Genomic DNA, 57,671 nt, shown 5'->3' with positions numbered 1-57,671 from the left:
CATAAACTCAAAGTTCATCCCGTAGCTGGATGCCACCAACGTCGGCGGCAGGAACACCACGGAAACGACCGAGAAGATCTTGATAATTCGGCTTTGTTCGATATTGATGAAGCCCATCGCCGCCTGCATCAGGAAGTTAACCTTCTGGAACAGGGATTCGTTGTGCGGCAGCAGAGATTCGATATCGCGTAAAATTTCGCGCGCCTGCTCCAACTGGCCGGATGGCAAGCGGGCTTTACGCACCAGGAAGTTCAGCGCACGTTGGGTATCCATCAGACACAGGCGCACTTTCCAGCCCACGTCTTCCAGCTCCGCCAACGTAGACAGCGCGTCGTCGTACTCTTCACCCTGACGCCCTTCCATAATGATGCGGCTCAGCGACTCCAGATCGCTGTAGATGTTCTCAATCTCGTCCGCCAGTTGCTCAATTTTGGTCTCAAAGAGGTCGAGCAGCAGTTCATAAGCATTGCCGTCCACCAGCGTTTGGTTACGGGCACGCATGCGATACAGGCGGAATGCAGGCAGCTCACGCTCGCGCAAGGTGTACAGACGACCATCGCGAATAGTAAACGCCACGGTCGAGTTACCGGCGTGATCGTCAGCATCTTCAAAAAAGAAAAAGGAGTGAATGTGCAGGCCGTCTTCATCTTCAAAAAAACGTGCCGACGCTTCAATGTCTTCCAGTTCCGGGCGGGTTGCCAGGCTTTGTCCCAGTTCGTTTTGTACTTTTTCACGCTCATCGTCTTCCGGCTCGATCAAATCGACCCAAACTGACGTGGTGAGATCATCGGAGTCATCCAGTTCCAGACGAGATAAACGGCAGTTATCCAGTTTAAATGCGCTCAGCATGGGCCATAGCTCCCCTTTCAGTAGCAGAGATGGACAACGCGATTGAAGCACAGAAACAAAGGTGAGGTGTCACCAGCAGGTTTCAGTCCGTTCGACGGATCTGACTCGTAGCGACAAAAACAGCGTCGCTGACAACCACGAAGGCTATCAGCAGAGGAAGATAGCCTTAGAAGTTGTACCTAATGAACAGGTTAGTGAGCCAGTATCGACTGGGTGTGTCCAAGGCGTTAGTCCTCCGAGAATAATGATGCGCGCATGTTACGCCGAGATGAAAAAGACTTCAACTTTAAAACCGCGGCTGAAACACGCTGTAAAAGATTGGTCAAATGGATAAGGTTTATCCAATAAATTCGGCACGGAAAAGGGTAAAAAATGCAGTCCTCAGCGTAAAAAAGAACTGCGTTTATCGGTTAAGCGTGGTCTGGTAAATAGGCGATAGCACGGACGGGGAAGCCGGGCGCACCAGCGAAATTAGGGTAGCTGACGTGAATATAAGCGCCAATAGACGGCAGCTGATGCAGGTTATTCAGTACCTCAACCTGCCAGGCATTTTGGTTCAGCACGAAGAACTCGCCAATAAGCCCATTGTTGCGACGGAAATCCGCGGCGGAATCCGTATCCAGCGTTTCATGCCCAACCGCGCTAATGCCGCGCTCTTCAAACAGGAACATCAGCGCCTCAAGCGACCAGCCCGGCGTATGGCTGTTGCCCTCTTCATCTTTATTGGCGAAGGCATCAAGATCAGGCCAGCGCGTGCTCCAGCCGCTGGCAAACGCGACAAAACTGCCCGACGGGATTTCTCCGTGTTCACGCTCAAACGCCAGAATGTCGTCAACCGACAGGCGGTAATCGGGATCGTTCGCGACGGCGTCTTGCTTGTGGAGCACCACCAGCGGCAGCAATAGCTCTTTATTATCAATACGATCCAGATAGCGCTTACCCGCGACAAAATGCCCCGGCGCATCAATATGCGTCCCTGTCTGCGTCGCAAACGTCACCGCCTGCGCATAAAACCCGTGATCTTCGACGTTGAATAAGGTCTTGCGCTGCAACACGCCTTCAAACGCGCTAAAAATAGGAATCGACTCCGTCACCGTATGCGTGAGATCGACCCATTTTTTCTTCTGTAACTCGGCAATAATCTGGTCTAGCGTCATGGGCATGCTCCTTTTTTATTGTGATACCACACATCCATGGATACGCGGCAGGCCACCTAGCATTGTCGAAAATGACGATAAAGACTAAGACAGGGTTTTTATAAGTTATATAACCCCGTCATACTTCAAACTGCATCGTGACGATCACACCGTTTCCAGTCTGGCATAAGCGGCGACCAGCCATTTAATACCTTGCCCTTGAAACGCGACCTGAAGGCGGGCGTGATCGCCGCTGCCTTCCAAATTCACGATCGTACCTTCGCCGAATTTCGCATGGCGAACCCGCTGCCCTAATTTGTAGCCGCTGTCGTTTTGCGTTATCGGCGTGCCGAGGCGCTGATGATTAACCGGACGGGAGACGCTGGCGCGTAACCGCACTTCTTCAACACACTCTTCCGGCAGCTCGCCGACGAACCGGGAAGGCCGGTGATAGGCTTCTTTGCCGTATAAACGGCGGGATTCCGCGTAGGTTATCGTCAGCTTTTCCATCGCGCGCGTGACGCCGACATAAGCCAGACGACGCTCTTCTTCCAGACGTCCGCCTTCATCCAGCGACATCTGGCTAGGGAACATCCCTTCTTCCATACCGACGATAAACACCTGCGGGAACTCCAGCCCTTTCGCCGAGTGCAGCGTCATAAGCTGAACCGCATCCTGATTAGCGTCAGCCTGACCTTCTCCCGCTTCCAGCGCGGCATGCGACAGGAAAGCCTGAAGCGGCATCAAATCCTGATCTTCTTCCTGATAGCTGAACTGGCGCGTTGCCGTCACCAGTTCTTCCAGGTTTTCTACCCGCGCCTGCCCTTTCTCGCCTTTTTCCTGTTCGTACATGCTCCACAGGCCGGAATCCTTAATCGCCCGGTCGGTTTGAATATGCAGCGGCAGCTCAGAGGTTTCATAGGCCAATGCATCGATCAATTCGATAAAGCGTTGCAGCGATGCTGCCGCCCGCCCAGCCAGCACTTTTTCCTGCAACAGCGCCCGCGTGGATTGCCACAGCGTCAGCTGACGATCGCGCGCCGTCTGGCGCACCACGTCCAGCGTGCGATCGCCAATGCCGCGCGTCGGCGTATTCACCACTCGCTCGAACGCCGCATCATCGTTACGATTAGCGATCAGGCGCAGATAAGACAGCGCATCTTTGATTTCCTGACGTTCGAAGAAGCGCATGCCGCCGTAGATACGGTACGGCATACTCTGCTGTAACAGCGCCTCTTCCAGTACGCGCGACTGGGCATTGCTCCGATACAGAATGGCGTTATCTTTCAGCGCACCGCCATTTTCATGCCAGGTTTTAATCCGATTAACGACGTAGCGCGCTTCATCCAATTCGTTGAATGCGCAATACAGCGAGATAGGCTCGCCTTCTACGCCATCGGTCCACAGATTTTTTCCGAGCCGCCCGCCGTTATGCGCGATCAGCGCATTCGCCGCTTTCAGGATGTTGCTGGTCGAGCGGTAGTTCTGCTCCAGACGGATCGTTTCTGCACCGGCGAAATCTTTCAGGAACAGCTGAATATTTTCGACCTGCGCACCACGCCAGCCGTAAATCGACTGATCGTCATCCCCGACGATCATCACCTTGGCGCTGTCGCCCGCCAGCATACGAATCCAGGCGTACTGAATGCGGTTGGTGTCCTGGAATTCGTCCACCAGAATGTTGGTAAACCGTTCGCGATAGTGGTTCAGCACATGCGGCTTGTTCAGCCACAGTTCATGCGCACGCAGCAGCAGCTCGGCGAAATCCACCAGCCCGGCACGATCGCACGCTTCCTGATAGGCCTGATACACGCGCTGCCACGTTTGTTCGATAGGATTACCGTAGCTTTCAATGTGCTGCGGACGTAAGCCTTCATCTTTTTTACCATTGATGAACCACATCGCCTGACGCGGCGGCCACTGCTTCTCATCCAGATTAAGCGCCCGAATCAGACGTTTCAGCAGACGCAGCTGATCGTCGCTGTCCAGAATCTGGAAATCCTGCGGCAGATTGGCATCCATATGGTGCGCACGCAGCAGACGGTGCGCCAGCCCGTGGAATGTGCCAATCCACATGCCGCCCTGGCTGGTGCCGATCAGGTGATCGATACGATGGCGCATCTCCGCCGCTGCTTTGTTGGTAAACGTCACCGCCATAATGGAATACGGCGAACAGTTTTCGACGGACAAGAGCCAGGCAATGCGATGAACCAGTACCCGAGTTTTGCCGCTGCCTGCCCCCGCCAGCACCAATAAATTGCTGCGCGGCGCGGCTACCGCGTCACGCTGTTTGTCGTTGAGGCCATCGAGCAGATCAGAAACGTCCATAGGTACGGGTTATCCGGTGAGGGAAACACCGCATCGACAAGGGCGTTTCCACTGGTGATTTATACAGATTAATGCAGTGATTATAGCAATGCCGACAGCGATGCCAACCGCGAAATTTCAATATGCGGCAGCAGCCGGGCGTCGCCAATCTGCGTCAGGCTGCCTTCACGCAGGTTAATCCAGCAAGCCTGCATACCGCAGCGGATCGACCCCGCCACATCGGTCGTGAGATCGTCACCGACATGCAGAATCTCATGCACAGGCAAATTGAGCTTTTGCGCCGCCAGATGGTACATGTCGTCAAACGGCTTGGCGCGACCATGCGGGCCGGCGCGCAGGATAAACGAGAAATAGCGATCGAGGCCAAAGCGGTGCGGCTCAGCGTTACCGTTGGTGATGGCGGCCAGCGGCACTTTCTCGGCTAACGCCGCTAGCGTCTGGTGCGTTTCTTCGGTAATCGTAATCTGGCTGCGCCAGTGGGCAAAGTTTTCCATTGCCGCTTTTGCGCCATCCTTAGCCTCTGCCGCGCTCAGGCCGCGCTCTAACATCGCCAGTTCAGCCGCACGGCGACGCCATTCAGTCACGTCGTGATAGATGTCCGGTTCGCGCTCAAGCAAGGCCTCGCGTAAGTTCTGAAAGTCATCGGCCTGAAAATCACGAAGAGCAGGATGGTACTGTTGCAGAAAGCGGATTGACTCTTGCCCCGTGCGCCGAATGACGTCCGCGTTATCGTACAGCGTGTCATCCAGATCGAACGTGATCGCACGGATCGGGCCAAGAGATCGGTAAAAATGCATCAGGGTTTCCCTCGTTTGGCGCGTGGATGCGCGGCATCGTACACGGAGGCTAAATGTTGAAAATCAAGATGGGTGTAAATCTGCGTCGTGGTCAGGTTAGCGTGACCAAGCAGCTCTTGTACCGCGCGTAAATCACCGCTGGATTCCAGCATGTGCGTCGCAAAGGAGTGGCGCAGCTTGTGCGGGTGAACGTGACTATTGATGCCCTGCTTAACGCCCCATTCGGCAAAACGCTTCTGCACGTTGCGCATCGAAATCCGTCGTCCCTGATTGGAGATAAACACAGCATCATCCTGCGGGCCAAAGAGTTCACGCAGCGCCAACCAGCGTTCCAGCCAGGTTACCGCCGTTTTTCCTATCGGCAATTTGCGCTCTTTACTGCCTTTCCCCATGACCCAGATTTCACCGCTGGCCAAATCAATATGCTGATAATCCATGCCGACCAGCTCAGCCAAACGCAGCCCCGCGCCGTACATCACTTCCAGCATCGTGCGGTCGCGCACCGCAAGGGGATCGTCCAAATCGATCTCCAGCAGGCGATTCGTCTCATCCACATCCATATTCTTGGGTAATGGACGCCCGGCTCGCGGCGCGGAGACCCCTTTAGCGGGGTTCGCCGCCAGCACGCCGCGTGACACCATCCAGTCGAGAAAACTGCGCAGTGCCGATAAACGGAGCGCCAGGCTACTGGAATGTAGCCCATCGCGCTTACTGCGGGACACCACGGAACGCACGCCAGAGGCGTCCAGCTTGCGCCAGTCAGCCACACCCGCCGCGGAGAGTATCGTGATAACCGCGGACAGTTGACGTAAATAGCTGGTCTGCGTCAGCGGACTGAGCTGACGCTCTACTTTCAGATAGCGCAGGAACGCCTCAACATCAGCTTGTAACGGCGAAGGGGAAGGAGCCTCCGATGGCGCAGACTGCCGGCTCATGCCCGCTCAACCCAGCGCGTCAGCATCGCTGGCAGCATCATGGCCATTTGCTGAAGCAGCACGGTTCCCATGCCATCCTGATAATGGTGGCTGTCGCGGCTGCTGAAAATCAGCACGCCCAAATCGTGATGACTTCCCATCAGCGATAGCGCGACCGACCCAACCTGTCTGGCCTGTGGCAGCAGAAGCAACAGCTCCGGCCCGTTTAGACTGCCAAGATAGTGGTTATGTTGTCCGAAGCGCTGAATGCGCAGCGGCTCAAAGGTGGAGCGGTTTAGCCCAAGGTGGGTAAAACCAGACGGCGCGCCAAGGCGCCATTTATCATTAAACAGACGAACCGTTGCGCCCGCCAGACCGAGCTGACGCGCCCAGCGCTGCAAGCGATCCAACATGTCCGTCAGGCTATCCGCCGACGCCAATTCAGTTTGTAACCCAAGCAGGCGATTGAACAGCACTTCGTTCGCCCCCGCCTGTTCCATCAACAGCGTGATTTCTTCCTCAAGCTGAGTAATGTGGTTACGCTGACGTGCCAGTTGCCATTCCACCAGCGACACGGTTCCCCTGACGGGGTGAGGAATGCGCATCTGCTCGACGGGACGCGCATTGCGGATAAAAAAATCGGGATTCTGTTGCAGGAACTGCAAAACCATCTCGTCACTGAGTGCGATCTCGCGCTCTGCCTGTTCCTCGACATTCTTCATAAATGAATAAATCCATCGTAGACATGCGTTGCAGGCCCGGTCATGAATAACGGATGTCCCGGCCCATCCCACTGGATATCCAACTCCCCGCCCGGCAGCGATACGCGAACGTTCGCGGACAATAATCCCTGCTGGATCCCTACCGCCACAGCAGCACACGCGCCGCTACCGCACGCCTGCGTTTCTCCCGCACCGCGTTCGTACACCCGCAGACGGACAGTGTGGCTATCAACCACTTGCATAAAACCGATGTTGGCACGCTCGGGAAAACGCTCGTGGCTTTCCAGCAGCGGCCCCAGCGTTTCCACCTTCGCCGTGTCCACATCCTCAACCTGAATCACACAGTGCGGGTTGCCCATCGACACCACGCCACACAGCACCGTATGTTCGTCGGCACGCATGATGTAGGTTTTCTCCGCTTTGACCGCGCGGAAAGGCACCTGTTGCGGCTCGAAATTGGGTTCGCCCATATTGACGCGTACCAGTTCGTCATCGGTCACCGACAACACCATCCGACCAGTCTGCGTACTGACGGCAATATCACGCTTGTTGGTCAGCCCTTTCAGGCGAACAAAACGAGCAAAGCAGCGCGCGCCATTGCCGCACTGCGCGACTTCGCTGCCATCCGCGTTAAAAATGCGGTAATGAAAATCCAGTTCAGGATCGTAGGGCGGCTCAACGACCAGCAATTGGTCGAACCCTACACCACAGTGTCGATCCGCCAAACGGCGAATCAATTCGGGTGAAAAATAAACGTTTTGCGTAACGGCATCAACAACCATGAAATCGTTGCCTAACCCGTGCATCTTAGCGAACTGCATTATCCGGACTCCCCCGCTTGCTTAACCGGGCGCGATAAACATCTACGTGACCTGTTATTTATTATTACCGTCACGCATTAAGGACGTACTGACGCTTTCTTTTGCGGCGGCTGGTTCTCATTTTGCTGAGTCGTTGACGCACCGGATTTGCCATCGGCAGGCATATAAAGCGGCCCTTTCAGACCACAACCAAATAAACTCACTACGGCTAACACCAGAAAAAGCTGGCGAAATACGTTCTTCATCACGTTAAGACCTGTCATTAATACTCGTATGCTCTCTATAATCGCAGGTGGATCATGAAAATCAATAGGAATCGAAAATGAACGATAGCGAGTTCCACCAATTAGCCGACGAACTCATGCTTCAGTTGGAAGAAACGCTGGATCGGTTTGAGGGTGATGCCGACATCGATTATGAAACTAACGGCGGCGTGATGACGCTGAGTTTTGAGAACGGCAGCAAAATCGTGATTAATCGGCAGGAACCGCTGCACCAAATCTGGCTGGCGACCAAAACGGGCGGTTACCACTTCAACCGTCAGGCGGAACGCTGGATATGCGATCGTAGCGGTGAGGATTTTATCGCGTTGCTGTCAGCAGCCTGCTCGGATCAGGCAGGGGAAACCGTTCACTTCGGGTAACCGCCTTTTCAACGGTCTCGCGGCGCTCCACACATCAGCGCCGTCCCAGAATGATCAACCCCAGAACCAGCAACAACAGCATGCCGATACCCACCATATTGACCAGCGGCCAACCGCTGGTTAGCGCCATCAGGCTACCGGCAGACAACGAAGCCAGCGCGTTAGGCACGTAAATCACCAGCGAGTTAATCCCCTGCAAACGGGATTTATGCACTGAATGGGTAAACGCGTTCAGCATGAATGTCCCGCCGTTGAACATAAACGCCCACCCGACGCCGAACAGCATCAGCGCAAAGAGGAAGTGCCAGAACGTCAAACCGCTCAGCGCGACTGCCACCCCGATGACGTTACACACCATGCCAATCACCACGACCTGAATCGGCGTCAGTCGCTTCGCCAGCAGCACTAACAGCAGTGCGGGCGCATACATCGCCACAAAATGCCATTGCAACACCGTCGCGCTGTGGCTGACAGAAAAGTGGTGCTGGTGCATCGCCAGCGGCACAGAATTCATTAAGAGCGTCATCACCACAAACCCGACAGAACAGCTTGCCGTTCCCAACACAAATGCCCGGCTTTTCAGGATTGACGCCAGCGGTTCACTACGCTGAGTACTGGGCGTGGCAACGGACATCGGGGGAAGTTTAAGACCAAACAACAGCAGTGACGTGATAACGCAGATAAATGCCGCCGCGATAAAGCTGCCAAGAAACGGGTACGGTGCCCAGAGTTGAGAAGACTGGCTAGCCGCAAACGGACCGAGAAAACCACCGAGGATACCACCGCTGATCACCCACGAAATCGCCCGATTTTTCTGCTGATCGCCGGTAAATATCTCAGCTGCAGCGAAGCGATAATACTGGTTGAAGGCGCAGGACATCCCCAGAACAAATGTCGAAAACACAAAGAGGGAGAAGCTGTGTAGCACAATCGCCAGCGCCGCCAAAAGCGCGCCCGCCAGCCCCAGCAGCGTGCCGATGATGAACGCGTTGCGCCTGCCATATTTCGTCATCAATGAGGAAACGGTGTAGATCATGAGCGCCGCGCCGCACACCGTCGCGGTAATTGGCAGCGTGGTCAACAGCGGCACCGGCGTCATTAATACGCCAACCAGCGTGGAACACAGCGTCATCAGGGAAATAATACTGCCGGTCAGCCCTTGTCCGAGCGCCAGCAGTATCAGGTTTCGGCGTTGCAACGAATCCATCAATACATCCCTTTCTGAATACGCTAAAAGCCGAGTGCCAGAACGTTATAGAGTCTGTAGCCGCTGCTTCATCGTCATCACCTCATCATCCACTGCGGGTGTAATGCACAGATGAGAAAGTGCGCTGCTGCGGAACGGGATCACCTGCGTGCGACCGTCCAGCTGTACGATTTGGTAGAACTGCGGCAGGTTGAAATTGATAAAGCTGGAGCCGTAGGTAAAGCGATCGTGCGAAGACGAATAGAAGCGGCTGACATCACGCACCAGCTCTTCTTTACTGCCTTCACAATGGTGATACACCTCGACGCGATTCGACTCATCCAGAATATAGATATTAAAGCCCTGATTTTCTGTCAGATCTTCAAAGAAGAACTGGATGATCCCTTCGCTGGCGACACCATCGACCACTGGCGGTAAATGGACATGGTTGGTTTCAACCTGAACCGGCTGACCTTGCAGTTTGTTGTTGGAAATCGCGCCATAAAACTCGACCGCATTTTCCAGCTTCTGCACCGATACACTCAGCCGCTCGAAGAACAAGCCCCAGGTTTGCCCCGCCACTTTCACCGCTTTGAAACGCCCAGGCTCTTGCTGACGCGTACTGGTCAGGCGCAGTTCAATGCATTCGGACACCAGTTGCTGCACGCGGGTACGAATCAGCCCGCGCAAGTGCTGGCTGTAGCAGAAGACTTCCAGTGATTCCGGCAGCGCCGCATCCTGATGCATTTTGCCCAGAATGGTTTTCAGCGCTTCCAACACCGCCTGCTCGCCGCTGAAATGCAGCGTACGCACTTCATTCCACGAGTTGCGATACAGCAGGTCGATACTGCCAACCAGACACTGCTGCTGCTGACCAAAGCTAAAGACATCCAGATGACGGAAATCGAAATGCACCACCTGATTGCGGAAGGCCGCCGTCGGATCGTGTTCCAGATTGACGATAATCGCCAGATGACGAATTTCACACGGGCTGTACAGCGCCTTCGGCGTGGGGGCAGGCAGACGCAGCGGGAAGTGGCTGGCTACGTCGTCCACCAGCGCTTGCAGGCGCGTGATGTCACACAGCTCGTTGCCTTTAATATACAGGCGCGTGCTTGGCGTCAGCAGGCCATTAAAATACGCCCACGCCACCAGCTTGTTCAGATAGCGGTTATACTCCAGCGGCTGATGGCTGACGATCGCATCCATCGACGGTGCCTGATTGTACAGGTACCAGCCAGAACGGTTCGCGCGGCCCGCCGGAACATAGATAAAGGTTAAATTCGGCTCCGACAAATCGGGCGAAATTTGTGGGTTCAGCAGGGTAACTTTACCCGGCAGCGCTTCAAACGCAGCGTACAGTTTACGGGTCAACACACCGATATCCTGCGGGCTGGCGCTGACGCTCAGATTATTACGGCGGGCGAAGCGAATCAGGTTGCGATAGGTCTGCATCATCGCATCCAACAGCTCATTATGTGCTTCGCGTACCTGTTCGATTTTCCAGTTAGCGCGGTTATCCAGCATCGCCAGATGCTCGTCGCTCCAGCCCCATTCTTGCACCAGTTGGCTCAGAATCTGACGACGCCAACCGACACAGGCTTTTTCTCTGGAGAGCTTTTCACAGACTTTTAAGTAGAAACATCGACGCGCCAGATCGAGGCGCGTAGGATCGTTGATCGCCGTCAGATAGTGCGTCACGCGATCCAACATCATGCAGTAAGGATCAAGACCGAAAGAGACGATCTCGCCGTCATGCAGGCGTTTTTTAATTTCGGTCGACAGCAGGCTGGTGTCCGGGTATTCCCAGGAATAGGCTTCCAGCAGCAGCGTCTTCAGTACGGCTTTATAGGGGGAATCGATACTTTTATAGAGCTGCCAGAGACTCGCGCCGAAATACTCCTCCGCCGACAGCGTGCTCAGGCCGCCTAAATCCATCCACTCGTTAGGAGCCAGTGCCCCTTGCGAGTAGAGCGACAGCACATACTCGTCGTAGTGAGATTCTTCCTCGACCGGCACCATATTCCACAGAATACGTTTACCCGCCATACGCACGGCGGTACGGTAGAATTCGTCGAGTAATAGAATGTGCTGCATGGTGCCGCAGTCTTCACCGCTCAGGCTACCGCTTTCATTGTGGCGGAAACGGCTTTCATCCATCAGGAAGAAGCTGACCTCAGCACCCTGCGCCGCGGCCCACTGCTCAAGCAGCGTACATTTCTTCTGTAGGAGTTGGCGTTCTTCGCTATCCAGCCAGGATTGGTGACACACCCAGATATCGAGATCGGAGCTACAGCTCTGCCCGATAGACGAGGTGCTTCCCATTGAATAGATGCCCGTGATCGGCAGTTCACCCTGCGGATGAGAACAGTCAAACTGACCCCAGCGCAACGCGATGCTATCAAGGTACTGTTGCTGCTTTTCATCAGGCGTGTGAGTGCAGATACCGTGAGGCACCTTGCCTTCAAGGTAGCCGGGCATCAACGGGTGATGATGATGTAATAAAATGGGCAGAAGACTGTAAACCTGCTGAAAAGCGGGTTTCATTGCTCCCAGAGCACGGTCAACACGCAGTTGGTTGATCGCATCCAGTCTTTGCTTCAAAGTCTCGATGTAGAAGTACAAGACGTTTCGCCTGATTTATCCCAGTGCCTAGAAAAACCCCGTGTTCCAAATCCGCATGATGAAATTAGAAGAATGTTTAGCGAATTATTGCTGGAAACGTGATCAATTTAACACCTTGCTGATTGGGCGTAAAGAAAGTAAAGAAAGTTAGACTTATCTATCTTGCTTTATTACGAATTTCTCTACCCGACTGCATCAGCACGGCTTCCTATCTATGTATGCGGCACCCGAATTTCAGACCGTTTTAAAAGGCGCACCGCTAATGCCCACAACCTGACACCAACGCACCATCAATGATACGATGGCGGAAAATGATAAAAACGGTATCAAGCATGTTAGCCAATATTATTAGAATTGCCACCCGACAAAGCCCGCTCGCCCTGTGGCAAGCACGATATGTTCAGCAGTGTCTGAACCACCTCTACCCGGATTTACACGTGGAGCTAGTGCCGATGGTCACCCGCGGCGACATCATCCTCGATACGCCACTGGCAAAGGTCGGCGGTAAAGGATTGTTTGTTAAAGAACTGGAGTTGGCGCTGCTTGAAGGGCGCGCCGATATTGCCGTCCACTCCATGAAAGATGTCCCTGTCGAATTCCCAGAAGGCCTCGGTCTGACCACCATTTGCGAGCGCGACGACCCGCGCGACGCTTTTGTTTCCAATCATTACGACAGCCTCGAACAATTACCGGAAGGCAGCTGTGTCGGCACCTCCAGCCTGCGCCGTCAGTGCCAGCTGCGCGCCCGACGCCCTGATCTGGTGATTCGAGATTTGCGCGGTAATGTCGGCACACGCCTGTCAAAACTGGATAACGGCGAGTATGACGCCATTATTCTTGCGGTCGCGGGTCTGAAACGTCTTGGCCTTGAAGCGCGCATCCGCTGTGCGTTAAGCCCGGAAGAGTCTCTGCCAGCCGTCGGACAAGGCGCTATCGGCATCGAATGCCGTTTGGATGACGAACATGTCCGTCAGCTTCTTGCCCCACTCAATCACCCCGCTACCGCGGCCCGTGTACTGGCTGAACGCGCCATGAATGTACGCCTTGAAGGCGGCTGTCAGGTGCCGATTGGCAGCTACGCTGAACTGGAAGGCGATACGCTGTGGCTACGTGCGCTGGTTGGCGCGCCGGACGGCAGCCAAATGATCGTCGGTGAACGCAAAGGAAACGTCTCCGATGCCGAACAACTCGGGATCGCACTGGCTGAAGAGCTGTTAGCCAAAGGGGCCAGCGCCATCCTTCAAGCCGTTTATCAAGGGTCAAGCTCATCATGACGATTCTGGTTACCCGTCCGTCACCAACTGGCGAACAACTGGTGACCCGTTTAAGAAAGCTCGGCTATAACGCCTGGCACAGCCCGCTGATCGAGTTTTCACCCGGACGAGAACTCGCCAGCCTGCCCGCCCTATTGCAGGCACTGAGCGCCGACGATTTGGTATTTGCGCTCTCACAACACGCCATTCATTACGCCGATCCGATGCTGGCACGTACGGGCATCAGCTGGCCTGCCCATCTCACTTATTACGCCATCGGCCGTACCACCGCGCTGGCGCTGCATAAAATCAGCGCACACCCGGTAACCTATCCGCCTGAGCGAGAAACTAGCGAAACGCTCCTGCAACTTCCTGACCTGCAAGATGTTTCCGGTAAACGCGCATTATTACTGCGCGGCAACGGCGGCAGGGAACTGCTGGGGGAAACGTTAACCGAGCGGGGCGCACAGATGACCTACTGTGAATGTTATCAGCGCAGAGACGTTCACTATGACGGGCTAGAGCAAAGCCGCCACTGGCAACAAATAGGCATCGACAAACTGGTGATCACCAGCGGAGAAATGCTACAACGGATCTATACTTTAGTACCTGATTACTATCGGGCTTCCTGGTTACTCGGCTGCCAGTTGATCGTCGTCAGCGAACGGCTGGCAGAACAAGCTCGTCAGCTTGGCTGGCGTGATATCCGAGTGGCTGATAACGCCGATAACGATGCGCTCGTGCGCGCACTACAATAAACCTGATCATGGGATGTACCATTATGACGGAACACAATACCCCCACAGCTCCATCCGACGAGGTTGCTGAACGGGTTGAACCCGCGCATCAGCAGCAGGATCCGGCACCGCAGCCCAAACGTAGCGGTGCCGTGCTAGGGGCGATCGCGATTGTGATTGCACTAGCCATAGGCGCAGGCTTGTATTACCACGGCCACCAGCAGGCGCAGAAAGAAACGGCCGCGCTGCAACGTCTGGAAGCGCAGTTCAACACATTGCAGCAACAGCATAAGCAAGAGCAGCAGCAGTGGCTGGACGCTCAACAGCAGCAAAGCAAAGCACAGGAGACGGCAGCACAGCGTCTTGAGGCGCTAACGCGTCAGTCAGACGAGCTGCGCGATAAGCTGGCGGCACTTTCCAGCCATGATACGAATACCTGGCTGATCGCTCAGGCAGATTTTCTGGTGAAACTGGCAGGACGCAAGCTGTGGAGCGACAAAGACGTCACCACCGCAGGCGCGTTGCTGAAAAGCGCGGACGCCAGTCTGGCGGAAATGAACGATCCCAGCCTGATAGAAATCCGCCGCGCGCTGACCCACGATATCGGGGCGCTGGCAGGCGTAAGTCAGGTCGATTTTGACGGCATCATCCTGAAAGTCAATCAGCTCACCGATCAGTTGGATAACTTGCAGCTCGCCGATAACAACACCGATGAAGCGCCGATGGACGCCAACAGCACAGAGCTGTCCGCTTCCTTGAGCGAGTGGCGACAAAATCTGAGCAAGAGCTGGCACAATTTTCTGGCTGATTTTATCACCATTCGCCGCCGCGACAGCGCCGCCGAACCGCTGCTGGCACCGAATCAGGATGTGTATCTGCGCGAGAATATCCGCTCACGTCTGCTGGTTGCCGCACAGGCCATTCCTCGCCACCAGAATGAAGTGTACAAACAGTCGCTGGAAACGGCAGCAACCTGGGTTCGCGCCTACTTCGATACTACCGACCCCACAACGCAGGCCTTTTTAGATCAGCTCGATGCCTTAGGCCAGCAGTCGGTTTCACTGGATGTCCCAACGGAGCTACAAAGTCAGGCGCTGTTGGAAAAACTGATGCAAACGCGCGTTCGTAACCTACTGGCTCAGGCGCCAGCCACACAGCAAGGGGAATGAGCATGCTAAAAGTCTTATTGCTGTTCCTGATCCTGATCGCTGGCGTGGTGATCGGCCCGATCGTCGCGGGTCACCAAGGCTACGTCCTGATCCAAACGGATAACTATGACATTCAAACCAGCGTGACCGGTCTGGTCATCATGCTGGTACTGTTCTTCCTCGCCTTTTTGGCAGTGGAATGGGTGCTACGCCGGATCTTTCGTACCGGATCCCGCACGCGCGGCTGGTTCCTTGGCCGCAAACGCACTCGTGCCAGAAAACAGACCAAAGCCGCGCTTCTCAAGCTGGCCGAGGGGGATTATTTACAGGTAGAGAAGCTGCTGACGCGCAATGCCGACCATGCCGAGCAGCCCGTGGTTAACTACCTGCTGGCAGCCGAAGCCGCTCAGCAGCGCGGCGACGAATTCCGCACCAAGCAATATCTGGAGCGTGCCGCCGAGGTTGCAGATACCGATCAGCTTCCGGTGGATATTACGCGCGTGCGTATTCAGCTAGCGCGTAATGAAGATCATGCCGCACGTCACGGCGTCGACAAACTGCTGGAGGTCGCGCCCCGCCACCCTGAGGTGCTGCGTTTAGCGGAGCAGGCTTTCCTGCGTACTCACGCCTATAGCGCGCTGCTGGATATTCTGCCTGCGATGCGCAAGATCAACCTGTACCCTGAAGAACGTTTGCTGGATCTGCAACAGCAGGCCTATATCGGTCTGATGAATCAGGCAATGGCGGATGGCGGCAGCGAAGGGCTGAAATCATGGTGGAATAATCAGAGTCGCAAAGTACGCCATGAAATCCCGCTTCAGGTCGCGATGGCTGAGCATCTGATCGAGTGTGACGATCATGATACCGCTCAGAAGATCATTCTCGACGGTCTCAAGCGCCAGTATGACGAACGCTTGATCCTACTAATGCCACGCCTCAAAGCCGGAAACCCAGAACAGCTGGAAAAAGTGCTGCACCAGTACATCAAGCAACAGGGGGTAACGCCGCTGTTGAGCAGCACGTTAGGCCAATTGCTGATGAAACACGGCGAATGGCAGCAGGCCAGCGATGCTTTCCGCACCGCGCTGGAGCTCCGCCCAGACGCGTATGATTATGCCTGGCGCGCCGACGCACTCGATCGGTTGCGTCTGCCGGATGAAGCGGCGCAAATGCGGCGCGAAGGGCTACTGCTCACGCTACAGCAGCCTGCCGACTAACCGTTTCATAAGGCTCCTTTTGGAGCCTTATTCTTTTGTGTGACCCGTCCTACATAGCGCGACACAAGGTCGTTACCGAACATTTTCCTCAGACGAAAAAAAACGCTTACCGATAAACGGTAAGCGTTGAAAATATCAGGTCTGTCAGACAACAGAATGGTGCCTCACTCAACGTTATGTCCGGAAGGCCCGATGGAGATTTGCATCTTCATCTGGAGTTGGACGATAGGCACCTCAAATTGGCTCTGCGTCATTCCCAGGATTATGAAGCCGAAGCAAACATAGAAGGTGGAATGAGCATCTACCTGCTTATTTAAGCATAAATTATGCCAACATGCATTATTTTATTATCAAAGCTTCATAAAATTGAGGTAAACATCTAATAATAAATACTATTTTTATTTACCCGCTGTGAGAGAAGCTAAGACACGATGGGCGACAAAAACGAGATCGCGCTCACAAAACCTGTCGCCATTCAGAGACGATTTTGTCAGGTAAAATATTAACCATTAACAATCAATGAGTTAAATGTCTCTTTTTTGCGACAGCAGAACCCCCAGAGTGTCGTGTTTTTCCGACAGTCCTATAAAAGCTGCTGATTCAATTTAAAAAAAGGGAAATATCCGCGCCGGGAAACCGACGCGGATAGGGTTGACTTAATGAGAGGAGATTAGCGGGAGGACAACTGCTCTAAGCTCTGCTTCGCCACCTGATAAAGATAGTGCGCAGTCGGGAACAGCGCGCTGTCATCAACGCGGAATTTTGGGTGGTGCAGCGCATACGGTCCGCCGGAACCAACCATCATGAACGTACCCGGTAATTTTTGTTGATAGAATGCGAAATCTTCACCAATCGGGCTGGCTTCCACGCGGCGCGCTTCAAACCCTTCGTCACTCGCCACATTCAGCGCAAACTCAACCCACTCTGGCGTGTTGATCACCGATGGCGGCCCTGCATGCCACAGGAACTCAATTTCCGCACCAAAGGTGCTGGCGATACCTGCAACGATCTGACGGAAACGCTGTTCAATCAAATCACGCGCGTCCTGATTGAACGTTCTGACCGTGCCTTCAACGTAGGCCGTGTCTGGGATAACGTTCCAGGTGCTGCCGCTATGCACCTGAGTAATCGACACCACTGCATTGTTGTCGGACGATACCGTGCGGCTGATGATGGTCTGTACGGCAGAAATCAGCTGACCCAGAATGATAATCGGATCGTTGCCTTCATGCGGCTTCGCAGCGTGACAGCCTTTCGCTGCGATCTTGATCTCAAAGCGGTCAACGCCCGCCGTCAATGCACCGTCTTTCCCACCGATGACGCCAACAGGCAGCGTCGGATCGTTGTGAATGCCGAAAATGGCTACCGCATTGTCCAACGCGCCAACGGCGATGACTTCCGGTGCGCCCAGCCCAGTCTCTTCAGCGGCCTGAAACAAAATTCGCACGGTGCCTTTCAGTTCCGGCTCGATTTTCTTCAGCAGAATCGCCGCGCCAAGTGCAGCGGAAGAGTGAAAATCATGACCGCAGGCGTGCATCACCCCTTTGTTGAGCGACGTGAATTCTACACCAGACTCTTCTTCAATCGGCAGAGCATCGATATCAGAACGTACCACGACCAGTGGACCATCCTGTAAGCCGCCGACTTCAGCAACCAGACCGGTTTTCAGCGGTAGGTCGAGGATGCGAATCCCCTCTTTTTCCAATACTGCACGAATCTTCTTCGTGGTCTCAAACTCCTGATTCGACAACTCAGGATTGCGATGTAAATCGTGGCGAAATGCCTGAATAAACTGAGCCAGAGGCTCGTGCTGGGGTGCGGTTTGCATCAATTCTTACTCCACATTATCGTGCCCTATCTGGCAGGGCAGGCTTGTTCAGGCGTGCAGGTGTGTCTACGTATGCGTTAAATATCGTACTCAAGCGGCTCAGGCAGCTTGGTCAACTGACGCAGGAAACGCTGGGTTTGCGGGTTATCCGAGAAGCTAATAACCTGCTCCGCCGGACCTTCCTCAACGATATGACCATCCGCCATGAAGATCACTCGGTCAGCCACTTCTTTCGCAAACTGCATTTCGTGGGTGACGATCACCATCGTGGTGTCGTTTTTCGCCAGCTTCTGAATCACCTGAAGCACTTCGTGTACCCTTTCCGGGTCAAGTGCCGAGGTCGGTTCATCAAACAAAATCGCCTTCGGATCAACCGCCAGCGCACGTGCAATACTCACGCGCTGCTGCTGCCCGCCGGATAGCGTCACCGGATACTGTGCCGCCTGCGGCAGCAGACCAACCTGCTCCAGCAGTGCCAGACCGATTTCGTCCGCCTGCTTCTTCGGCATTTTTTTCACGACAATCAGCGCTTCCGTCACATTTTCCAGCGCCGTCTTGTTCTTAAACAGGTTGTAACTCTGGAATACCATCGCCGTCTGACGACGCAGCGCATAGGCCTCTTTAGAGGAATAACGACGCGTATCCAGCGTTTGGTCGCCAATTTCAATCGTGCCCGACTCTGGCGTTTCCAACAGGTTCAGACAGCGCAACAGCGTGGATTTACCCGAACCGGATGGGCCGATAATCGCCACGACTTCTCCCTTCGCGATATCCAGACTAATGTTGTCCAACACCACCTGATCGCCAAAGCGTTTAGAAAGATTCTTTACACTGATCATGTCAGCCCCTTATCGCTGTAGCGAGTGATTCAGTTTCTTCTCAAGCTGTTTTTGCAGCCAGGCGTAAACCACAATCACCATCCAGTAAATCAGACCCACAACCAGGAAGGTCTCAAAGAAACGCAGAGATTCAGCGGCAATCATCTTGCCTTCCGCGAACAGTTCGGAGACGCCCAGCGCAAAGGCCACAGAGGTATCTTTAATCAGGGAAATGAAGGTGTTCCCCGTCGCGGGCAGCGCATTCAACATGGCCTGAGGCAACACGATGCGGCGATAGACCTGTGCTTTGCTCATACCAATGGATAAGCCTGCTTCCGTCTGGCCAAAATCCACCGAGGCCAAGCCCGCACGGAAAATCTCAGCCATATAGGCGGACGTTTTCAGGCTAAAGCCAATAATCGCGGCCGTCATCGCATCCAGATTGGATAAGCCGGGAAATAGCTGCGGCAGGCCGAAGTAGATGATAAACAGCTGAACCAGCGACGGAATGCCGCGAAACAGCGAGATATACAGTTCGACGATTTTTACTACCACGACAATCTTGCTTTCACGGACTAACGCCAGGATAAGGCCGAGAACCATAGCAAAAAACATCGAAACCACGGCGAGGAACAGCGTGGTTGGCAAATACATTAATACCTGGGGAAAGACCTTTAACAGGTAGGCAAGATCGATATTCATGAGTAATACCATTAATGCATCCACCGGCCATATTGCGCCGGTGGAACAGGGTTATGACTATTTGCTATATAACGAACATCTGGCTACATAACAAGCCATCTGGCGACATAACGAATCATCAGGTTACGTAATGACTCGGCCAAGATGACAGTGTGAGGTTATTTAGCCGGTGATACCGTGATGTCTTCACCAAAATATTTTTCGGAGATCGCTTTCAGGCGTCCATCTTCACGCATTTTCGTTAACTCTGCATCGAACTGCTTACGCAGCGCATCGCCTTTCTCGTCCTTATGGAACGGGAAGCTCACTTCTTCAATCACCAGCGGCTCGCCAACCAGTTTGAACGGCAGGTTACGCTTATTGATTTCTGCCAACAGAATCGGACGTGAATTCACGTAGCCTTCAACGCGCTTAGACAACGCATCGTTCATCGCGCCATCGCGTGTTTCATAGGTGCGAATATTCACGCTGCCGTCGGCAAACGCTTTTTTCAGGTTGTTGACGTGGTTCGAACCCAGAACCCCGGCAACCGTCTTCCCTTTCAGGTCAGCCAGTGTATTAATGTCCGTGTTGTCTTTGTGCGTCACAATCTGGCTGCCGTAGAAGCTATACGGTTGAGCGAAATTGTATTTTTCCTGACGCGCTGGAGTAATCGCTACCACGTTCGCCACGGTATCCAACTTGTTCGCTTCCAACTGCCCCATCAGGCCACTGAAATCTGCGGTGACCCACTCAACTTTGTAGTTAAGATCTTTCGCGATGGCTTCCGTGACTTCAACGTCAAACCCGACCAGCTTGTTATCCTGCTTGAAGCCACTTGGATAACTTTGGCCTGTTGAACCCACTTTCAATACTTTTTCCTGCTCAGAGCCGCTCTTCCCAGAATCACAGCCAGCAACAAGAAAGGCGGTCGTCAGCGCCAGAACAGACAACGTTACTTTTTTCATCATTTTACTGCCTCTCTTTTTGATTTTTTATCTTTCCACTGGTCATACAATTGGTTATCAAGGATTTTTTCCATCCAGATTGTCAGGTGTCCTTTTCCCAGATTCGTCTGCCCGACTTCCTTGAAACCATAATTTCTGTACATCTCAATCAGCCACGGGTGGTTTTGCGCGGTGCCAAGCGACACGGCAGGCGCTTTGAGCTGGTTAATCAGAATTTCTTCCTCCAACCAGCTCATCATTTGCTTACCCAGTCCCTGTTTTTTATAGCCAGGGTGCGTTGCAAACCAGCCCAGATGAGGTAGACCGAACGGGCCCGGCTCAGGCCCCCACGGATAGCGGATGGTAAATGACGACACCATCTCACCGTCTTTTTCCATCACATAAACGCCGTGTGAGGCAATATGCGTACGCACCATGTCGATATCTGCATGGGCGGCGGAAAAATTGATGCCTAACTGGCGAATCGGCTCAAATGCGGCCAGCGCCAGCGCCAGAAAAGTTTCATCATCCGCAAGCGTGGCCTGACGAAATACGATACTCATGGTGTCACCTTATGCTGGCAGCAGGCCGGAGTTATCTGCATAGCGAATCACGTCATCAACCTTCTGCGGCGCACTGCCAACGTAGTTAGCCGGATTCAGCCATTCGTCCAGATCGGCGGCGGTCACCTGTTCAGATAGCACTGGATGAGCCAGCAGTACCGATTTAAAGGACTGATTCTGCTCGAATGCCTGCATTGAGCATTCGTAAACCAGATGGTGAGCAGTCTGCTTGCCGAGACGTTTACCAATCTCGAACATCACTTTCTCAGACAGCAGCAGGCCATTTTGCAGATCGAGGTTCGCCAGCATCTGCTTCTCGTTGACGGACATACCACGCAGGATGCCAAGCGCATTCTGAAGCTGAGCGGACAGATAGATATTGATTTCTGGCAGCGCAATCCACTCCGCACGCCAGCTCATCGCATCACGCTCATGCTCAACTTTCATCGACTCATGAATCAGTGCAGCGCTCTTAAACAGCGGAGCCGTCAGGCTCGCAAGCCCTTCCAGTGCAGCTGGATTACGTTTATGCGGCATCGTGGTAGAACCGATTTTCCCTTCAGAGAACGGTTCTTCGATTTCGTTAATCTCGGTGCGCATCAGGTTGTACAGCTCATTACCGATTTTGCCCAGCGTACCGCTGATCAGAACCGTAACAGAAGCATATTCGGAGAAACGATCGCGGGCAGACTGCCAGCCGATATTCGGCGTATTCAGCCCCAGCTTATCCAGCGTCAGACGCTCGATTTCCGGCCCTTGTTCGCCAAAAGAAGCATAGGTACAGATGGCACCGTTGATGTTGCCGACTAAAACACGTTCTTTGATTTCAGCCAGACGTTCGAGGTGGCGGATGAATTCATCCAGCCAGACGGCCAGTTTGAAGCCAAACGTGGTGGGCAACGCCTGCATACCGTGGGTACGACCGGCCATCAGCGTATGCTGGTGTTTCTTTGCCAGACGTTTCAGTTCAACGGCCAGCAGTTGTGTATCTCTGACGACAATATCAAAAGATTGTTTCAGTTGTAACACCGTCGCGGTATCAACGATGTCCTGCGTAGTCACGCCGTAGTGAATAAACTCACCCGCCGCACCGCACTGTTTCTGAATCGCGGCAATCGTCGGCATCAGAGAGTGCTTCATGCGCGCGGCATCTTTTGCAATCTCTTCAACGTTAAGCGCGCTTGCGTCAGCGTTTTCTGCAATGGTTTTTGCCGCATCCAGCGGAATGACACCCAGTTCACCCTCGGCAAGTGCCAGGGCAACTTCAACTTCGACCTGTTTAGTCAGGCGGTTATGCTCGGACCAGACGCCGCGCATTTCAGGCGTGCCAAAATTATTCCCTATAAGAAGAAAATCAATAAGATGTGATGCCATAGTTAACTCGTTAGTGTTGGATTTATTAGGCGGGATTTATGTCGTCTTTTTAATTTTTAAAAATATAACATGCGGAAATTATGCGCTTTATACCTTTGGGATCTATCTTAGATCAAAAAGTTTGATTGCAAACTATGCATGTAGAAATGTTCGCTAACACTCTCTCCCAAGCAGAAAAGCCCATTCGTCACTTTCCTCTACCTACAATGAAACTCCTTATCCGTATGACCGCTGACGAAGGATTATCATGCTTTCCCACACGACATTACGTACTCCCCGTAGCTTATTGATTACCATGATCATTATTTCTTCATTCTCTACTCTGGCCCAGGCGCAGGATCGCTACCAGCTGGAAAAGGTCGTTGAAGTCAGCCGTCATGGCGTACGTCCTCCAACAGAATCCAACACCACGGCGCTGGAGTCCGGCACGGCACGAGAGTGGCCGCAGTGGGTCACACGCGAGGGTGAATTAACCGGACACGGCTATGCTGCCACCGTGCTAAAAGGCCGCTATGAGGCCGAGTATTACCGTCAACAGCATCTGTTCGCGTCAGGTTGTCCAACGGAACAACAAATTTATGTGCTCGCCAGCCCGTTACAACGCACCCGCGCAACTGCACAAGCCTATATGGATGGCATGTTTCCCGGCTGCGGCGTTATGACGCATGCCGTTGAGGATGAAAAACAGGATCCACTGTTCCACGGGGACAAAATGGGCATTGGCACGCTTGACTCAGAACGGGCAAAGGCTGCGGTGCTGAAAGCCATGGGTGGTGATTTGAATATCGCCTATGAGCGTCTTAAGCCCAGTATCGAGCTATTGAAGCAGGTCGTATGCGAAACGGATAAGCCGTGCCCGGTGTTTGATAAACCGTGGGCGATAAAACAGGATAAAGACGGTTCGACTTCCATCAGCGGCCTGAATACGCTGGCGAATATGAGCGAGGTTTTCCTGCTGGAATACAGCGAGAATCTGCCGCAGGCGCAGGTCGCTTTTGGTCACGTCAGCAACGCACAGGATCTCATCCCATTGATGGCGCCGATGACGGCTAAATACGACTTCACCAATGATGTTCCCTATATCGCACAGCGCGGCGGTTCGCTATTCATGCAGCAAATCGCCCAGGCTCTGGCACAGGGGACGCAGGAAGCGCAGGACACCGCACAAGGGGAGCCGCCGTCAGCCCCTTACTTGCTGTATGTCGCTCACGACACCAACATCGCCTATCTGCGCACGCTGTTGCAGTTTCATTGGCAGCTACCCGGTGACACTGCCGATAACATTCCGCCCGCGGGAAGTCTGGTATTCGAACGCTGGCGCGATACCACCACTCAGCAGCGTTTTTTGCGTATCTATTTCCAGACACAATCGCTGGATCAGACCCGTTCACTGACGTCGCTTGACGATCGGCAGCCGTTACTGAAAGAAGAATTGACCTCTCAGGGCTGCCAGCAGACGGAAAAAGGCACGCTGTGTCCTTTTGGTACCACACTGAAATCAATGCGAGAAAGTATCGATAGCAGCGCGCTGGCACCTGTGCATTACGCGCTGTAACGCACGATATCGCAGGGAACAACAACGTCTTGTCGGGTTAATGAATTCGGCAAGGCTTTCGCCAGAGTAGGCAAATTGCAGGCGAAAAAAAAGCACATCTTTTGATGTGCTTTTCTTTTTAATTGGTCGGCGAGAGAGGATTCGAACCTCCGACCCACTGGTCCCAAACCAGTTGCGCTACCAAGCTGCGCTACTCGCCGAATGTACTGCATTTTTTGAACATCACTGATGTTCTTGTTTGTGTGGTGCGAAGAGAGGGACTTGAACCCTCACGTCCGTAAGAACACTAACACCTGAAGCTAGCGCGTCTACCAATTCCGCCACCTTCGCATAACTCACAAACTGTCAATCAACTAACTATATATGCAAAATCTGGGGTGGCTAATGGGACTCGAACCCACGACAACTGGAATCACAATCCAGGGCTCTACCAACTGAGCTATAGCCACCATCACCACACTTTACATCAACTACTTATTACGCGGTACTTCCTTTTTACGGGATACTTTCTTTAGGAAGAAAAGTGTACCACCGCAGCTCTTGCACACAACATACTTCATATAAAATATAATGGTGCGCCCGACAGGATTCGAACCTGAGACCTCTGCCTCCGGAGGGCAGCGCTCTATCCAGCTGAGCTACGGGCGCTTAGCGCCGTTGCGGGGCGGGATATTACGGGCTTAGCGACTGGCTGTCTAGTGCTTTTTTATCGAAATGATGCGTTTGATTAGGATTTGCTCATTCAAAGCTAAATAACACACAGTTCCGCCCTTCCCGCCCCCAAATACTACGACTTACTCCCTGTCAGCGACGTTTTTTTACCCAGTCCCAGCGCGAAATAACACAGGCTGACCACGGCTAAAAAGCCGATACCGACCAGTAAAGGCATCCGCGTATCGATATTAAAGAAGTTACAGGCGACCGCTGTAGTGGTAGGCGACATATTTCAACAGCTTAAACTGCCGAAAAATACGGCTCGGCTGGGACAGCAAACGATACAGCCATTCCAGTCCTAAGTTTTGCCACACGAGCGGGGCACGCTTCACATGCCCGGTAAAGACGTCATACGTTCCGCCCACGCCCATATACAGCGCATCGGGGTAGTGGTGACGACAGTCGCGCATCAGGATTTCCTGTCGTGGCGACCCCATCGCGACGGTAACAATTTGCGCACCGCTGGCGCGGATACGTTCGAACAGGGCATCGCGCTGCTCTGGCGCAAAATAGCCATCCTGACTGCCGACAATATTCACGTTCCACTGCGCCCGCAGTTTCGCTTCCGTTTGTGCTAACACATCAGGTTTGCCGCCCACCAGAAAAACCGGCGTTCCCTCCTTGCCCGCTCGTGCCATTAGCGCTTCCCACAGATCGGCGCCTGCAATCCGCGTGACGTCAGCCTGCGGGTATTTGCGCCGAATGGAGCGCACGATGCTGATGCCGTCCGCATACTTGTACTCTGCGCGATCGAGCAGCGCACGCAGCGCCACGTCTTTTTCCGCCGTCAGCACTTTCTCAGCATTAATCGCGACGAGCGTGCCTGTTTCAACCCGCTCGCCCGTAAACAGGTAATCAACAAACTGCGCCATATTGCGAAAGCCGTGAATGGGCAAACCACGAATGGTATACAGAGGAATGGTCTCTGTGGTTTTTAACGCTGTCATACCTGCTCCTTTATCACAGGATCCACGGTGTTGGGTGTCGGCGCGATCGGCGTGGCTCGCATACGCATCAGACGCTGCCGGATGAGTCCGGCGCTTTCCAGCAGCCAATAGAGCAGTTTGGCAACCAACAGACACAGACCAAATACCAGACAGAAAAACACCACACGTGAAACAAAAGAATCGACGCCTTCACGCGTCAGCACAATAATATTGAACACCGCCCCGAAGCAGAACGCCTGTAAAATAGCGGCCTTATAGCGATTGCTGTCGTTCTTCCCTAACTCGTACACCCAGTCGAACCACTTGATAACCAGCCCTACCGCAATCGCGCCAAGTGGGATAAACAGCACCCCGCCCATCACCACCAGCGAACCCAACAGCGTGGGGGAAATTGCCAGCCCAGAGCGGTTATTCAACACTTCCCAGGTAAAATAGTTCGCACTGTTTAACACCAAATTAGGGCGGTCCGGCCATAGCCAGGAGGGAATAAAGACGTAGAAATCACGGGCAATCGGTGCCAGCCCCTGGAATTCAATCTTGTCGTAGTTCTGCCACAGCAGCGCCAGATTTTCCCAAGGCGAGAAGGTGTCACGGGTTAAATAGAGGAACGTATAAAAGGCGTAATCACCGCTGACGTCCAATCCATAGCGCTTCAGCGCCAGCCAGAACATCCCGACAATCCCGAACGCACCAGCCGCAACCAGCATCCAGAGCGTAATCCAGCCGCGCACAATGCCAATAAACAGAAATAGAGCGAAGGCGATAATCACATTCGCACGCGTTCCGCCAACAATCACATACGTCAGCATCCCAAACGCGACCGTTCCGATGAGGAACATTATCCACGCACGTTGCGTCTGACGCAGGAAATACACCACCAGCATTGCCGGAATGAAGAAGTAGAAAAAGCGTTTCAACGCCACGCCGGATACATCGCTAGAGAATATCTGGCTGTAAGAACGCAGCTTAAACAACAAAAAGCCATTGTTGAGGAAGAAAATACCGACGGTGGCAACGGCAATCAGCGCCAACAGCAGCCAGGTCAGATTGGCTTCAACCCGGTTCACCGTCAGAAGTGGCGCACGTGGCGCGGAGGTTTTCTGACGTAGCCGCGTCTTATAGCTGACGTAATAGATCGCATAGAACGCCGTCGCAGACAGCATCGCCTGAAGCAGGAACTGCACGGGAACCACTTCAACGCCAAACCGGAACACCAGCACGCAGGTAAACGGAAAACCAAAATAGAACGTCAACAAATAGAGCAGGGAAAACAGCACGTTAAAATTAAAACGCACCCGCCGGAACTCCATCCAGGTCAGGCTCAGGATAAAGATGACTGAAATCAGGTAGACGACAAACAGCCCACCAAATTGCCCCAGCGTCATGTTGGTTCTCCCGTCGCCAACGCCAGCGCATCGCGCCAGCCTTGCAGATAATTAGGATTAAAGAACGCAATCTGTTGCTTATCGACTGACGCCAGTTGGCGCTGCGCTTCACGCACCAGCGCTTCATCCAATTCGTCACCGTAAAACAGTACGGGCAGCCCTTGTTCCGTCAGATCCTGCCAGAACGGATTTTGTCGGCTGATCACGAACGGCACACCAAACTGAATCAGCAGGCATAACGTCCCGATTCCCTGCTGGCGATCGAAAATAAAATAGCCCAAATCGCAGGTGCGCAACATGTTGAGATAATCATCAAACGCCAGTTGGTCTTTCAGCAGTTGGAAATTTTTCACGCCGAACAGCGCCAAACCGTCCTTTTCCACCTGCGCGATGTAGGATTCGTTATTCGCGGGATAGCCCATCGGTACAACGACCCGCACGTTTTTACCGAACTGCTTGTGAATCGCCCGCAGCGCTTCCTGATGGCGATTCGTGCGATCGCCAGAATTGCCGACCAGAATCGTCATCGGCCCTGCCAGCGGTTTATCCACCTGCATACCCGTGAGCGCCGGATCCATTCGCGTTGGGAAGTACAGCAATGACGTCGGCACGCGAGGTGAGCGCTGCTGATACCACGCCAGATCGCCACGCGTGGCAAACACGTGTCCGACACGCTTTTGCGCCATACGCCGCAGCAGATAAAACAGGCGATATTTCAGGCTGCTCGCCTCTTCATACAAATCCGCGCCCCAGACGTGCCAGTAAACCTGCTCGGATTTGATTTTTCCGCTCAGCAACGCCAGCCACAGCATGGGATTAAATTGCCCATGCAGGAAAAAGCGCATCTTGCGGTTCGCTTTGGCTCTGGCAATGACTGCCTCAGCCAGCGTTTTCTTATCCACGCAGGTTTCGATACGCAGCGCGGGGAAATCAGCCGATGAAATGCCGTCGCGGGACGCCACGATAAAATGCCGAATCTGCTGCTCGGGGAGTTCCGTCGCCAGTACGTCGTTAAAAAAACGTAAAACGGTCTGGTTATGATGCGGGATGTCAGATCCCAATACATGAATCAGTGTCGTCATGCTCGCCTACGGTAAATAATGAATACGCAACAACAAAGCAAAAAATAGACCAGGTAGGTTGCCATATAGGCCTGTGCCGCACCTTGTGCGCCATAAAGCGGAATCAGCCAGTGGGAAAAACCGGTCAGCAGGAGAAACTGGCTCACTTCCGTGAGCAGATAAAAGCGCAATGCCGCTTTCGCAATGACCAGATAGCCAAAGACGTAAGCGCCCACTTTCATTACATCGCCTACCAATTGCCAAACGAAGAGATCTCGCATTGCCGTGAACTCGCTGGAGAACAGCAGCCAGATGGCAAAATCTCGCAGCAGCCACACACAAAAGCTGACGCCTGCCACAACGGGCAGCACAAATTTCAGTGAGCGAACAATCTCCTGCGACAACGCAGCTTTATCCGTCAGACGCGAGAGTGTCGGCAACAAATACACGGTAAAGGAGGCGGTAATAAATTGCAGGTAAGCATCGGAAATACTGCTGACGCCCTGCCAAATACCCACTTCGTCCCAGCTGTAGTGTGCCGCCAGCAGGTTACGCATCATGATGTACGCAACGGGTAGCGTCACCGCCGTCATTAACGCCATCAGCGTAAATTTGCCCAACTGCCCGGCAATTGCGCGATCCCACGCTGGTTTTAGCGATATCAGCGACAGCGGAGTGCGCCGATATAGCATGATACCTGCTGGAATCACCAGCAGCGCGGGCACCAGCGCCAGCCCTGCCAGTGCGCCAACATAGCCGCCCAGTTGCAGGCAGAGCCAAAAGGCCGCCAGCCCGATCAGGCTGCCGCCGATCACAGCTAGCGCATTGCCTATCGCATCCCGATAGCCCTTGAGAATCGCCAGAAACAGGTTGGCATAGGCGATACCCATTTGGATAAATGCCAGCGCACGCACCACATCACGATAGTCATCATGCCCAAACAGCAGATTGGCGAGAGGCGTTGCTGCGGAAAGAAAAAGAATCGCCAACAGCGTGGAGAACCCCAGCACCAGCGTAACTGACGTACCGAGCAGCGGCCTGAGCCGTTCCGGCTGTTGCTGGTACTCCGCCACGTATTTGGTGACGCCGTTGAAGATCCCTGCGCCAGCTAATACGCCCAACACCGTAATCAACTGGCGGAAATTCCCTGCCATCCCCACGCCGCTGGGGCCAAAGGCAACCGCCAACAGTTTGACGACAACCAGCCCCGCGCCGATTTTTATCAGCGTGGATCCTGCCGTCCATATCGATGCTTTCGCCAACGACATATCAGGAGAAGAAGCTCAGAATGGTATTGATCACCGTCCGCTGATTGACGTCTGACAGGTTGTAGAACAGCGGTAAACGCACCAGCCGCTCGCTTTCCTGCGTGGTGTAGCGGTCTTCACCGGAGAAACAACCGAAGTTCAGACCGGCCGGGCAACTGTGCAGCGGGATATAATGAAAGACCGTCATGATTTCGGCTTCTTTCATGTAATTGATAAACGCACTGCGGTCGTCTTGATCGCGCAGTTTGATATAAAACATGTGCGCGTTGTGAATTCCATTGGCAGGCACGGTCGGCAGGGTAATACGCCCGGCATCGGCCAGCGATTTGAATGCCGCGTAGTAGTTCTGCCACAGTTTCAGACGGCGTTCGTTGATCGGCCGCGCCGCTTCCAGCTGTGCCCAGAGGTAGGCAGCCTGAATATCTGCCATCAGGTAGCTTGAACCAATATCCCGCCAGGTGTATTTATCCACCTGCCCACGGAAGAACTGGCTGCGGTTGGTGCCTTTTTCACGGATGATTTCCGCACGCTCCACCAGCCTTGCGTCATTAATCAACGTGGCTCCGCCCTCGCCGCCCGAGGTGTAGTTCTTGGTTTCGTGAAAGCTGAAGCAGCCGATGTGGCCGATAGAGCCCAGAACGCGGCCTTTGTAGCTCGACATCACGCCCTGCGCGGCATCTTCCACGACATATAAATCGTATTTCTTCGCCAGTGCCATAATCGCGTCCATCTCGCAAGCTACACCTGCGTAGTGAACTGGCACGATAATGCGCGTCTTTTCCGTAATGGCCGCTTCGATCTTCGTCTCATCAATGTTCATGGTATCCGGGCGGATATCGACAAACACGATCTTCGCACCGCGCAGCACAAAGGCGTTAGCGGTAGACACGAAGGTATAGCTCGGCATGATCACTTCATCGCCGGGCTTCACGTCCAGCAGGATAGCGGCCATCTCCAACGAAGCGGTGCAGGAAGGCGTGAGCAGGACTTTTTTGCTACCGGAATAATGTTCCAGCCACTGCTGACAGCGACGGGTAAACCCACCATCGCCGCACAATTTACCGCTGCTCATGGCAGCCTGCATATAATCTAGTTCTGTACCCACAACTGGTGGCGCATTAAATGGAATCATGTGATCACCTGTATAACCAATACGCCGTGCTCTCAATCGTGGCACCACGGCGAAGATAAAGACGAAGCGCCGCCACGTTGCTAACCTGTGTCGCGACCCGAAGACATATCAACTCTTGTTGTCGGCACCACGCTTCCGCCAGCGCCATCAGCTGTGAACCGATGCCACGTACCGTAACGCCCGGCCAAACGCCCAGTAGACCGATACGGGCATCCGAGTCATTCACTCTGCGCAGCGTGACCCACCCTTGTGGATTGCCCGCGGCATCTTCCACCAGCAAACAACAGTGGTCGAACGTACCGCGTACGGCATTCTCAATCCACTGCGCATAGAAACGCCCGCTATCCTCCGGTTGATACCAAGGAGAACGAAAACGGCTCAGCGCAAAAACACGTGACGCCGCGTCCCTTAGTGCAGGGATATCGTCGGGTGTAGCTTCCCGCCAGCGCGGTGGCGGCGTAACAACCGTCGTCCGTTGGAGCGGCAGACTGAGATCGACCTCGCCTTCAACCAATCGAAACCCAAGATCGGCAAGCGCATCTGCCAGCACCAGGTTGTCCGCTGCGATTTTAGCCTGCGTCGGCGTAAATGCGTTCAGCGCATCGAGCGTCAACGCAGGCGCAGAAGGCGAAAAATTCAGCTTACCGCTGTCAATCTGGAAGAATTCGTTCTCCCAGCCCAGCGGTTCAACCGTAGCGCGAACCTCTCCCTTTCCCATTGATATCGGATGGGTCATCGTTTCGCTCCTCTCTTTTCCGCCCTCAGACGCAGGTTTAATCGTTCAGCCCTAAACGTTCGCCGGCATAAGAACCATCCTGCACGCTGCGCCACCATTTTTCGTTATTCAGATACCAACTGACGGTTTTTCTCATGCCCGTCTCAAACGTTTCTTCTGGACGCCAGCCCAACTCACGTTCAATTTTCCCGGCATCGATCGCGTAACGCATGTCGTGGCCTGGTCGGTCTTTCACGTAGGTGATGAGATCGCGGTAATGTTCCACACCAGCGGGCTTATTCGGTGCCAGCTCTTCCAGCAGCGCGCAAATGGTCTGCACGACTTCAATGTTTTTGCGCTCGTTGTGACCACCGATGTTATATGTCTCGCCGATTTCGCCTTCCGTCACCACTTTGTACAGTGCGCGAGCGTGGTCTTCGACAAACAGCCAGTCACGGATTTGCGCGCCGTCACCGTAAACCGGTAAAGGTTTGCCCGCGACCGCATTCAGGATCACCAGCGGAATCAGCTTCTCTGGGAAATGGTAAGGACCGTAGTTATTCGAGCAGTTGGTGATAACCGTCGGGAACCCGTAGGTGCGCAGCCAGGCGCGAACAAGGTGGTCGCTGGAGGCTTTCGATGCGGAATAGGGGCTGCTTGGCGCATAAGGCGTGGTTTCTGTAAACAGATCGTCCGTCCCGTGCAGGTCACCAAACACTTCATCGGTAGAGATATGGTGAAAACGGAATGCGCGCTTGTCCGCATCAGCCAGGTTTTGCCAATAGTGACGTGCCGCTTCCAGCATCGTATAGGTGCCGACAATATTGGTTTCGATAAACGCCGCCGGGCCATCGATAGAGCGGTCGACGTGGCTTTCTGCCGCCAAATGCATCACCAGCGCGGGCTGGTAAGCGGTAAAGACACGGTCCAATTCAGCACGATCGCAAATATCAACCTGCTCGAAGGCGAAGCGTGAGCTATCAGCAACGGGGGCCAGAGAAGACAGGTTCCCTGCATAGGTCAGCTTATCGACAACGACGACGCTGTCCTGCGTTTCCGTCAGAATGTATCTGACCAACGCTGAACCAATAAACCCTGCTCCGCCGGTAATTAAAATACGTTTCAACGCCATACTCCTTTGGTATCAATAACCCACTGCTGTTTCACATCTTCTGGGTTAATCGCTTTAAACTGACGGTGGTCGACCAGCATGACCAGCACATCGGCTTCTTTTAATGCACTGCTGGTATCGACCAGTTTCACCTGTCCGGCCAACACGGACGGCAGGTGTTTGACATTTGGTTCGACGGCTAACGTCACGCCGGTATTCCACTGTGCAATCATGGACGTAATCCCTACTGCGGGGCTTTCGCGCAGATCGTCAATGTCGGGCTTGAACGCCAACCCAAAGCAGGCCACCGTGACCTCGCTGGCGCGTTTATCCGTTTGTGCCAGGTAATCCGCCACGGCCGCTTTGACGCGATCCACCACCCAGAGCGGCTTGCCATCGTTCACCAGTCTGGCGGTATGAATCAACCGGGCCTGCTGCGGATTCTGCGCCACGATAAACCAGGGGTCGACCGCAATACAGTGCCCACCGACGCCAGGGCCGGGTTGCAGGATATTGACGCGGGGATGACGGTTTGCCAATCGGATAAGTTCCCATACGTTAATGTTTTGTTCGGCACAAATCAGCGAGAGCTCATTGGCGAAAGCAATATTGACGTCGCGGAAGCTGTTTTCCGTCAGCTTGCACATTTCGGCGGTGCGGGAGTTAGTAACCACACACTCACCTTCGAGGAAGATTTTGTACAGTTCGCTCGCGCGAGCAGAGCATACCGGGGTCATGCCGCCAATGACGCGATCGTTTTTAATCAGTTCGACCACGACCTGCCCTGGCAGAACGCGTTCAGGACAATAGGCTATGTTGATATCCGCCGTTTCCCCAACCTGCTGCGGAAACGTCAAGTCCGCTCGCGCCTCGGCCAACCACTCGGCCATTTGCTCGGTTGCACCTACGGGGGATGTCGATTCCAGAATCACCAGATCGCCTTTCTTCAGAACAGGCGCGATGGATGCCGCAGCCGCCTGAACGTAGGCCAGATCGGGTTCGTGATCGCCTTTGAATGGGGTAGGAACGGCGATCAGGAAAGCGTCGGCTGGCACAGGCTTTGTCAGCGCCTGAAGGTAACCATTTTCCACTGCCACTTTGACCAACGCATCCAGATCGGGCTCGACGATATGGATTTCGCCGCGATTAATGGTTTCGACCGCCAGTTTGTTCACATCGATACCGATGACTTTTTTCTGGCGCGACGCAAACGCCGCGGCGGTGGGTAAACCGATGTAGCCCAAACCGATTACGGAAATGGTAGTAAAGCTCATAGTGTCACCTGATAATTTTTATGTCGGGCCGTCGCAAGGCGACGTTCAATTTTCGAGCGTTGATGGATGCATTGAGCGGAGATAATGGATAGATCGTAAAGACGCTGTGAATACATCCCTGTACGCTCGGATTGCGCCATCCATGGCGCAAACGCTTTACTCTTCTATCCCATTATCTCCGTTTACACTCTGTCAATCAGCTATTCTCAGCCCAAAAATACACTTAGCGATTTTTTATGTCGGGCTATCCCTGCCCGACCCCCTTCGGATCGTCGCAAGCGACGTTTAAAATCGCTCCTGGCGATTTTTTAAAGCATCAACGATGCGTTGACAGGCTTGTCCATCGCCATAAGGATTATGGGCGCGACTCATTGCCTGATACGCTTCTTCATCCGTCAACAGCGTAGATACCGCATCGACAATGCTGGTTACTTCTGTCCCTACCAGCTTGACCGTACCGGCTTCCACCGCCTCCGGCCGCTCTGTCGTATCACGCATCACCAATACGGGCTTGCCTAACGACGGCGCTTCTTCCTGAATGCCGCCAGAGTCGGTCAAAATCATGTAAGAACGATTCATCAAATATACGAAAGGCAGATAGTCCTGCGGCGCAATCAGCATCACATTATCAATGCCGCTCAGGATGCGATTCACCGGTTCGCTGACGTTAGGATTCAAGTGAACCGGATACACAATTTGTACTTCAGGGTGTCGACGGGCAATGTCGGCCAGCGCGCTGCAAATGCGCTCGAAGCCGCCGCCAAAACTTTCGCGGCGGTGCCCGGTAACCAGAATCAGCTTCTTGTTATCGTCCAAAAAGGCATATTTTTCGTCAAGGCTGCAGCGTAACGCGGAATCCCCGAGAATACGATCGCGCACCCAGAACAGCGCATCAATCACCGTATTACCCGTCACAAAGATATGTCGGTCAGACAGATGCTCACGCAGTAAATTTTGGCGAGAATTTTCCGTTGGGGCGAAATGGTACATCGCCAAATGTCCGGTCAGTTTGCGGTTAGCCTCTTCCGGCCAGGGCGAGTACAGATTGCCAGTACGCAATCCCGCTTCTACATGGCCGACGGGGATACGCTGATAAAAAGCCGCCAGACTGGTTGCCAACGTCGTGGTGGTATCGCCGTGCACCAACACCAAATCCGGTTTGAACTCCGCCATAACGGGTTCAAGTCCTGATAAAATCCGGCAGGATATCTCACTGAGTCCCTGTCCCGGTCGCATAATATCCAGATCGTAATCCGGCGTAATATCGAACAAACGCAGCACCTGATCCAGCATCTCCCGGTGCTGGGCTGTTACGCAAATTCTCGATTCAAAGGCTCCATCCTGAGCCAGGGCATGAACCAGCGGTGCCATTTTTATGGCTTCCGGCCGGGTGCCGAAAACAGTCAATACTTTCACATTGAATCTCTTTAATCAGGTTAGACGCAGACGCTCGCTGAGCATCAGACGCGAATCAGCAAGCTGGTTAGCGCGGACGGCGAGCCAAGGCAACACCCGCGCCGACGAGCGCACCAATCGCACCCCACATCACCATCAGGAATGCCCGGCGTGGGCTATCACGCTTCACCGGCTCTTCCGGCGTACGCAAATAACGATACGTCTGGAAACTGGCCTCAAGCGTTGGGCCAACGTTCAGCGTCGCCAACATCGCGCGATTTTGATCGTAATCCAGTTCGTAGTGGGGGCCGCTGGTCTGCAATGTTTCCAGTCGGGCTTGAAGCATCGGCCTGCCAAGCAGGAACATTTCCGATGCGGGGATTTCGTCTGCCGGCGTATCCGTCTGGCTGCGGCTAATACCTTGCTGCTGGGCGATTTTCAACGCCAGCTCAACGCTGCGGACTTCGCGATCGTAAATCGCTTTTGCTACCGCTTCCTGACGCTTGATCTGCGACTTCATGAAGATAGTTCTGGCAGCCCAGGCACCCTTAATTTCTTCATTCAGGTGACTGGCTGCACGCTGGCTGGCAAAAGCCACATACTGACGAAGCAACGTGTTGGAATCTTTAGAGGTTTCTGCCACCAGTTTCACGGAATCATTGGTCTTTTTCCCGTCGTCTCGCGGCGTAAACTGAATGTTGTTAACCAATTCATCGAGCAGAGCCGCATCGGCTTTTTCATCGCCTTCCAGACGCTGCTTATAATAGTCGGTCTGCAACCAGAAATCGCGGCGGGTATCGTAAGCCGCTAATTGCATGATGAACTCGTCATAAGCATCGGCCGAAATAGACGGTTGTTCTGGCTGAGGCGCGGAAAAAGAACGGGCGTCGAGGTTACGCAGGAATTGCTGCTGCGAATAATACCCACCCAGCATATTGACCGTCGGCTTGTCGGTAATCGCTGTCGCGCTCCACTCCTGTTTAACAAGATAGGAATAACCCAGTGCCACAACGGCAAAAAGCAGACCGATTGCTATCGGCCACACCTTTCCACGCCACAACAGGCGAAATAAACCACGGATATCCAGTTCGTTATCAATCAACGCATTCCCGGTAGACAAGTTCTCTGATTTCATTACTTCCCCAAAATTATTTGGTCAGGATGACTGCTTTTGCTCATCAGAATGCCGCATACGGCGTTTGATTCGCTTGATAAAACGGGCGACCCGCCATGCTCGTTTCAGGCAGTAGCCATACAGCAGAAATGCAAGCAAGAATAATGCCAACATAAACCATTCGGGTATAAAAAAGAAATATTCTCCCAACACACCGACCGCGGCCAACAAGGCGGCAGCAAGCGTAATCAGCACAAACGCCTGACGGGAAGAGAAGCCAGCCCGCATCATTAAATGATGGATATGCTGTCGGTCAGGCGAGAACGGGCTCATCCCTTTACGCAAGCGCCGATACATGATGGCGATCATATCGATCAGCGGGATAGCGATGATCCACAGTGCCGTAACCGGATTAATCGGATGCTGCGGGCCTTGCGTTGTTTGAATCAGGAGCCAGATGGCCGTGAAGCCAATCATCGTGCTACCCGCATCGCCCATGAACACCTTGTAGCGAGGTCCAAACATGCCGAGGTTAAGCAGAATATAAGGCAACGTCGCCGCAATCATGGCGAAACACCACAATGCCAGATTCGTATGGCCGCTCAGGTACAGCAAAATCCCCATCGCCCCAAATGAGACGCTGGACAACCCGCCGAGCAATCCATCGATCCCGTCCACCATATTGAACGCATTAATTGCCGCCCAAACCGCAAACAGCGTGACCAGATAGCCAAACGGCCCCAGCCCCATCTGCCACGGACCGAAAATGAATCCCAGGTTATGTATCGTCAAGCCGGCGAAAGCCATCATCACCACGGCAACAAACGCCTGCACAACGGCACGAATTTTCACACTGATATCAAAACGATCGTCCAGCATGCCGATAAACACCAGCACACCCGCGCACAGCAGGTAAAGACGGAAGTTGGGAATATATTGATCGGTAATGAAGTAGGTAAAGCAGATACCCGCATACACGGAGATACCACCAACCAGAGGGACAAGACCCCGATGGCGTTTACGGTAATTGGGACGATCGACAAGCCCTATTTTACCCGCGATGCTGCGAGCAAAAAAAAGAAAGCCCAGAGAAAACAAGAAAATAAATAGTAATTCGGTACTCATAGTGAGTAAGTTCACCGTTAACAGCTGCGCTGTAGCTGTTCAGTATAGACTCGGTTTACGCCTTATATCCTATCGCCCACGTTGATCGCCAGTACAAATTGAGTGATAACCGAGACTTCCTGGTAGAAAGCCCCTTCACATCCGATCAATTAGGGGATAAAAAAACGCCACGACCCAGCGTGGCGTTCCCCGAGTTATCCGTAATGTACCCGTCATACTTCAAGCCGCATGTGCGTTGGCTTCCCTTACTCACCCCAGTCACTTACTGATGTAAGCTCCTGGGGATTCGTGCGCTTGCCGTCTTCCTGCAACTCGAATTATTTAGGGTATATATAGATGAACGCCCGGATTTATGAACGTTTCATCATATCGAAGAATTCATCGTTGGTTTTCGTCATCGCCAACTTGTTGATGAGGAATTCCATCGCGTCGATCTCACCCATTGGGTGGATGATCTTGCGTAGAATCCACATCTTCTGCAATTCTTCAGAGGTGGTAAGCAGTTCTTCTTTACGCGTACCGGAACGGTTGTAGTCAATCGCCGGGAACACGCGTTTTTCTGCGATTTTACGCGCAAGGTGCAGTTCCATATTACCTGTACCTTTAAATTCTTCGTAAATCACTTCGTCCATCTTAGAACCGGTATCAACCAACGCGGTGGCGATGATGGTCAGGCTACCGCCTTCCTCAACGTTACGCGCCGCACCGAAGAAACGCTTCGGACGATGCAGGGCGTTGGCATCCACACCACCGGTCAACACTTTGCCCGAAGCCGGAACCACGGTGTTGTAGGCACGCGCCAGACGGGTAATGGAGTCCAGCAGGATGATAACGTCTTTCTTATGCTCAACCAGACGCTTTGCCTTTTCGATCACCATTTCGGCAACCTGAACGTGACGGGAAGCTGGCTCGTCAAACGTTGACGCTACCACTTCACCTTTCACCAGACGCTGCATCTCGGTAACTTCTTCCGGACGTTCGTCAATCAGCAGCACCATCAGCACGCAGTCAGGATGGTTGTAAGCGATGCTCTGTGCGATGTTCTGCAGCAGCATGGTTTTACCCGCTTTTGGCGGTGCAACGATCAGACCACGTTGACCACGGCCGATCGGCGAAGCCAGATCCAGCACACGCGCCGTCAGATCTTCTGTCGAACCGTTACCCCGTTCCATACGCAGACGAGAGTTTGCGTGCAGCGGCGTTAAGTTTTCGAACAGGATCTTGTTGCGGGCGTTTTCAGGTTTGTCGTAGTTGACTTCGTTAACTTTCAGCAGCGCAAAGTAGCGTTCACCTTCTTTCGGCGGACGAATCTTGCCAGAAATGGTGTCACCAGTGCGGAGGTTAAAACGGCGGATTTGGCTGGGAGAAACGTAGATATCATCGGGGCCTGCGAGGTAGGAGCTGTCTGCGGAGCGGAGAAAGCCGAAGCCATCCTGCAATATCTCCAGCACACCATCGCCGAAAATATCCTCGCCGCTTTTGGCATGCTGTTTCAGAATAGCGAAGATAATATCCTGTTTGCGCATGCGGGCCTGGTTTTCCAGTCCCATATTTTCGCCAAGAGTAATTAACTCAGAAACTGGCGTATTCTTTAATTCGGTAAGATTCATAGTGGTGGGTTCTTTAACTCGGGGTAAATCTCGAACTATAACGTGAATGGTATGGCAGGATCATCCGTGCCTCTATAACAGCCTTCAACCACCGGATTCCTGTCTGGTTTCACACCTGAAGCGCATTACATCCGCGCAAAACAACATCCGCATAAACGATATCCGCATAAATCAACGGCAGGAGATCGAAGACACATAAAACCAATTATTGTAAAACTAGCAGACTGCCCAAATCGGATCACAAACGTGTTGTAAAACAATCGTCTTGTAGAACAATTACCTTGTAAAACAACGATTTTTTCGATTTCGACACAGAATAATGCTTTAGACTCTAACTTTCAGGCTTAAGCCTAAGGGCTTAAACATAGGCAAGTACGATATGCAGTGATGAAGAATCTAACACGCTTCCCGACGAGCGGCAAGCAGTCAATATGAGAATTACATATTGCCCAATTGCGCCCGCCGGCGACACCCTTTTTAGGGTATCAAGCTAATTACAGATTCGCCGTCAGGAACTCTTTCAGTTGCCCTTTCGACAGTGCGCCGACTTTCGTCGCAGCGACTTCGCCGTTTTTAAACAGCAGCAGAGTAGGAATGCCACGGATACCATATTTCGGCGCAGTAGCCGGATTTTCATCAATGTTCAGCTTGGTAACCGTCAGTTTACCTTCAAACTCTTCAGCAATTTCATCCAGAATAGGAGCGATCATTTTGCAAGGACCACACCACTCAGCCCAGAAATCAACCAAGATAGCGCCCTCAGCTTGCAATACTTTCGTGCCGAAGCTGTCATCAGTCAGGTGAATTATTTTATCGCTCATATTTTACTCCGCAGGATTATTTCTACCTTGTTGGTGTAGCATTAACCAACAACGGCTTGACTTTATTTCACCGGATACGCTTTCGTAAAGCAATAGTTAGCTGATATTCTACCACACTATGAGCAAAACACACTTAACTGAACAGAAGTTTTCCGACTTCGCCCTGCACCCGCAGGTTATTGAAGCTCTTGAAAGTAAAGGGTTTCATAACTGTACGCCTATTCAGGCGTTAGCTCTGCCATTGGCTCTGTCAGGGCGTGATGTTGCGGGTCAGGCGCAAACCGGTACCGGCAAGACGCTGGCTTTTCTCGCGTCTACTTTCCATTATCTGCTTTCACACCCTGCAAACGCAGAGCGTCAGACCAATCAGCCACGTGCCTTAATTATGGCACCAACCCGTGAACTGGCTGTCCAGATTCACTCTGATGCAGAAGCGCTGTCTCATGCAACTGGGCTAAAATTAGGTTTAGCCTACGGTGGCGACGGCTACGACAAACAGCTTAAAGTGCTGGAAAGCGGCGTTGATATTCTGATCGGCACCACCGGTCGTCTGATCGATTATGCCAAGCAGAACCACATCAATCTGGGCGCGATTCAGGTCGTCGTGCTGGACGAAGCAGATCGCATGTACGATCTCGGCTTCATCAAAGACATTCGCTGGCTATTCCGCCGCATGCCCGCAGCGGCACAGCGCCTGAACATGCTCTTTTCCGCTACGCTCTCCTACCGGGTGCGTGAACTCGCGTTTGAACAGATGAATAACGCCGAGTATGTGGAAGTGGAACCGGAACAGAAAACCGGCCACCGCATTAAAGAAGAACTGTTTTATCCATCCAACGAAGAAAAAATGCGCCTGCTCCAGACACTGCTGGAAGAAGAGTGGCCGGACCGCTGCATTATTTTTGCGAATACCAAGCATCGCTGTGAAGACATCTGGGGCCATCTGGCTGCCGATGGCCATCGCGTTGGGCTGCTGACGGGCGACGTCGCACAGAAAAAACGCCTGCGTATTCTGGAAGAATTTACCCAGGGTAATCTGGATATTCTGGTGGCAACGGACGTTGCAGCACGCGGTTTGCACATTCCTTCTGTAACCCACGTTTTTAACTACGATCTGCCGGATGACTGCGAAGACTACGTTCACCGTATTGGCCGTACGGGCCGTGCGGGACAAAGCGGATTCTCTATCAGTCTGGCCTGTGAAGAGTACGCGCTGAACCTTCCGGCTATCGAAACCTATATCGGTCACGGAATCCCAGTCAGCAAATACAACAGTGACGCGCTGATGAATGATTTACCTGCGCCGAAACGTTTAACACGTCCACCGCGTTCCAATAATGGCCCGCGCCGACATAATGCGCCACGCCGCAGCGGCAGCGGAGCGCCCCGTAATAACCGTAAACGAGCGGACTAACCGTCGATGCTGAGCTCTTCTTCACTTTACGCTGCCATCGATCTCGGCTCGAACAGCTTCCATATGCTGGTCACCCGGGAAACCGCAGGCAGCATTCAGACGCTGGCGAAAATAAAGCGTAAAGTCCGCCTTGCGGCAGGGCTGGATAAACAGAATCGGCTCTCGCAGGAAGCGATGCAGCGTGGCTGGCAGTGTCTACAACTGTTCTCCGAACGGTTGCAGGACATTCCGCAGGATCAGGTGCGCGTTGTCGCGACAGCCACCCTGCGACTGGCAACGAACGCTGACGAATTTCTGCAACGGGCTCAGGAAATTCTGGGCTTGCCGATTCAGGTTATCAGCGGTGAAGAAGAAGCACGCTTGATTTATCAAGGTGTGGCACATACGACAGGCGGCCCGGATGCGCGTCTGGTCGTGGATATTGGCGGTGGCAGTACCGAACTGGCAACGGGAATCGGCGCAAAAACGACTCAGTTGATCAGCCTTCCGATGGGATGCGTAACGTGGCTGGATCGCTATTTCAGTGACCGCAATCTGGAAGCCGGTAACTTTGAACGCGCTGAACAGGCGGCGCGTGAAATGTTGCGCCCTGTTGCGGCCTCTCTGCGTGAGCAGGGTTGGCAAATCTGCGTCGGCGCTTCCGGCACAGTCCAGGCGCTACAGGAAATTATGGTCGCGCAGGGAATGGATGAATACATTACTCTGCCGAAGCTCAGACAGCTTAAAGAGCATGCGATTCAATGCGATAAGCTGGAAGAATTGGAAATTGATGGCCTGACGCTGGAACGCGCGCTGGTTTTCCCCAGCGGATTAGCCATTCTGCTGGCGATCTTCCAGGAGCTCGACATCAAAACGATGACGCTGGCCGGAGGCGCGCTGCGTGAAGGACTGGTCTATGGCATGCTGAATCTGCCCGTCGACCAGGATATTCGTCACCGTACGTTAGCAACGCTGCAACGCCGTTATCTGCTGGATACCGAACAGGCTAAACGCGTTAGTGCATTGGCGGACAACTTTCTGCAACAGGTTGCCCGTGACTGGCAGTTAGATAGTCGATGTCGCGAGTTACTGCGCAGCGCCTGTCTGGTACACGAAATCGGTTTAAGCATCGATTTTCGCCAGTCGCCTCACCATGCAGGCTATTTGATTCGCCATAGCGATCTCCCCGGCTTTACGCCCGCCCAGAAAAAGCTGTTAGCGACACTCCTGCAAAACCAGATTAACCCTGTCGATTTAATGCCGCTCAGTCAGCAAAATGCGCTGCCGGTCAATCAGGCACAGCGCCTGTGCCGCCTGTTGCGTCTGGCTATTATTTTTGCCAGCCGCCGCCGTGATGACACGCTGCCAGCCGTACGATTACGCGTAGAAGGCGAAGCGTTACGTTTGATTCTGCCTGCTGGCTGGCTGGCTCAGCACCCGTTACGGGCAGAAATGTTGGAACAGGAAAGCCGCTGGCAGAGCTACGTACACTGGCCGCTGATGCTGGAAGAAACCACAGCTTAACGGATATAAAAGGGGGGATGATTATTCCCCTTTTGCTTTTGCCAACATCGCCCGAATATTAGCGACGTTCGTCTGACCTTTCTGCATACGCTCTTGTGCGCTCACCACTTTTCTTTCCGTTTCCCACACCACATCATCCTGCGGCAGTTCAAGCAGGAAACGACTCGGCTCGGGGCGCACCAACTCGCCATACTGGCGGCGTTCTTTGCACAATGTGAAGAACAGTTCGCGCTGAGCACGCGTAATCCCCACGTATGCCAGACGACGCTCTTCGTCGACGTTATCTTCATCAATGCTGCTCTGGTGCGGCAACAGACCTTCTTCCATCCCAACTAAAAAGACGTACGGGAATTCCAAGCCTTTGGACGCATGTAGCGTCATTAGCTGAACCTGATCCAATTCCTCTTCACTCTCTCCCCGTTCCATCATGTCCCGCAGCGTGAAGCGCGTTACGACCTGCGTTAGCGTCATCGGCTCATCGAGATCTGACCCTTCCAGCATTTCCGTCATCCAACTGAATAGCTGATTGACGTTCTTCATCCGCATTTCTGCAGCTTTTGGGCTCGGAGAGGTTTCATACAGCCAGCTTTCGTAGTCCAATCCATGAATCAGATCTCGCACGGCAGCGACCGGTTCACGCTCTGCCAGACGGGCGATTTCCGCCAGCCACTGAGTAAACCGTTGCAGGGATTCCAGCCCACGACCGGTCAGCGACTGGCTCAACCCAATATCAAAACTCGCGCTGAACAGACCTTTATTGCGCTGCCCTGCCCACTCGCCCAGCTTCTTCATCGTCGCCGGGCCAATTTCACGCTTGGGCGTGTTTACAATACGTAAGAACGCGCTGTCATCGTCTGGATTGGTCAGTACGCGCAGATAAGCCAGTAAATCTTTGATTTCAGGTCGGGAGAAAAACGACGTGCCGCCGGAGATACGATACGGAATACGGTTCTGCATCAACATCTTTTCAAACAGACGCGATTGATGGTTGCCACGATACAAAATGGCATAGTCGCCGTACTGGGTCTTTTTAATAAAGTGATGAGCAATCAGCTCACCAACGACCCGCTCTGCTTCGTGATCTTCATTGTTGGCGGTAATCACTTTGAGTTCATCACCGTAACCCAGCTCCGAGAACAGACGCTTTTCAAAAACGTGCGGGTTATTGGCGATGAGAATATTGGCGGCTTTCAGAATGCGCCCGGACGAGCGGTAGTTTTGTTCCAGCTTGATCACGTCAAGCGCGGGGAAATCCTGCTGTAACAACACCAGATTCTGCGGTCGCGCACCACGCCAGGAATAAATAGACTGATCGTCATCACCTACGACGGTAAAACGCGCGCGGGTGCCTACCAGCAGCTTAACCAGCTCATACTGGCTGGTGTTGGTGTCCTGATATTCATCCACCAGCAGGTAGCGTAAACGGTTCTGCCAGCGTTCACGCACCTCCGCGTTCTGCTTCAGCAACAGCGTGGGCAGCAAAATCAGATCGTCGAAGTCCAGTACGTTACAGGCACGTAGGTGGTCGTGATAGAGCGAGTAGCAATGCACAAACAGTTTATCGCGTTCGGAACGGGCGGTTGCTGCCGCGCCGGCAGGATCGATCAGATCGTTTTTCCAATTTGAGATCGTCGAGATCAGCTGTTGCAGCAGAATCTTATCGTTTTCCAGCCACTGTTCCGTCAGCTCTTTCAGCAGCGCCATCTGGTCCTGATCGTCAAACAATGAGAAATTGGATTTCATACCCAACGCGACATATTCACGTTTGATGATCTCCAACCCCAGCGTATGGAAGGTCGCGATCATCAACCCACGCGTTTCTTTACGCCCCAGCGTTTGCGACACACGCTCCTTCATCTCTCGCGCCGCTTTGTTGGTAAACGTCACAGCGGCAATGTGCTTAGCCTGATAGCCACACTGGCGGATAAGGTGCGCGATTTTGTTGGTGATAACGCGGGTCTTGCCTGAACCTGCGCCCGCCAGCACCAGACAAGGTCCGGTGACGAATTCGACGGCGTGTTGTTGGCTGGGGTTTAAGCGCATAACGATCTTGCTCACTCATAAAACGGAAGGCGATTGTAGCAGAAAGCCGTATCGATCTTGACCAAGGATTTGTTATTAAGGAAAGCACATCGCAGTCCACATCTTGCGTTGCAAATGTTACATTGCGCGCCGGAATCTCTTTTGCAAAAAAGGTAATAACATGGCAAATACCGCAGCAGCTCTGCACATCCTGGTGGACACCGAACAGCAGGCTAACGACATTCTTGCTCAACTGGAAAAAGGCGCAGACTTCCAGAAACTGGCGCAAAAACACTCGACCTGCCCGTCAAAACGCAACGGCGGCGATTTAGGTGAGTTTCGTAAAGGCGACATGGTGCCAGCGTTCGATAAGGCGGTGTTTTCCTGCGAATTGCTGAAACCGTTTGGTCCGGTGAAAACCCAGTTTGGTTACCATGTAATCAAGGTGCTTTACCGCCATTAAGTTGTATCGCAATGAAGTCGCCACGCCGACACCCCCGAACATGAAAAACGCGCCGACCTGCTAGTTTGGCGCGTTTTTTCTATTAAATGCCTTATTAACCTATCGTCATCAGGCTGGCATTGCCGCCTGCGGCGGCGGTATTAATACTCAGAGAACGCTCGGTCAACAGACGCTCCAACTGTACGTGGGTATCGCCCTGCGCATAGCCTAACGGCTGGATAATCGGGCCATCGCGCGCTGCAAGCGCCTCACTCAGTTGCCGTAACCGATCGGCGTCCCCATGATAAATGACGCCATGAAAAGACACACCTTGCCGCTGCCAGTCAGGCGTGAACTGAATATGCGACTGCACGCCGGCGGGTAAACGGCCGTAAAGCGTTTTCTCCTGCTCGCCTTCCAGCCACAACAACTCCCCGCCCGTTGCCAGCACCGCCGCCGTCTGAATCAAGCGATCATCCTCATTATCCGCCAGACACAGAATCCGCTCACGCGGCAGCAGCGTATAGGAATTACTTTCCCCTGTCGGGCCAGGCAACAGCCGCGTTGTCCCGCTGACGCTATATTCTCTATAGCGCTGGCATAACGTCGCTAGCTCGTGACGCTCTCCAGTAATCGCCCAGTCTTCCAGCACCTGTAGCCTCGCCAACAGCGGCGATCGAGCAGATGCATCCAGCGCCTGCTCACGGTTCTGCTGTGAGAATTCTGCCGCAAGCGCGTCGTCCGGCCGATGTGCCAGCAAACGGTACAGATAAAGCGGCCCGCCCGCCTTTGGTCCGGTTCCTGATAAGCCCTCCCCACCAAACGGTTGAACACCGACAACGGCACCGACCATATTGCGGTTCACATATTGATTACCCACTTTCGCCTTGCCCGTCACACGCAGGATAGTTTCATCAATACGGGTATGCACACCCAGCGTCAGACCGTATCCCGCCGCGTTGATCTGCGCAATCACTGCATCCAACCGCTGGCTTTGATAGCGAACTACGTGTAAAACTGGACCAAAAACTTCTTTTTTCAGCTCGTCTATCTTGCCCAGTTCGATCAGGGTCGGTTTCACAAACGTCCCGTACCGCCACGTCTCCTCATCCTGCGGATACGCTGCCTGAAATACCGTATGGCCTTTCGCCCGCATCGTCTGGATATGCAGCTCCACGTTCTCTTTCGCTTCCGCGTCAATCAGCGGACCGATATCGGTCGATAACCGCTCAGGATTGCCCATTCGACACTCCGCCATCGCGCCACGCAGCATAGCCAGAGTGCGATCCGCAATATCCTCTTGCAGGCACAGCAGGCGCAGCGCCGAGCAACGCTGTCCGGCGCTGTCGAACGCAGAGGCGATAACGTCATTCACCACCTGCTCGGTCAGCGCAGACGAATCGACAATCATCGCATTCAGGCCACCCGTTTCGGCAATCAGCGGCGTCAAACGCCCCTGTGGATCGAGCCTGCCCGCGATGCTGCGTTGCAGGGTTTTGGCAACGGCCGTCGATCCGGTAAACACCACACCGCGTACCCGTTCATCGCTGACCAACGCGGCACCAATCGTTTCTCCCTGCCCGGGCAGCAGTTGCAGCACACCCGGAGGAATGCCCGCCTCATGCAAAATACGCACCGCCTGTGCCGCAACCAGCGGCGTCTGTTCAGCTGGTTTCGCCAGCACGCTGTTTCCTGCCGCCAGTGCGGCAGAAATTTGACCAGTGAAGATCGCCAACGGGAAGTTCCACGGGCTGATGCAAACCACTGGCCCCAGCGGACGATGGGTATCATTGGTGAATGAATCCCGAACCTGTCCCGCGTAATAGCGTAAGAAGTCCACCGCTTCGCGCACTTCCGCAATCGCGTTACTGAAGGATTTACCCGCTTCCCGCACCAGCAGTCCCAGCAGACTTTGCAACTGCCCTTCCATCAGCGAGGCGGCCTGATTCAATATCGCGGCCCGCTCTGCGGGTGGCGTCGCAAACCAAATGGTGCCAGCATGTACTGCGGCATCTACCGCCTGCTCAACATCCGCCACCGAGGCATCGAGAACGTAGCCCACCACATCGTGCATATCTGCGGGATTCACGACAGGTCTTTCTTCACTTGCCTCGCTTTCCCCCTCAATCATTGGCGCGGCATACCACGGCTGTGATGCATGATTCAGCAACGCGCTGGAGAGCGAGGCCAGCCGGTGCTCGTTCGAGAGATCCAGTCCGCTCGAATTTTGCCGTTCCCGCCCATATAGCTGACGTGGCAGGGGAATCTTGGGATGCGGCGCGCCCATGCTCCATTCCACTTTTGCCAGCGCCTCTACGCCACGAATCGGATCGGCAATCAGCGTTTCCAGCGCCATTGAGGTATCCGCAATGCGGTTAACAAACGAGGTATTCGCGCCGTTTTCCAGCAGGCGTCGCACCAGATAAGCCAACAGCGTTTCATGGGTTCCGACCGGAGCATAAATACGGCACGGACGGCTCAGTTTTCCATCAGCAACCGCGCCCACCACCTGATCGTAAAGCGGTTCCCCCATGCCATGCAGACACTGGAATTCATACTGTCCAGGATAATAATTGTTGCCCGCCATGTGGTAGATCGCGCTTACCGTCTGCGCATTGTGCGTGGCAAACTGCGGATAAATCAGATTCGGTACGGCCAGTAGCTTCCGAGCGCACGCCAGATACGACACATCGGTATAAACCTTACGCGTGTAGACTGGGTAGCCTTCCAGCCCGTCAACCTGCGCGCGCTTGATTTCACTGTCCCAGTACGCCCCTTTCACCAGACGAACCATCAACCGCCGACGGCTGCGCTGTGCCAGCTCAATCAGCGCATCAATCACATACGGACAGCGTTTCTGATAAGCCTGAATGACAAACCCAACGCCGTTCCACCCCGCCAACTGCGGCTCCATGCAGAGTTTTTCCAGCAGATCGAGCGAGATCTCCAGTCGATCGGCTTCCTCCGCATCAATATTGATCCCGATATCGTACTGACGCGCCAACAGCGTCAGCATCAACAAACGCGGATAAAGTTCCTCCATCACACGATCATACTGCGACCGGCTATAGCGGGGATGCAGCGCCGACAGCTTGATGGAGATGCCCGGCCCTTCGTAAATCCCGCGCCCGTTCGAGGCTTTGCCAATAGCATGAATCGCCTGTTGATAGGCCGCCAGATACGCGGCAGCATCGTGTTCCGTCAGCGCGGCTTCACCTAACATGTCGTAAGAGTAACGGAAGCCTTTATTCTCCCGTTCGCGGGCATTCGCCAGCGCTTCGCCGATAGTTTCTCCGGTGACAAACTGCTCCCCCATCAGCCGCATAGCCATATCGACACCTTTGCGGACAAGCGGCTCACCGCTTTTCCCGATGATGCGGTTCAGCGAATTCGAGAGGTTCACTTCGTTGTGCGTCGCCACCAGCTTCCCGGTAAACAGCAGCCCCCAGGTTGCAGCATTCACAAAGAGTGACGGGCTGTGACCAAGATGCGCCTGCCAATTTCCCCGACTGATCTTGTCGCGGATCAGCGCATCGCGCGTAGATTTATCAGGAATACGCAGCAGCGCTTCGGCTAAGCACATCAGCGCCACCCCTTCCTGAGAAGAAAGTGAGAATTCCTGTAGCAGCCCTTGCACAATGCCCGCACGCCCATTTCCGGCTTTCTGACCGCGTAATTTCTCTGCCAGTTGATAAGCCAGTTTCTGCGTTAACTGCGACATTTCATCGGTAAGTCTTGCTTGTTCGAGCAAGATAGGCACCAGTTCACTTTCGGGGCGGCGGTAAACAGAAGTGATGGCGGCGCGGATAACGGACTGCGGAAGAATGTGCTCGGCGAAATCAAGAAAGGGTAGGTGGGTTTCTTCTTCCTGAGATTGCGGCATAATCTCTTCCGCTTCAATGTGGCTGACGTTCGCCCATTGCGGTGTTTCAGGAGTGTCGAGGCCGCTTTCGAGGCGTTCGAGGTAATGGAAAATAGCCTGTTTGATCAGCCAGTGCGGTGTACGATCAATACGCTGGGCTGCCGCCTTGATACGTTCGCGCGTTTCCTCATCGAGTTTTACACCCATCGTGGTAGAGCCCATAGAGTCCACTCCTATAATGAGAAGATGCACATCGGGATAACGTCAATATCAACCATGTTGCAACTTTGTGCAACCTTGTTAACAAATGGATCGGTTGCAGCCCATCATCACCGTCAGACCTCGTTCCGGCCTGAGTGATTACTATAAAACACAGCGTCGCCGCGACAGCGGCACGAAAAATAATGTGGAGAGTTGAATGACAATAAGCACACCTATGCTGGTGACGTTTCTGTTGTATATTTTCGGGATGGTCCTCATCGGCCTATTTGCCTACCGCGCCACCAATAACTTTGGCGATTACATTCTGGGCGGACGCCGGATGGGAAGCGTGGTAACCGCGCTGTCGGCTGGCGCTTCCGATATGAGTGGCTGGCTGCTCATGGGATTACCGGGCGCTATTTTCATTGCCGGGATTTCTAAAAGCTGGATCGCTATCGGCCTGACGTTGGGCGCGTACCTGAACTGGAAATGGGTCGCCGGACGCCTGCGCGTACACACTGAGGTAAACCACAACGCGCTCACCCTGCCTGACTATTTCACCCACCGCTTTGAAGATAACAGTAAATTACTGCGTGTGATTTCCGCGTTAGTGATCCTGATTTTCTTCACGATCTATTGTGCATCCGGCGTAGTTGCGGGGGCGCGCCTGTTTGAAAGTACCTTCGGTATGAGTTACAGCACCGCATTATGGGCAGGCGCAGCGGCCACCATCGCCTATACCTTTATTGGCGGCTTTCTGGCAGTAAGCTGGACGGACACCGTTCAGGCCAGCCTGATGATTTTCGCCCTGATCCTGACCCCGGTGATTGTCATCCTGTCTCTTGGAGGAATTGATAGCTCACTAATGGTGATTGAAGCGAAAAATCCGGCCAACCTGGACATGTTCCGAGGGCTGAATTTTGTCGCTATCCTCTCGCTGATGGGATGGGGACTGGGCTATTTCGGTCAGCCGCATATTTTGGCGCGCTTTATGGCTGCAGATTCACATCACACGATCCACAACGCACGCCGCATCAGTATGACCTGGATGATTCTCTGTCTGTCCGGTGCCGTGGCAGTGGGCTTCTTCGGCATCGCCTACTTCAACAATAACCCGGATCAGGCGGGCAATGTGGCGCAAAACAGCGAGCGTGTCTTTATCGAGCTGTCGATGCTGCTGTTCAATCCGTGGGTTGCCGGGGTGCTGCTGTCTGCGATTCTGGCTGCCGTGATGAGTACGCTGAGCTGCCAGTTGCTGGTCTGTTCCAGCGCCATCACCGAAGATTTATACAAACCCTTCCTGCGCAAAAACGCCAGCCAGCAAGAACTGGTGTGGGTCGGCCGCGCCATGGTGCTGTTCGTGGCTATCATCGCTATCGTGCTGGCGCTTAATCCTGAAAACCGCGTGCTGGGTCTGGTGAGCTATGCCTGGGCTGGGTTCGGTGCCGCATTCGGACCGGTGATTTTGATTTCTCTGCTGTGGCCGCGCATGACGCGCAACGGTGCCCTGTTCGGCATGATCGTGGGCGCAACAACCGTGCTGATCTGGGAACACTACGCCTGGCTGGGCCTGTATGAAATTATCCCAGGTTTCATCTTCAACAGCCTGACCATTTTTATCGTCAGCCTGCTGGGTAAAGCGCCATCAAAAGCGATTACCGATCGCTTCAATCAGGCGGAAGAAAAATATAAGTCCGTTTGATAAAACACGCCCGTGGCATCGTTCGCTGCGCCACGGGCTTATCTTTACCCGAAAGTTGCTCTGATTGCATCGACGAAGGTTTTAATTTTCACTGCCGACCGCCGTCCCATCGGGACCATAACATGAACCGGACGAGCAGGGCCGTTATAGTCAGATAGCACCTGAACCAGTCGTCCGCGGTCAATTTCCTTACGTAGCACAACCTCAGGCCCCAGCGTAATACCATATCCCTCTATCGCCGCATGCAGCAGCGCGTTCCAGTCATTAGCAAAAAGCCTACCCTGTGGCCTGATTTCTTCGGACTTACCGTCCTTCTGGAATACCCATCGGCAAGACGTCGCGGCGGTGCGTAAGCCATAAATCAGGCACGCGTGACGTGCGAGGCTTGCCGGCGTCTCTGGCACGCCTTCACGCGCCAGATAGTCAGGCGATGCACAGGCAATCAACGAGTAAGACTGAAGCGGCCAAGCCACCATCGAACTATCCGCCAATTCACCGATACGAATGATGACTTCAAACCCCTCTTCTATCGGGTCGACCAGACGATCATTCAGCGTTAGCGCAATTTGCGTGTCAGGATAGCGTGCGAGATAGTGCGCGATAAACGGCGCAAGTAGATGCGATCCCCAGGTAACCGGCGCGTTAACCTGAATCATTCCCGAAGGTGTCACCTGCATTTCGCGGGCGACTGCGTCAGCGTCCTCTGCCTCGGCAAGAACAACCTTGCAGCGCTCATAATAACGCACACCAATATCCGTCAGGCTTTGCCTCCGCGTCGTACGATTCAGCAACCGAACGCCAAGCCTCGTTTCAAGCCATGCCACCTGCTTCGCCACCATCTGTGGAGATAGGCCTAACGCTTCTGCGGCGGCGGCAAAAGACCCTAACTCCGATGCTTTAACAAAGATACTCATACTGGTCAGCCGATCCATGATTCACTCATATTTGTTGTTTGTTTTCTTTTAAAATCAAAATTTATCTTCAAATTGTAGGTAATTAAGATTCTTTTCTCAAAAGCATTAAGGAGAAGAAGATGAATATCGGCATTATTGGTGCAGGCTTTGTTGGACGGGCGATAGCTAAATTAGCGCTCCAGAACGGTCATCAGGTCATGCTCAGTAACTCACGCGATCCCCAATCACTTTTCAGCCTCCGTCCTATGATCGGCTGCGATATCGGAACCACCACTCAAGCCGCGCGATTTGGTGACATTGTGGTTATCGCCGTTCCCTTTACCGCCATCGATAAGCTCCCTGAACAGGTTTTACGGGGAAAATCCGTCATCGATACCGTCAATTACTATACCGAGCGAGATGGTAAGGTCACCGCACTGGATACGCGCAGTACCACCACCAGCGAGCTACTGGCGCGTTATTTACCAGACGCCAGGATCACCAAAGCGTTCAATGCTATCCCCATGACACAGCTTGAAAGCGATGGGCTCCCGACAGGCTCAGCCCATCGCCGGGCGCTACCGCTTGCAGGTGATGATGAGCAGGAAAAAACCATTGTGGCCGGACTCTATGATGCATTCGGATTTGATGTTGTCGATGCGGGAAAATTGTCTGAAGGATGGCGCTTTGAAAGAGGAATGCCGTCTTATTGTGTTCGTATGACAACAGCAGAATTAACCACGGCGCTGATGCTTGCCTCACGCAGCATACCGACGGTACTCGACGTCAATAACGCAAGATAAAGGGTAACCCCAGATAAAAAAGAGGGCACAGCCAATGCTGTACCCTCTTCTATTTCGATCACTGACGGAAATTAACCCGCAACAGCAATACGCTTCATGTCTTTCATGTAACCGCGCAGCGTGTGGCCTACGGTTTCGATTGGGTGGTTACGGATCGCTTCGTTCACATCACGCAGTTGCGCGTTGTCCACTTCGGTGCCCGCAACCGCTTTGCCCAGATCGCCCGGCTGCAGGGATGCCATGAACGCCTCTTTCAGCAATGGAACGGCGGCGTTAGCAAACAGGTAGTTACCGTATTCTGCGGTATCAGAGATAACCACGTTCATTTCATACAGACGCTTACGCGCAATGGTGTTAGCGATCAGCGGCAGCTCATGCAGTGATTCGTAGTAAGCCGACTCTTCGATGATGCCGGAGCTCACCATGGTTTCAAACGCCAGCTCAACGCCCGCTTTCACCATCGCAACCATCAGCACGCCGTTATCAAAGTATTCTTGCTCAGCGATTTTACCGTCGAACTGCGGCGCGTTTTCGAATGCCGTTTTACCGGTCTCTTCACGCCAGGTCAGCAGTTTCACGTCATCGTTCGCCCAGTCAGCCATCATGCCGCTGGAGAATTCGCCGGAGATGATGTCATCCATGTGTTTCTGGAACAGCGGCGCCATGATGCCTTTCAACTGCTCAGACAGCGCGTAAGCACGCAGTTTCGCTGGGTTAGACAGGCGATCCATCATCAGCGTGATCCCGCCCTGCTTCAGCGCTTCGGTGATGGTTTCCCAGCCGAACTGAATCAGTTTTTCTGCATAAGCCGGATCGGTGCCTTCAGCAACCAGTTTGTCGAAGCTCAGCAGAGAACCCGCCTGCAGCATACCGCACAGAATGGTTTGCTCACCCATCAGGTCAGATTTCACTTCTGCAACGAAAGAGGATTGCAGAACGCCAGCACGGTGACCACCGGTTGCCGCAGCCCACGCTTTAGCGATGGCCATGCCTTCGCCTTTCGGATCGTTTTCCGGGTGAACCGCGATCAGCGTAGGTACGCCGAAACCACGTTTGTATTCTTCACGCACTTCCGTACCTGGGCACTTCGGCGCCACCATCACGACGGTGATGTCTTTACGGATTTGCTCGCCCACTTCAACGATGTTGAAGCCGTGAGAGTAGCCCAGCGCAGCGCCCTGTTTCATCAGCGGCTGTACTGCCTGAACCACGGCGGAGTGCTGTTTGTCCGGCGTCAGGTTAACCACCAGGTCAGCCTGCGGGATCAGATCTTCGTAGGTGCCAACGGTGAAGCCGTTTTCGGTCGCTTTGCGCCATGATGCACGTTTTTCGGCAATCGCTTCAGCACGCAGGGCGTAAGCGATATCCAGGCCGGAATCGCGCATGTTCAGACCCTGGTTCAGACCCTGAGCACCACAGCCGACGATCACCACTTTTTTCCCTTTCAGGTAGCTCGCCTCATCGGCAAATTCATCACGCCCCATGAAGCGGCACTTGCCCAATTGATCCAGCTGCTGACGCAGGTTTAATGTGTTGAAATAGTTAGCCATGTCGTGCTCCGTATACGGTTTTGTTTGTCTGTTATTCGAGAAAGGATTCCCGCCAGAGGGGAATTCACTATGACCCCATCATATGACAGGAATTGCGTTGCTTAAATTGATATATTAACAACGTCACATTGCACTATCTGCAAGATAAAAAACGGGGCCTGTATCGCATGGATTTACGTGATCTCAAATTATTCCTGCATCTGGCGGAAAATCGGCACTTTGGCCGTACCGCCAAGGCGATGCACATCAGCCCGTCCACGCTGTCACGGCAAATTCAGCGGCTGGAAGAGGATTTAGGACAGACGCTGTTTCTGCGCGATAACCGTACCGTGCAGCTTACCGATGCCGGAGATCACCTGAAGCAGTTCGCCCAGCAAACGTTGCTGCAATACCAGCAGTTACGCCACACGATAGACCAGCATGGGCCATCATTAAGCGGTGAACTACGGATCTTCTGTTCCGTCACCGCCGCCTACAGCCACCTGCCACCCATTCTGGATCGCTTTCGGGCGCTACACCCGCTAGTGGAAATTAAACTGACGACGGGCGATGCCGCCGATGCCGTCGAGAAAATTCAGTCGAACGATGGGGATTTGGGGATTGCGGGACGCCCGGAAGCGCTGCCTGTCAGCGTTGACTTCATGCCGCTCGATAAACTGCCTCTGGCGTTGATTATCCCAGCACTTCCCTGCCCCGTGCAGTCGCTGGTGCGGCAGGCAGACCCAGACTGGTCGCAGATCCCGTTCATCCTGCCGGAACACGGCCCGGTGCGTAAGCGCATCGATCTGTGGTTTCGACGCAACCACATCACTAACCCGCAAATTTACGCCACCATCTCCGGGCATGAAGCGATGGTATCGATGGTCGCGCTGGGCTGTGGTATCGCACTGATTCCCAACGTCGTACTGGAAAACAGCCCGGAACCGGTACGCAACCGCGTTTCTGTCTTTGTCGAGCAGGTAATGGAGCCACTTGAACTCGGCGTGTGTGTACAGAAAAAACGGCTTAGCGAACCGCTGATTGCCGCCTTTTGGGACATATTACAGGATACCCCATGAAGATAGCCTTCACTGCCCTGATCGCCGCAGGGGTGACGTTCGCCTCCCTCAGCCACCATGCGCAAGCCGCCAGTTTCTCCTGTGACAACGCCGCCTCAGCACAGGAAAAGCTGATTTGCGCCAGCCCGTTGCTCGGGCAGCTCGATGAAGAACTGGCACAGATCTGGAGGACCTCCCGCGCGTTCCTGACGACGTACAGCAACAGCGCGCCGTGGGAAAAAACGCTCAACCAGTTTCAACGCAGCTGGCTGAGCACTCGCGATCAATGTAAAGACGAAGACTGTTTGCGCCAGCGTTATCAACAGCAGCTAAATCGGCTGCGGTATCTGAATGACATCGCGCAGCACGCACTTCCTTCGCCGATTACGCCCGTGAAAAGCACCGCTTGTTTCCACGGCTCATTCAGCTATGAGTATGTGATGTCAGGGCTTTCCGCCGAGGAATATCGCGATCTGGGGGATTATTTTCGGGAAATGTACGATCAGAAAGCGCCCTACCACGCCGTCAGCCTGACGATGACCAATCAGCGTGGCAAGATTGAAGGCGGCGCATCCATTGCATTTCGCTACGGTAACAAGCTGGATGATTCCGCCTTCACGGCCCGTCAGATGAGCGATGTACAGGCGATTGGCAAAGGTGAAAGCAGCTTCGGTCAGCAGGTGAAAATACTACTCACCTGCATTGACGATGATCATCTGCAAATCGCCACCTTCGGCAGCAATCGGGAAGAAGGTTACCTGTTTAACTATTTGCTGGAGCGCGATAAAACGCCGTAGCGTTGGCTCACTCTGGTTCTAGCGTTCGAACCACTTATCCGCCGAAAATGCCCGCGTATCGGACTCCGTTTCCTGCGCGGCCTTCTTCATCGTTTCGACGTTCATCAGGTAATGATAGAGCGGTTCAAGCTGGGTAAAACCCTGTGACAGAACCGTCACCAGATCGCCGGAAAATAGCGCGTCCATATCCTGTCGGGTAGATATCGCGGCAAACGACTTACGGTTATACCAGTCAGCCAGTTCCAGCTCCTGATCTTTAATCAGCGGGCGTTTGTAGCTTTCGCCTTCCAGCGTGAAGGTCTTTCCCAGACAGCTTGCTACTTCAAGAAACTGCGACGGATTACCGCGCAGCGTCTGACGGAACAGGTCCATCGTATTCCGCGTCGCGCTGTAATAGCCCAGCCCGTAACGCCAGGTATCCGGCGTGATTTCAAAGAAATACACCGGTGCATCCGTCCAGTCTTTGCGAGTACGTTTGAAAGTGAGCCACATATGGCTGCGATAGCGTGATTTATCGTGAGAAAAGCGCGTGTCGCGATGAATACGGGAGAGAGTCTTACCGATAGCGGGACGTGTTTCAAAGTGATCATCAATCTGCAACATGGTCAGACTGAGTTCATCCACCAGCGTGCGGAACGGTGCAACCAGTTGCTCATCGTAAACCGCACGATGCTCGTCAAACCACGCTTTATCGTTGTACTGACGCACCTGCTGAAGAAACGTTAAACCCGCTTGAGAAAAACCCGTGAACTGCGTTGCCATAAAGAAATGCCATCCCTGTTGCTGTCAGATGACATAAAGATAACGCCGCCGACGGTGAAACACCATCGGCGGCGTGACACACTTATCCAAAGGATGAGTATTAAGGGATATTGAGCTCACCGTCTAGCGACTCGATCCGTCTGTAGTTTTCTACCGCCTCGCAAAGATCTTTATTTGATAAATAAACGGGGCTATCTTTAATATATGGGTGCCCTCTATACGCACAACGATGGACAACATAATTTTTCCACGCGGCTTGATCTGCTTTGAAAAGCTTAACGGCATCGTCCTCACCCTCTATAGTTATGAGTGTTGAGAGAAAGTCTATTGCTTCTTTATTTTTTTTCTCTAGTTTTTCCGTCGAATCAGCAAGCATTCGGTCAGTACAAATATAAATTTCATGATAGTTTTCCCCTCTCATTATATCTTTACATAACGTTTTCTCCATTAATTCCAGTTTACTCCAATAAATCTCACCAAATGCAGGGGATATACCGTTTACAGCAAATAACATCAACAGATAGAAGTAGATATTTTTCATTTCCTCATCCTTAAATAACCCGCTCGATTTCTTCCAGCCTCATATTTTAGCAACTCAGGCTCACTCTCTATTAAATTTATTAACAGATCGATATCATTCTTTGCCGCCACAGGGATAGTTTTCTTCCCCTCCATCCCTTGATAGGCCAGATCCACCAGAATATCTCTGATAGCGGGGTGAAGCTCATTCCAATTCGCCCTATCAGGCAGGGTGGGATCTCACTTTACTTATTGAAATAGAGAACTTATTTCGATTTTATTGATCTGAGCTTTATCTCCACTAACACTCAGTGAAAGACAATGACTATCTTTAATTATATCAATGAAAT

50 protein-coding genes and 4 tRNA genes (1 of these 54 running past the window's edge) are annotated in these 57,671 nt (G+C 53.4%); 13 read left to right on the top strand and 41 right to left on the bottom strand.

Translation table 11 applies throughout. The features are described from left to right. The 9 genes from corA to lptM form a co-directional block, all read right to left on the bottom strand. Positions 1 to 849, bottom strand: the 5' portion of a protein-coding gene (gene corA / locus Q3A88_RS11665) for a magnesium/cobalt transporter CorA (RefSeq protein ID WP_010284904.1). 102 nt of this gene lie to the left of the window's left edge; only the first 849 of its 951 coding nucleotides appear in the window; it begins with the start codon at positions 847 to 849; the stop codon falls past the left edge of the window. A 166-nt stretch (positions 850 to 1,015) separates the two neighbouring features. Beyond that, positions 1,016 to 1,072 (bottom strand): YsgD/CorL family protein, encoded by a 57-nt coding sequence (ysgD, locus tag Q3A88_RS21905; protein WP_349814568.1) that lies wholly within the window; start codon positions 1,070 to 1,072, stop codon positions 1,016 to 1,018. 187 nt (positions 1,073 to 1,259) lie between these two features. Then, positions 1,260 to 2,006, bottom strand: coding sequence for a cyclase family protein (locus tag Q3A88_RS11660; protein WP_317177956.1), 747 nt, complete (start codon positions 2,004 to 2,006; stop codon positions 1,260 to 1,262). A 144-nt stretch (positions 2,007 to 2,150) separates the two neighbouring features. Continuing rightward, positions 2,151 to 4,313: a DNA helicase II gene (gene uvrD, locus Q3A88_RS11655; RefSeq protein WP_233989521.1), complete on the bottom strand. Its 2,163-nt coding sequence runs from the start codon at positions 4,311 to 4,313 to the stop codon at positions 2,151 to 2,153. Positions 4,314 to 4,393: 80 nt separating this feature from the next. Next, positions 4,394 to 5,110 (bottom strand): 5-amino-6-(5-phospho-D-ribitylamino)uracil phosphatase YigB, encoded by a 717-nt coding sequence (gene yigB / locus Q3A88_RS11650; protein ID WP_039311614.1) that lies wholly within the window; start codon positions 5,108 to 5,110, stop codon positions 4,394 to 4,396. After that, positions 5,110 to 6,045, bottom strand: coding sequence for a tyrosine recombinase XerC (gene xerC / locus Q3A88_RS11645; protein ID WP_317177955.1), 936 nt, complete (start codon positions 6,043 to 6,045; stop codon positions 5,110 to 5,112). Before xerC ends, yigB begins: the two co-directional genes overlap by 1 nt. Beyond that, on the bottom strand, positions 6,042 to 6,746 hold the full coding sequence (locus tag Q3A88_RS11640; RefSeq protein WP_317177954.1) for a DUF484 domain-containing protein: 705 nt from the start codon (positions 6,744 to 6,746) through the stop codon (positions 6,042 to 6,044). The genes xerC and Q3A88_RS11640 overlap by 4 nt, the downstream gene beginning before the upstream one ends. Continuing rightward, complete coding sequence (dapF, locus tag Q3A88_RS11635) at positions 6,743 to 7,567, bottom strand: diaminopimelate epimerase (RefSeq protein ID WP_014916928.1); 825 nt, start codon at positions 7,565 to 7,567, stop codon at positions 6,743 to 6,745. Before dapF ends, Q3A88_RS11640 begins: the two co-directional genes overlap by 4 nt. 77 nt (positions 7,568 to 7,644) lie before the next feature. After that, positions 7,645 to 7,830, bottom strand: a complete 186-nt coding sequence (lptM, locus tag Q3A88_RS11630; protein WP_014916929.1) for an LPS translocon maturation chaperone LptM — start codon at positions 7,828 to 7,830, stop codon at positions 7,645 to 7,647. A gap of 59 nt (positions 7,831 to 7,889) precedes the next feature. Here lptM and cyaY point away from each other — a divergent pair, with 59 nt between their 5' ends. Continuing rightward, positions 7,890 to 8,210: an iron donor protein CyaY gene (gene cyaY, locus Q3A88_RS11625; RefSeq protein WP_317177953.1), complete on the top strand. Its 321-nt coding sequence runs from the start codon at positions 7,890 to 7,892 to the stop codon at positions 8,208 to 8,210. A 34-nt stretch (positions 8,211 to 8,244) separates the two neighbouring features. On the opposite strand, the gene Q3A88_RS11620 is transcribed toward cyaY, so the two are convergent. Both Q3A88_RS11620 and Q3A88_RS11615 read right to left on the bottom strand, forming a co-directional pair. Beyond that, complete coding sequence (locus tag Q3A88_RS11620) at positions 8,245 to 9,417, bottom strand: MFS transporter (protein ID WP_317177952.1); 1,173 nt, start codon at positions 9,415 to 9,417, stop codon at positions 8,245 to 8,247. 45 nt (positions 9,418 to 9,462) lie between these two features. Next, positions 9,463 to 12,021, bottom strand: a complete 2,559-nt coding sequence (locus Q3A88_RS11615; protein WP_110163391.1) for a class I adenylate cyclase — start codon at positions 12,019 to 12,021, stop codon at positions 9,463 to 9,465. Between the two features lie 332 nt (positions 12,022 to 12,353). Between Q3A88_RS11615 and hemC the strand changes: the two genes are divergently transcribed. The 4 genes from hemC to hemY are packed head-to-tail and all read left to right on the top strand — an operon-like array spanning position 12,354 to position 16,376. After that, complete coding sequence (gene hemC, locus Q3A88_RS11610) at positions 12,354 to 13,295, top strand: hydroxymethylbilane synthase (RefSeq protein ID WP_317177951.1); 942 nt, start codon at positions 12,354 to 12,356, stop codon at positions 13,293 to 13,295. Next, positions 13,292 to 14,032, top strand: coding sequence for a uroporphyrinogen-III synthase (gene hemD, locus Q3A88_RS11605; protein ID WP_317177950.1), 741 nt, complete (start codon positions 13,292 to 13,294; stop codon positions 14,030 to 14,032). The genes hemC and hemD overlap by 4 nt, the downstream gene beginning before the upstream one ends. Positions 14,033 to 14,055: 23 nt before the next feature. After that, positions 14,056 to 15,180: a uroporphyrinogen-III C-methyltransferase gene (hemX, locus tag Q3A88_RS11600; RefSeq protein ID WP_317177949.1), complete on the top strand. Its 1,125-nt coding sequence runs from the start codon at positions 14,056 to 14,058 to the stop codon at positions 15,178 to 15,180. Between the two features lie 2 nt (positions 15,181 to 15,182). Then, positions 15,183 to 16,376: a protoheme IX biogenesis protein HemY gene (gene hemY / locus Q3A88_RS11595; RefSeq protein ID WP_317177948.1), complete on the top strand. Its 1,194-nt coding sequence runs from the start codon at positions 15,183 to 15,185 to the stop codon at positions 16,374 to 16,376. 670 nt (positions 16,377 to 17,046) lie between these two features. Here hemY and Q3A88_RS11590 read toward each other — a convergent pair. The 6 genes from Q3A88_RS11590 to purB form a co-directional block, all read right to left on the bottom strand. Continuing rightward, positions 17,047 to 18,204: a M20 peptidase aminoacylase family protein gene (locus tag Q3A88_RS11590; RefSeq protein ID WP_180787085.1), complete on the bottom strand. Its 1,158-nt coding sequence runs from the start codon at positions 18,202 to 18,204 to the stop codon at positions 17,047 to 17,049. Positions 18,205 to 18,281: 77 nt separating this feature from the next. After that, positions 18,282 to 19,043 carry an amino acid ABC transporter ATP-binding protein gene (locus Q3A88_RS11585; protein WP_010284939.1) on the bottom strand — a complete coding sequence of 254 codons (762 nt, stop codon included), beginning with the start codon at positions 19,041 to 19,043 and terminating at the stop codon, positions 18,282 to 18,284. A 9-nt stretch (positions 19,044 to 19,052) separates the two neighbouring features. Next, the gene (locus Q3A88_RS11580; RefSeq protein ID WP_011095665.1) at positions 19,053 to 19,724 is read right to left on the bottom strand and encodes an amino acid ABC transporter permease; all 672 of its coding nucleotides are present in this window, start codon (positions 19,722 to 19,724) and stop codon (positions 19,053 to 19,055) included. Between the two features lie 158 nt (positions 19,725 to 19,882). Continuing rightward, entirely contained in the window at positions 19,883 to 20,674 is a 792-nt protein-coding gene (locus Q3A88_RS11575; protein ID WP_317177947.1) for an amino acid ABC transporter substrate-binding protein, read from the bottom strand. Beyond that, positions 20,671 to 21,213: a GNAT family N-acetyltransferase gene (locus Q3A88_RS11570; protein ID WP_010284948.1), complete on the bottom strand. Its 543-nt coding sequence runs from the start codon at positions 21,211 to 21,213 to the stop codon at positions 20,671 to 20,673. Before Q3A88_RS11570 ends, Q3A88_RS11575 begins: the two co-directional genes overlap by 4 nt. A 9-nt stretch (positions 21,214 to 21,222) precedes the next feature. Further along, complete coding sequence (gene purB, locus Q3A88_RS11565) at positions 21,223 to 22,587, bottom strand: adenylosuccinate lyase (RefSeq protein ID WP_048256030.1); 1,365 nt, start codon at positions 22,585 to 22,587, stop codon at positions 21,223 to 21,225. A gap of 247 nt (positions 22,588 to 22,834) precedes the next feature. Between purB and Q3A88_RS11560 the strand changes: the two genes are divergently transcribed. Continuing rightward, entirely contained in the window at positions 22,835 to 24,142 is a 1,308-nt protein-coding gene (locus Q3A88_RS11560; protein WP_317177946.1) for a histidine-type phosphatase, read from the top strand. A 123-nt stretch (positions 24,143 to 24,265) separates the two neighbouring features. On the opposite strand, the gene Q3A88_RS11555 is transcribed toward Q3A88_RS11560, so the two are convergent. From Q3A88_RS11555 to trxA, 18 genes are all read right to left on the bottom strand, one after another. Continuing rightward, a tRNA-Pro gene (locus tag Q3A88_RS11555) sits at positions 24,266 to 24,342 on the bottom strand. Between the two features lie 43 nt (positions 24,343 to 24,385). Then, positions 24,386 to 24,472, bottom strand: a tRNA-Leu gene (locus Q3A88_RS11550). A gap of 43 nt (positions 24,473 to 24,515) precedes the next feature. Beyond that, positions 24,516 to 24,591, bottom strand: a tRNA-His gene (locus Q3A88_RS11545). Positions 24,592 to 24,713: 122 nt separating this feature from the next. Continuing rightward, positions 24,714 to 24,790, bottom strand: a tRNA-Arg gene (locus Q3A88_RS11540). Positions 24,791 to 24,929: 139 nt separating this feature from the next. Continuing rightward, positions 24,930 to 25,085, bottom strand: coding sequence for a hypothetical protein (locus tag Q3A88_RS11535; RefSeq protein WP_317177968.1), 156 nt, complete (start codon positions 25,083 to 25,085; stop codon positions 24,930 to 24,932). Beyond that, the gene (wecG, locus tag Q3A88_RS11530; RefSeq protein ID WP_039522135.1) at positions 25,054 to 25,803 is read right to left on the bottom strand and encodes a lipopolysaccharide N-acetylmannosaminouronosyltransferase; all 750 of its coding nucleotides are present in this window, start codon (positions 25,801 to 25,803) and stop codon (positions 25,054 to 25,056) included. Before wecG ends, Q3A88_RS11535 begins: the two co-directional genes overlap by 32 nt. Continuing rightward, a complete protein-coding gene (gene wzyE / locus Q3A88_RS11525) occupies positions 25,800 to 27,188 on the bottom strand; it encodes an ECA oligosaccharide polymerase (RefSeq protein WP_039504653.1) in 1,389 nt (462 codons plus the stop codon). Before wzyE ends, wecG begins: the two co-directional genes overlap by 4 nt. Further along, a complete protein-coding gene (locus Q3A88_RS11520; RefSeq protein ID WP_317177945.1) occupies positions 27,185 to 28,270 on the bottom strand; it encodes a TDP-N-acetylfucosamine:lipid II N-acetylfucosaminyltransferase in 1,086 nt (361 codons plus the stop codon). The genes wzyE and Q3A88_RS11520 overlap by 4 nt, the downstream gene beginning before the upstream one ends. Next, a complete protein-coding gene (gene wzxE / locus Q3A88_RS11515; protein ID WP_317177944.1) occupies positions 28,267 to 29,517 on the bottom strand; it encodes a lipid III flippase WzxE in 1,251 nt (416 codons plus the stop codon). The genes Q3A88_RS11520 and wzxE overlap by 4 nt, the downstream gene beginning before the upstream one ends. A 1-nt stretch (position 29,518) precedes the next feature. Further along, a complete protein-coding gene (rffA, locus tag Q3A88_RS11510; RefSeq protein WP_039498153.1) occupies positions 29,519 to 30,649 on the bottom strand; it encodes a dTDP-4-amino-4,6-dideoxygalactose transaminase in 1,131 nt (376 codons plus the stop codon). Positions 30,650 to 30,653: 4 nt separating this feature from the next. Further along, the gene (wecD, locus tag Q3A88_RS11505; RefSeq protein ID WP_317177943.1) at positions 30,654 to 31,385 is read right to left on the bottom strand and encodes a dTDP-4-amino-4,6-dideoxy-D-galactose acyltransferase; all 732 of its coding nucleotides are present in this window, start codon (positions 31,383 to 31,385) and stop codon (positions 30,654 to 30,656) included. Between the two features lie 37 nt (positions 31,386 to 31,422). Then, complete coding sequence (gene rffG, locus Q3A88_RS11500; RefSeq protein ID WP_181025863.1) at positions 31,423 to 32,496, bottom strand: dTDP-glucose 4,6-dehydratase; 1,074 nt, start codon at positions 32,494 to 32,496, stop codon at positions 31,423 to 31,425. Continuing rightward, complete coding sequence (gene wecC / locus Q3A88_RS11495) at positions 32,487 to 33,749, bottom strand: UDP-N-acetyl-D-mannosamine dehydrogenase (RefSeq protein WP_039516417.1); 1,263 nt, start codon at positions 33,747 to 33,749, stop codon at positions 32,487 to 32,489. The genes rffG and wecC overlap by 10 nt, the downstream gene beginning before the upstream one ends. Positions 33,750 to 34,034: 285 nt before the next feature. Beyond that, entirely contained in the window at positions 34,035 to 35,165 is a 1,131-nt protein-coding gene (wecB, locus tag Q3A88_RS11490; RefSeq protein WP_317177942.1) for a non-hydrolyzing UDP-N-acetylglucosamine 2-epimerase, read from the bottom strand. Between the two features lie 67 nt (positions 35,166 to 35,232). Next, positions 35,233 to 36,279: an ECA polysaccharide chain length modulation protein gene (gene wzzE / locus Q3A88_RS11485; protein ID WP_039286255.1), complete on the bottom strand. Its 1,047-nt coding sequence runs from the start codon at positions 36,277 to 36,279 to the stop codon at positions 35,233 to 35,235. 21 nt (positions 36,280 to 36,300) lie between these two features. After that, positions 36,301 to 37,398, bottom strand: coding sequence for a UDP-N-acetylglucosamine--undecaprenyl-phosphate N-acetylglucosaminephosphotransferase (wecA, locus tag Q3A88_RS11480; protein ID WP_094370123.1), 1,098 nt, complete (start codon positions 37,396 to 37,398; stop codon positions 36,301 to 36,303). A 335-nt stretch (positions 37,399 to 37,733) separates the two neighbouring features. Then, positions 37,734 to 38,993: a transcription termination factor Rho gene (gene rho / locus Q3A88_RS11475; protein WP_010283881.1), complete on the bottom strand. Its 1,260-nt coding sequence runs from the start codon at positions 38,991 to 38,993 to the stop codon at positions 37,734 to 37,736. 494 nt (positions 38,994 to 39,487) lie between these two features. Further along, positions 39,488 to 39,814, bottom strand: coding sequence for a thioredoxin TrxA (gene trxA, locus Q3A88_RS11470; RefSeq protein WP_010283883.1), 327 nt, complete (start codon positions 39,812 to 39,814; stop codon positions 39,488 to 39,490). 118 nt (positions 39,815 to 39,932) lie between these two features. On the opposite strand from trxA, the gene rhlB reads away from it, so the two are divergent. Beyond that, positions 39,933 to 41,228 carry an ATP-dependent RNA helicase RhlB gene (gene rhlB, locus Q3A88_RS11465; RefSeq protein ID WP_233989518.1) on the top strand — a complete coding sequence of 432 codons (1,296 nt, stop codon included), beginning with the start codon at positions 39,933 to 39,935 and terminating at the stop codon, positions 41,226 to 41,228. Between the two features lie 6 nt (positions 41,229 to 41,234). Further along, the gene (ppx, locus tag Q3A88_RS11460; protein ID WP_317177941.1) at positions 41,235 to 42,731 is read left to right on the top strand and encodes an exopolyphosphatase; all 1,497 of its coding nucleotides are present in this window, start codon (positions 41,235 to 41,237) and stop codon (positions 42,729 to 42,731) included. A 21-nt stretch (positions 42,732 to 42,752) separates the two neighbouring features. Here ppx and rep read toward each other — a convergent pair whose 3' ends face one another. Continuing rightward, positions 42,753 to 44,774: a DNA helicase Rep gene (rep, locus tag Q3A88_RS11455; RefSeq protein WP_317177940.1), complete on the bottom strand. Its 2,022-nt coding sequence runs from the start codon at positions 44,772 to 44,774 to the stop codon at positions 42,753 to 42,755. Between the two features lie 160 nt (positions 44,775 to 44,934). On the opposite strand from rep, the gene ppiC reads away from it, so the two are divergent. Continuing rightward, positions 44,935 to 45,216, top strand: a complete 282-nt coding sequence (gene ppiC, locus Q3A88_RS11450) for a peptidylprolyl isomerase PpiC (protein ID WP_317177939.1) — start codon at positions 44,935 to 44,937, stop codon at positions 45,214 to 45,216. Between the two features lie 94 nt (positions 45,217 to 45,310). Here the strand turns inward: ppiC and putA are convergent, their stop codons facing one another. Continuing rightward, entirely contained in the window at positions 45,311 to 49,279 is a 3,969-nt protein-coding gene (gene putA / locus Q3A88_RS11445; RefSeq protein WP_317177938.1) for a trifunctional transcriptional regulator/proline dehydrogenase/L-glutamate gamma-semialdehyde dehydrogenase, read from the bottom strand. Between the two features lie 196 nt (positions 49,280 to 49,475). Here putA and putP point away from each other — a divergent pair, with 196 nt between their 5' ends. Continuing rightward, the gene (gene putP, locus Q3A88_RS11440; protein ID WP_317177937.1) at positions 49,476 to 50,960 is read left to right on the top strand and encodes a sodium/proline symporter PutP; all 1,485 of its coding nucleotides are present in this window, start codon (positions 49,476 to 49,478) and stop codon (positions 50,958 to 50,960) included. Between the two features lie 44 nt (positions 50,961 to 51,004). On the opposite strand, the gene Q3A88_RS11435 is transcribed toward putP, so the two are convergent. Beyond that, positions 51,005 to 51,892, bottom strand: a complete 888-nt coding sequence (locus Q3A88_RS11435; RefSeq protein ID WP_317177936.1) for a LysR family transcriptional regulator — start codon at positions 51,890 to 51,892, stop codon at positions 51,005 to 51,007. Positions 51,893 to 51,993: 101 nt separating this feature from the next. Here Q3A88_RS11435 and Q3A88_RS11430 point away from each other — a divergent pair, with 101 nt between their 5' ends. After that, the gene (locus Q3A88_RS11430; RefSeq protein WP_317177935.1) at positions 51,994 to 52,656 is read left to right on the top strand and encodes an NADPH-dependent F420 reductase; all 663 of its coding nucleotides are present in this window, start codon (positions 51,994 to 51,996) and stop codon (positions 52,654 to 52,656) included. A 71-nt stretch (positions 52,657 to 52,727) separates the two neighbouring features. Here Q3A88_RS11430 and ilvC read toward each other — a convergent pair whose 3' ends face one another. After that, complete coding sequence (gene ilvC / locus Q3A88_RS11425) at positions 52,728 to 54,206, bottom strand: ketol-acid reductoisomerase (RefSeq protein WP_180787063.1); 1,479 nt, start codon at positions 54,204 to 54,206, stop codon at positions 52,728 to 52,730. A 167-nt stretch (positions 54,207 to 54,373) separates the two neighbouring features. On the opposite strand from ilvC, the gene ilvY reads away from it, so the two are divergent. Further along, positions 54,374 to 55,264: an HTH-type transcriptional activator IlvY gene (ilvY, locus tag Q3A88_RS11420; protein ID WP_317177934.1), complete on the top strand. Its 891-nt coding sequence runs from the start codon at positions 54,374 to 54,376 to the stop codon at positions 55,262 to 55,264. Then, positions 55,261 to 56,040: a lysozyme inhibitor LprI family protein gene (locus Q3A88_RS11415; RefSeq protein ID WP_317177933.1), complete on the top strand. Its 780-nt coding sequence runs from the start codon at positions 55,261 to 55,263 to the stop codon at positions 56,038 to 56,040. Before ilvY ends, Q3A88_RS11415 begins: the two co-directional genes overlap by 4 nt. Positions 56,041 to 56,058: 18 nt before the next feature. Here Q3A88_RS11415 and Q3A88_RS11410 read toward each other — a convergent pair whose 3' ends face one another. Both Q3A88_RS11410 and Q3A88_RS11405 read right to left on the bottom strand, forming a co-directional pair. After that, positions 56,059 to 56,802 (bottom strand): DUF2461 domain-containing protein, encoded by a 744-nt coding sequence (locus Q3A88_RS11410; RefSeq protein ID WP_039550123.1) that lies wholly within the window; start codon positions 56,800 to 56,802, stop codon positions 56,059 to 56,061. 100 nt (positions 56,803 to 56,902) lie between these two features. After that, entirely contained in the window at positions 56,903 to 57,343 is a 441-nt protein-coding gene (locus tag Q3A88_RS11405; protein WP_039286270.1) for a lysozyme inhibitor LprI family protein, read from the bottom strand. Between the last annotated feature and the right edge of the window lie 328 nt (positions 57,344 to 57,671).

Origin of the sequence: Pectobacterium sp. HCp5_1 (assembly GCF_032905925.1) — a bacterium.
Taxonomy (GTDB): Bacteria; Pseudomonadota; Gammaproteobacteria; order Enterobacterales; family Enterobacteriaceae; genus Pectobacterium; species Pectobacterium brasiliense_A.
This window is presented reverse-complemented; position numbering and strand designations above follow the sequence as displayed.

Coding starts and splice junctions, on each gene's coding strand:
- ppiC (WP_317177939.1), top strand. CDS start 44,935: ATGGCAAATACCGCAGCAGCTCTGCACATCCTGGTGGACACCGAACAG.
- Q3A88_RS11585 (WP_010284939.1), bottom strand. CDS start 19,043: ATGATCAGTGTAAAGAATCTTTCTAAACGCTTTGGCGATCAGGTGGTG.
- trxA (WP_010283883.1), bottom strand. CDS start 39,814: ATGAGCGATAAAATAATTCACCTGACTGATGACAGCTTCGGCACGAAA.
- Q3A88_RS11415 (WP_317177933.1), top strand. CDS start 55,261: ATGAAGATAGCCTTCACTGCCCTGATCGCCGCAGGGGTGACGTTCGCC.
- Q3A88_RS11660 (WP_317177956.1), bottom strand. CDS start 2,006: ATGACGCTAGACCAGATTATTGCCGAGTTACAGAAGAAAAAATGGGTC.
- hemY (WP_317177948.1), top strand. CDS start 15,183: ATGCTAAAAGTCTTATTGCTGTTCCTGATCCTGATCGCTGGCGTGGTG.
- Q3A88_RS11435 (WP_317177936.1), bottom strand. CDS start 51,892: ATGGATCGGCTGACCAGTATGAGTATCTTTGTTAAAGCATCGGAGTTA.
- rffG (WP_181025863.1), bottom strand. CDS start 32,496: ATGGCGTTGAAACGTATTTTAATTACCGGCGGAGCAGGGTTTATTGGT.
- wzyE (WP_039504653.1), bottom strand. CDS start 27,188: ATGACGCTGGGGCAATTTGGTGGGCTGTTTGTCGTCTACCTGATTTCA.
- xerC (WP_317177955.1), bottom strand. CDS start 6,045: ATGAGCCGGCAGTCTGCGCCATCGGAGGCTCCTTCCCCTTCGCCGTTA.
- Q3A88_RS11430 (WP_317177935.1), top strand. CDS start 51,994: ATGAATATCGGCATTATTGGTGCAGGCTTTGTTGGACGGGCGATAGCT.
- putA (WP_317177938.1), bottom strand. CDS start 49,279: ATGGGCTCTACCACGATGGGTGTAAAACTCGATGAGGAAACGCGCGAA.
- Q3A88_RS11405 (WP_039286270.1), bottom strand. CDS start 57,343: ATGAAAAATATCTACTTCTATCTGTTGATGTTATTTGCTGTAAACGGT.
- yigB (WP_039311614.1), bottom strand. CDS start 5,110: ATGCATTTTTACCGATCTCTTGGCCCGATCCGTGCGATCACGTTCGAT.
- Q3A88_RS11590 (WP_180787085.1), bottom strand. CDS start 18,204: ATGCAAACCGCACCCCAGCACGAGCCTCTGGCTCAGTTTATTCAGGCA.
- Q3A88_RS11410 (WP_039550123.1), bottom strand. CDS start 56,802: ATGGCAACGCAGTTCACGGGTTTTTCTCAAGCGGGTTTAACGTTTCTT.
- uvrD (WP_233989521.1), bottom strand. CDS start 4,313: ATGGACGTTTCTGATCTGCTCGATGGCCTCAACGACAAACAGCGTGAC.
- lptM (WP_014916929.1), bottom strand. CDS start 7,830: ATGACAGGTCTTAACGTGATGAAGAACGTATTTCGCCAGCTTTTTCTG.
- ppx (WP_317177941.1), top strand. CDS start 41,235: ATGCTGAGCTCTTCTTCACTTTACGCTGCCATCGATCTCGGCTCGAAC.
- Q3A88_RS11560 (WP_317177946.1), top strand. CDS start 22,835: ATGCTTTCCCACACGACATTACGTACTCCCCGTAGCTTATTGATTACC.
- rho (WP_010283881.1), bottom strand. CDS start 38,993: ATGAATCTTACCGAATTAAAGAATACGCCAGTTTCTGAGTTAATTACT.
- Q3A88_RS11575 (WP_317177947.1), bottom strand. CDS start 20,674: ATGATGAAAAAAGTAACGTTGTCTGTTCTGGCGCTGACGACCGCCTTT.
- putP (WP_317177937.1), top strand. CDS start 49,476: ATGACAATAAGCACACCTATGCTGGTGACGTTTCTGTTGTATATTTTC.
- ilvY (WP_317177934.1), top strand. CDS start 54,374: ATGGATTTACGTGATCTCAAATTATTCCTGCATCTGGCGGAAAATCGG.
- dapF (WP_014916928.1), bottom strand. CDS start 7,567: ATGCAGTTCGCTAAGATGCACGGGTTAGGCAACGATTTCATGGTTGTT.
- ilvC (WP_180787063.1), bottom strand. CDS start 54,206: ATGGCTAACTATTTCAACACATTAAACCTGCGTCAGCAGCTGGATCAA.
- wecD (WP_317177943.1), bottom strand. CDS start 31,385: ATGACCCATCCGATATCAATGGGAAAGGGAGAGGTTCGCGCTACGGTT.
- Q3A88_RS11640 (WP_317177954.1), bottom strand. CDS start 6,746: ATGAAGAATGTCGAGGAACAGGCAGAGCGCGAGATCGCACTCAGTGAC.
- Q3A88_RS11580 (WP_011095665.1), bottom strand. CDS start 19,724: ATGAATATCGATCTTGCCTACCTGTTAAAGGTCTTTCCCCAGGTATTA.
- rep (WP_317177940.1), bottom strand. CDS start 44,774: ATGCGCTTAAACCCCAGCCAACAACACGCCGTCGAATTCGTCACCGGA.
- purB (WP_048256030.1), bottom strand. CDS start 22,587: ATGGCATCACATCTTATTGATTTTCTTCTTATAGGGAATAATTTTGGC.
- Q3A88_RS11535 (WP_317177968.1), bottom strand. CDS start 25,085: ATGTCGCCTACCACTACAGCGGTCGCCTGTAACTTCTTTAATATCGAT.
- wecC (WP_039516417.1), bottom strand. CDS start 33,749: ATGAGCTTTACTACCATTTCCGTAATCGGTTTGGGCTACATCGGTTTA.
- cyaY (WP_317177953.1), top strand. CDS start 7,890: ATGAACGATAGCGAGTTCCACCAATTAGCCGACGAACTCATGCTTCAG.
- Q3A88_RS11570 (WP_010284948.1), bottom strand. CDS start 21,213: ATGAGTATCGTATTTCGTCAGGCCACGCTTGCGGATGATGAAACTTTT.
- wzzE (WP_039286255.1), bottom strand. CDS start 36,279: ATGAAATCAGAGAACTTGTCTACCGGGAATGCGTTGATTGATAACGAA.
- hemD (WP_317177950.1), top strand. CDS start 13,292: ATGACGATTCTGGTTACCCGTCCGTCACCAACTGGCGAACAACTGGTG.
- rhlB (WP_233989518.1), top strand. CDS start 39,933: ATGAGCAAAACACACTTAACTGAACAGAAGTTTTCCGACTTCGCCCTG.
- hemX (WP_317177949.1), top strand. CDS start 14,056: ATGACGGAACACAATACCCCCACAGCTCCATCCGACGAGGTTGCTGAA.
- rffA (WP_039498153.1), bottom strand. CDS start 30,649: ATGATTCCATTTAATGCGCCACCAGTTGTGGGTACAGAACTAGATTAT.
- wzxE (WP_317177944.1), bottom strand. CDS start 29,517: ATGTCGTTGGCGAAAGCATCGATATGGACGGCAGGATCCACGCTGATA.
- Q3A88_RS11620 (WP_317177952.1), bottom strand. CDS start 9,417: ATGGATTCGTTGCAACGCCGAAACCTGATACTGCTGGCGCTCGGACAA.
- wecG (WP_039522135.1), bottom strand. CDS start 25,803: ATGACAGCGTTAAAAACCACAGAGACCATTCCTCTGTATACCATTCGT.
- hemC (WP_317177951.1), top strand. CDS start 12,354: ATGTTAGCCAATATTATTAGAATTGCCACCCGACAAAGCCCGCTCGCC.
- Q3A88_RS11520 (WP_317177945.1), bottom strand. CDS start 28,270: ATGACGACACTGATTCATGTATTGGGATCTGACATCCCGCATCATAAC.